The sequence below is a fragment of the Nocardioides sp. Z40_12 genome (assembly GCF_058215795.1).
The window spans coordinates 1-54434 of the sequence record NZ_JBZAJA010000006.1; the positions used below are offsets into that span (position 1 = coordinate 1).

Below are 54434 nucleotides of genomic sequence, written 5' to 3' on the forward strand. Positions count from 1 at the left end.
GCTCGTCGGCCAGCTCGTCAGTGAGAAATCGATACCCGAGCGTCGCGTCGTCCTCGTGGATGTCGTAGAGGACGTCGGCGAGGTGGGCGTCGTCCCAGTCGCGCTGGGACACGGGATCTTTGGGCCACTTGTAGTACCCCTGGGTCGTCAGACCCCGGGACCCGGCACGCCACCGCGACCGGCACCCTGATCGGGACACCGGTCGCGGCCATTTCTCGGACGAGCGGGAAGACTATTTTCCCGGCAGGTTCGCCTGAGACAGATACGCGGCTGCCCGGCGAAGGACCTCGTTCTCCTGCTCGAGGAGGCGGATCCTCTTGTTCGCTTCGCGAAGCTCCTTGCGGTCGTCATCGGTCATGCCCGGACGCTTGCCGTCTTCGATGTCGGCCTTCTTCATCCAGTTCGCCAGCGATCCTTCGGCCGAAGTCTTTCGCGATCTGCGCCAGTGACGACCGGCCCTGGCGGGCCACTCGCACGACGTCGTCGCGGAACTCCTTGGGATAGGGCTTTGCCACGAGGGACTTCCTGCCAGCGAGGAGCGATCCTCACAGGTCAGGCGTCGACCGAACTCGGGGCAGTCCCCTCGCTTCTTTCCCCTCGAGGTTGAGTACGCGCACCCATCCGCCGCCGGTTCGCCGTCGAGCACGATGATCGGCATGGAAACCACCAAGAACCCCGCCGTCAAGACCACCTCCGCCTTCTTCGCCCAGGCGGCCATCGCCTTCGGCGTCTCCGTCATCGGGCTCCTCTGGGCCGTCCTCTACCTGCCGCTCGACCCGTGGCAGCGCGGGTTCGTCGCCATGACCTCGCTCTTCCTCGTCTCCTCGACGTTCACCCTCGCCAAGGTGGTGCGCGACAAGCACGAGGAGCAGAACGTCGTCTCCCGGATCGACCAGGCCCGGGTGGAGAGGATCCTGGCCGAGCACGACCCGTTCCGCTCCGTGGCGTGACGCCGGGGCCGGGGTTCGTCGCCTCCGTCGAGGCCGGCGGGAGCGGCCCCGGTCCTTCGGAGACCACCCGACAGGCCCGGGCACAAGGACTTGCTCGTCCCAGCCCTGGCGCCCGTAACGGGTGAGGCTCAAGGAACGCCTGTGGCGATTGTCGTCCATCCCGACCAAGCGCCAGGTGTAGCGTGACTCGACGAGCACCTCGCGATTCCCATGACCGGTTCCGGTCGCCGACGTCCTCCCCCAGACCTCACGGCCGGAGCCCTCCTTGGCCACCACCACCGCCGCGCAGCGCGCCCCGCTCGACCGCACTGTCGTCGTCACCGGACTGGTCGTGGTCTCGGGGATGATCATGTCCGTCCTGGACAGCACGATCGTCAACGTCGCGCTCGACACCCTGAGCTCAGACCTCGACGCCTCCCTGACCCGGACCCAGTGGGTGGTCACGGGCTACCTGCTCTCCGTCGCGATGGTCATCCCGATCACCGGCTGGGCCATCGACCGATTCGGCTCGAAGCCGATCTGGATCACCGCGGTGATCATGTTCGTGATCGGCTCCGCCCTCTGCGCGACCGCCTGGAACATCGAGAGCCTGATCGGTTTCCGGATCCTCCAGGGGCTCGGCGGCGGCATGCTGCTGCCGGCGGGGCAGACCATGATCGCCCGCGCCGCCGGCCCCGACCGGATGGGCAGCGCGATGGCGATCCTGGGGGTGCCGATGCTGCTCGGCCCGGTCTTCGGCCCCGTCCTGGGCGGGCTGCTGGTCGAATACACGACCTGGCACTGGATCTTCGTCGTCAACATCCCCGTCGGCATCCTCGCGGTCGTCCTGGCCCTCTGGAAGCTGCCGGGAGGCAGCGCGACCGAGGACGTCGGCGGACTGGACGTCGTGGGCCTGGTCCTGCTCTCCGGCAGCCTGGCCGGACTGCTGTACGGCCTCTCCGAGGCCAGCGCCCGCGGCGGGTTCGACGAGTGGGGCGTCGCGGGCTGGCTCGTCGGCGGTGGCGTCGGCCTGGCCCTCTACGTCGGGTACAGCATGATCCGTGGCGCCGACTCGATCATCGACGTCCGGCTGCTCGCCGACCGGGTCTTCGCCAGCAGCACCGCGGCGATCTTCCTGGTCGCCATCGGCATGTTCGGCGGGATGCTGCTGCTGCCGCTGTACTACCAGACCGTGAGGGGCGCGGGGGCCCTGGAGGCCGGGCTGCTGATGGCGCCGCAGGGGCTGGGCGCCATCGTGGCCGTGCTCCTCACCGGCCGTCTGACCGACAAGTACGGCGCCGGCTACATCGTGCCGGTCGGGGTGGTGCTCGCTCTGGTGGGCACCATCCCGTTCACCCAGGTGAGCACCGACTCCTCCTACTGGTGGCTCTCGCTGTCCCTGGTGGTGCGCGGCCTCGGGATCGGCTCGGTCATGATGCCGACCATCTCCTCGGCCTACAGCCGGCTCAGCAGCGACAAGGCTTCCCGGGCCGCCCCCACCCTGTCGGCGATCCAGCAGGTCGGCGCCTCCCTGGGCAGCGCGATCCTGGTCACCGCCCTCACCCACCACTTCACCGGGGAGATCGCCTCGCGCGGCCTCGCCCCCAAGAGCGCCGGCGGCGGCAGCGGAAGCACCGAGCTCACCTCCATCCCGCGCAGCGAGATGGAGGTGGTGGGTCCCCTGCTCTCCGGCTCCTTCGGGTTCGCCTTCTGGGTCGCGTTCGCCCTCACTGCGCTGATCATCCTGCCCGCCCTCCTGCTGCCCCGGCACCGTCACGACCCCGGGGCCGCCGCGGCCCAGGACCCCGGGCCCGGGACCGCTGCGGCGGTGACACCGACGGCTCAGGAGGATCAGGACCGGCGCGGCCAGCAGGCCGCTCCGCCCAGCGACCGCAGCACGGAGCCGCCCACGTAGGGCGGCGCGCGAGTCAGCCTCGACGGCGGCGCGGCCGTGCCTGCGCCGTCGCCTCGTGGGACCCGCCTGGGTCGTGAAAGGCTGCCCGCATGACCCTGCGCGTCGCCTTCGTCCCCGGTGCCACCCCCGACAAGTGGGCGCGCGCCTGGCGGGAGCGCTCCCGGGAGCGGCTCGAGCTCCTCCCGGTCGAGGAGGCGGAGCAGCGGGCGGTGCTCGACGACGGGCGCGCCGACATGGTGCTCGGCCGGCTCCCCCTGCCCGGCGTCAGCGACGACCTCTTCTGCATCCCGCTCTACGAGGAGCTGCCGGTGGTCGTCGTGGGCGTGGAGCACCCGGCGTCCCTCTTCGAGGAGCTGACGGCCGCCGACCTCGCCGACGAGCAGTTCGTCCTCGGTGTGCCCGAGGGGGTGACGGCGACCGCGGAGCAGCTGGCGTTCCCGCCGATGTCGAGCCGGGAGGCCGTGGAGGTCGCCGCCAGCGGCACCGGCGTCGTGGTGCTGCCGATGTCGGTGGCCAGGCTCCACCACCGCAAGGACGTCGTGCACCGCGTGGTCACCGACCTGCCCACCACCCGCGTCGTCCTGGCCTGGCGCCGGGACCGGGACGACGACACCACCCAGGCGTTCGTCGGGGTCGTGCGCGGACGCACCGCCCGCAGCTCGCGCGGCTGAGGCGATGGGTCACCATGGGGGCATGACTGGCCAGACCGGACGACCCGACCGCACCGAGACCACGGGCCAGGCGGCCCGGCCCCGCTGGTTCACCGACACCAAGGACTCGCACTCCCAGTGGTACGTGGAGCGGTTCCGCACCCTGGCCGCCGACGGCGCCGACCTGGAGGGTGAAGCGCGGCTGGTCGACGCGATGGTGCCGCGTGGCTCCCGGGTGCTCGACGCGGGCTGCGGGCCCGGCCGACTGGCGGGAGCCCTTGCGGCGCGAGGCCACGAGGTGTGGGGCGTCGACGTCGACCCGGTGCTGATCGAGGCGGCCGAGAAGGACCACCCGGGCCCCACCTACCGGGTCGCCGACCTCTCCACCCTTGACCTCGACACCGAGCCCTTCGACCTCGTTGTCTGCGCGGGCAACGTGATGCTCTTCCTCGCCCCCGACACCGAGCGGGCCGTGCTGGAGCGGCTGCACGCGCACCTGCGCCCCGGCGGCCGGCTGGTGCTCGGCTTCCGTCGCGACCCCGAGGCCTACAGCTGGGACCGCCTCGACGCCGACGCGGTCGAGGTCGGCTTCCGGGTCGACCACCGGTTCGGCACCTGGGATCTCGAGCCCTGGACCGAGGACTCGGACTTCGCCGTCACGGTGCTGCGCCGGGTCTGAGCCTCAGGCGCGGGCCTTGATCGAGTGGGGCACCGCCAGGGTCTTGGCGATCCGCGCCTCTTCGAAGGTCTCCCCCAGCCAGTCGAAGAGCCCACGCAGCGCACCGGGGTCGTCGCGGTAGTCGTCGTAGTGCACCCGGTAGGCGGCGTCCCCCAGCTCGTCGGCCACCCCCAGCATCCGCTCCTCGATCACCTCCAGGCGGCCCAGTGGGTCGTCCTTGTGCCGCCAGAACGCGCTGGCCGCGACGTCGGGCAGGTTGCGGGTGTTGACCACGAATCGCGCACCGGGGAAGACCTGGCGCAGGAAGTCGACGTACTTCGCGAGGTCCTGGTCGTACCAGCGGATCTCCTTGAAGCCCGTCACCCGGGTGCTGGGCTCGGGACGCAGCAGCGTGTCGAGCACCAGGCGCCTGACGTCGCGCAGGGACGCGTCCTCGTCGAAGCCGTGGATCCCGAACCAGGGATGCGTCGACGCCTGGGCGTTGCGCGGGTTGACCCGGGCCTGCTCGACGAGCCCGCTGCGGTGGAACTCGTAGAGGTGGCGCACGGCGTGGCGGTTCTCGCCCCGGATCAGGTAGCCGGGGATCGAGTTGAGGATCCCCATCAGCAGGGTCGACCCGGAACGGCCGTAGGTCATCACGAAGACGTAGTCGAGCTGCTCGTCGTCGGCGACTCGTCTCCTCAGTCTCACGAGCGCGATCCTATCCGCCGACGCTGACCTGCTCCTCGACCCACCGGCCGAGGACCCGCGCGCTGGTGTCGACGAAGTCCGGCCAGTCCTTGGCGGACTCGTCGGCCTGGTCCGAGACGTGCTTGGCCAGGCGGACCGGGACGCCCACCGCCTGGGCCGCCCAGGCGACCGCGTAGCCCTCCATGTCGACGAGGTCGGCGCGCTGGGCGAGCACGTCGCGAACCTGCCGGTCGGTGACGAAGAGGTCGCCGGTGGCCAGCACCACGGCCCCCGGCCCGACCACGAGCTGCTCCTGCGGGTCGTAGCCCAGGGCCCGGACGGCGTCGGCGTCGATGTCGTGGTTGAGGACCACCCCGGGCTCGTGCAGGCCCTCCAGTCCCGGACGCAGCGCCCCCGCGGTGCCGACGTTGAGCACGGTGAGCCCGGTGAGGTCGCCCATCGACGCCAGCGCGTGCGCCGTCCGCGCCGCGGCCGCCGTCTTGCCCAGTCCGGTCACGACCACCGGGTGGCCGGTCGGCAGGTGGGCCGCCTCCGCGGCCGTGGCGGCCACCAGCAGGAACCGGCGGCCGGGTGCCGGGCGGCTCACCAGCTGCTCGTCAGGGGGCGGCCCTCGTGGAAGCCGGCGGCCGACTGGACACCGACCACGACGCGCTCGTGGAACTCCTCCAGGGTGCGGGCCCCGGCGTAGGTGCAGGCCGACCGGACCCCGCTGCAGATCTCGTCGACCAGGTCCTCGACCCCGGGACGCGCCGGGTCCAGGTACATCCGCGAGGAGGAGATCCCCTCCTCGTAGAGCCCCTTGCGGGCCCGGTCGAAGGCGGACTCGTGCGAGGTGCGGTTGGCCACCGCCCGCGCGGACGCCATCCCGAAGGACTGCTTGAACAGCCGCCCCTCTGCGTCCTGGAGCATGTCGCCCGGCGACTCGTGGGTGCCGGCGAACCAGGAGCCGATCATCACCGCCGAGGCTCCCGCGGCCAGCGCCAGGGCCACGTCGCGGGGGTGCCGCACGCCGCCGTCGGCCCACACGTGACCGCCGCGTTCCCGGGCGGTCTCGGCACACTCCAGCACCGCGGAGAACTGGGGTCGGCCCACCCCGGTCATCATCCGGGTGGTGCACATGGCGCCGGGTCCGACGCCCACCTTCACGATGTCCGCGCCGGCGTCGAGCAGGGCGGTGGTCCCCTCGGCCGAGACGACGTTCCCGGCGACCACCGGGACCTGCGGGTCCAGCGCCCGCACCGCGCGCAGCGCGTCGAGCATGCGCTGCTGGTGGCCGTGCGCGGTGTCCACCACCAGGCAGTCGACCCCGGCGGCCAGCAACCCGGCGGCCTTCTCGGCGACGTCGCCGTTGACCCCCACCGCCGCGGCCACCCGCAGCCGGCCCGTGTCGTCCACGGCGGGCGTGTAGAGAGTCGCGCGCAATGCACCCAGCTGGGTCACCACACCGAGCAGCTCACCACGCTCGTCGACGGCCACCGCCAGCGGGGCGCGGGAGTGCTCGAGGCGGTCGAAGACCTCGCGCGGGTCCGTCTCCGGTGCGACCCGGACCAGGTCGGTGGTCATCACGTCACGGACCTGGGTGAACCGGTCGACCCCGGCGCAGTCGTCCTCGACCACCACCCCGACCGGACGCCGCCCCTCCACCACCACGGCTGCACGGTGGGCCCGCTTGGGGATCAGGGAGAGTGCCTCGCCCACCGTCTGGTCACCCGACAGCTCGATCGCGGTGTCGAAGACCCGGTGCCTGCTCTTGACCCAGGAGAGCACCTCGGCCACGACGGGCAGCGGGATGTCCTGCGGCAGCACCGTCAGGCCGCCGCGCCTGGCCACCGTCTCGGCCATCCGGCGTCCGGCGACCGCGGTCATGTTCGAGACGATCAACGGGAGCGTGGCTCCGCTGCCGTCGACGGTGGCGAGGTCGACGTCGTAGCGGCTGGCGACCGCCGAGCCGCGCGGCACCATGAAGACGTCGCCGTAGGTCAGGTCGTGGGGAGGCGTGCTGTCGCCGAGGAATCTCACCTGGCCAAACTACCGCTGCCCCGGCAGCCCTCTAGGCTCCTCGCCATGCTCGACCCGCTGTCGCCCGACCTGGCTCGCCCCGTGCACCGGCGGTTCCGCGACGTCTTCGGCCGCAGCGCCACCGTGGTGGCCCGGGCGCCCGGGCGGGTCAACCTCATCGGGGAGCACACCGACTACCACGGCGGGCTCTGCCTGCCCATCGCCCTGCCCCACGCCACCTGGGTGGCCGCCGCGCCGCGCGACGACGGTCGGGTCAGGCTGCACAGCACCGCCACTGCCGACCCCTGGACCGGCCCGGCCGGCGCACCCGCGTCCGGGTGGGCCGCCTACGTGACCAGTGCCCTGGCTGCGGTGGGACAGCCGGGCGGACAGGGCGGCGGTCTGGACCTCCTGGTCGACAGCTCGGTGCCGGTGGGCGCCGGGCTGTCGAGCTCGGCCGCGCTGATCTGCGCGGTCGCCACCGCGTTCGGCACCGCTCCCCCGTCGGCGCTGGTGGCGCCCTGCGTCTCCGCGGAGGTCGACGGGGTCGGCGCCCCCACCGGCGGGCTCGACCAGAGCGTCGTGCTGCTCGCGCGGCCAGGGCACGCACTGCTGCTCGACTTCGGCGACGGCACCCGGCGCCACGTGCCGTGGCGCCCCGACCGCGCCGGGCTGGAGCTCCTCGTGGTCGACACCCGGACCCGGCACGCGCACGCGGACGGCGCCTACCGGACGCGGCGTACCGAGGCCGAGGCCGCGCTCGCCGTCGCGGACCCGGGGACGCTCGACGACACGGGCCGCCGCAGGCGCCGCCACGTGCGGACGGAGAACGAACGGGTGAGGCGCGTGGTGGCGGCCCTGGCTCGCGACGACTGGGCCGAGGTGGGCCGTCTCTTCTCCGCCTCGCACGCCAGTCTCCGCGACGACTACGAGGTCTCCTGCCCCGAGCTCGACGTGGTGGTCTCACGGGCGCTGGCCGGTGGCGCGTGGGGCGCCCGGATGACCGGCGGCGGGTTCGGGGGCTGCGCCCTGGTGCTCGCGCCGGTGGGCGCCCGCGAGCGGGTGCTGGAGGAGGTGGGCGCGGGCTTCGCGGCACGGTCGTGGCCGGCGCCGCGCTACCTGCCGGCACCCGCCTGTGGGGCCGCCGCACGGGTGCCGCTCACCGCCCCCTGACCAGCCCCGACAGCCGCCGGAGACCCTGATCGCCCCGGTCAGGCCTCGAGCTCGTCGGCGAGACGGACCAGCGCCCGCCACGTCGTCAGCACGTCGTCCTCCCCGGTGCGCCAGCCGCCCACGGCCAGCCGGATCGCCGCCGCGCCCTCGACCCTGGTGTGGCTCAGGTAGGCGATCCCCGAGTCGTTGAGCGCCTCCATCACCCGAAGTGTCGCCTCGTCGCCCGCGACGAGCCGGAAGACGACCAGGCCGAGAACCGGCTCGGTGACCAGCTCGAACCGGTCGTCCTGGCCGAGCAGGGCGACGAAGCGGCCGGCCAGGGCGACGCCGGAGCGGATGTGGCTCCGGAGCCCGGCCCGTCCGTAGGTGCGGAGCACCGCCATCAGCTTCAGCGCCCGGAACCGCCGGCCGAGCTGCGGATGCCAGTCGCGCAGGTCGACCACGCTCCCGGTCTCGCTCGCCGGGTTGCGCAGGTACTCGGGCACCAGGCTGAGCGCACCGGTGAGGGCTGCCCGGTCGCGCACCCAGAAGGCGCTGCAGTCGAAGGTGGTGAGCAGCCACTTGTGCGGGTTGGTGACGTAGGAGTCGGCGTGCTCCCCGACCCCCGCGTGCAGCCACCGGTGCTCCGGGCAGAGCGCCGCGACCCCCGCCCACGCGGCGTCCACGTGCACCCAGGCCCCGTGCTGCCGGGCCACCTCGCCGAGGGCGGCCACGTCGTCGACCGCCCCCGTCGAGGTGGTGCCGACGGCGGCCTGCACCAGGACCGGCACCAGGCCCGCCGCCGCGTCCTCGGCCATCACCCGGCGCAGGTCCGCCACGTCCATGGCCTGGGTGACGGGGTCCACCGCGACCGTGCGCAGCGCCGCCTCGCCGAGGCCGGCCATGATCACCGCCTTGTGCAGGGAGGAGTGGGCCTGCGTCGAGGCGTAGACCCGCAGCCGACGGTCGACCCCGTCGGCCCTGGCCGTACCCCCGGTGGCCCGGTGCAGGGCGGCCAGCAGGGCGGTGAAGGTGGCCGTGGAGGCGGTGTCGTGGATGACGCCGCCACCGGGCCCGGCCGAGCCGAACTCCGCGGGCAGGCCGATGGCCTCCGCGAGCCAGTCGAGGACGATCTGCTCGACCTCGGTGAGCGCCGGGCTGGTGGCCCAGAGCATGCCCTGGGCACCGATCCCGCTGGAGAGCAGGTCACCCAGCACCGCGGCCGGTGAGGAGTTGGCCGGGAAGTAGGCGAAGAAGCGGGGGTGCTGCCAGTGCGTGAGACCGGGCATCAGCACCCGGTCGAGGTCGTCCAGCACCGCCCCGAAGTCCTCGCCGGACTCGGGGATCGCGGCGGGCAGCCGGGCGGCGACCTCACCCGGCGCCACCTGGGATCGCACCGGTCGGGCGTCCAGTCCCTCCCAGTAGTCCGCGATCCAGTCGATGGCCGCGTGACCGTGACGACGGAACTCCTCGGGCGACATGTGCGGGCTGCTCATGGCCGCAACCTAGTCCGCCGCCAGCGCGGGGCGTCCCGTGTGGGGCTACTTCAGCTCCGCGCTGGAGAGGCCGAGCACCCGGCGGGCGACGATCAGCTGCTGGATCTGCTGGGTGCCCTCGAAGATGTCGAGGATCTTGGAGTCGCGCGACCACTTCTCCAGCAGCTCGGCCTCGCTGTAGCCGAGGGTGCCGGCCAGCTCGACGCAGGACAGGGTGATGTCGGAGCCGACGCGCCCGGCCTTGGCCTTGGCCATCGAGGCCTCCAGCGAGTTGGGCAGGCGGTTGTCGGCCATCCACGCGGCCTGCATGGCGAGCAGGCGCGCACCCTCCAGGTCGGCCTCCATCTGGAGGAACTTCGCGGCCGCGGCGCTCTGCACCTGGGCCGGCCGGTCGTAGTCGATGACGATCCCGGCCTGCTCGAGCAGGTCCCGGGTGAGGTCGAGGGAGGCCCGGGCACACCCGATCGCCATGGCGGCGACCATCGGGCGGGTGTTGTCGAAGGTCGCCATGGCGCCGCCGAAGCCGGCCTTCACGTCGATCTCGGGCGAGCCGAGCAGGTTCTCGGCCGGCACCCGGCAGTCGGTGAAGGTGATGACCGCCGTGTCGGAGGCCCGGATCCCGAGCTTGTGCTCGAGCCGCTCCACCCGCATCCCCGGGGTGCCCTTCTCCACCACGAACGACTTGATGGCCGCGCGGCCGAGGCTCTTGTCGAGGGTCGCCCACACCACGACGGCGCCGGCCCGTTCGCCCGCGGTGACGAAGATCTTCTCGCCGTTGAGCACGTAGTGGTCGCCGTCGAGCGTGGCCGTCGTGGTCAGGGCAGCGGAGTCGGATCCCATGCCGGGCTCGGTGATGGCCATCGCGGCCCACAGGCCCTTGAAGCGCTCCTGCTGCTCCGGACTGGCCACCGAGGCGATGGCCGCGTTGCCGAGCCCCTGCCGCGGCATCGAGAGGAGCAGGCCGGTGTCGCCCCAGCACATCTCGGCGATCGAGAGGATGGAGGCGAGGTTGGCGCCGTTGCGGGCGCCGTCGTCCTTGCGCTCCTTCTTCTCCGGGCGGGCCTCCTGGCTGACGCCGGTGGCGCCGGCCCCTTCGGCCGTGCCCGACTCGGCCAGGCCGTCGATCATCGCGGCCAGCATGTCGAGCTCCTTGGGGTAGGAGTGCTCGGCGGCGTCGTACTTGCGGGAGATGGGACGGAGCATGTTCATCGCGACCTGGTGTGCCTGGTCGATGAGCATGCGGTGCTTGCGGGGGGTCTCGAGGTTGATCATCGTGGTGCCCCGTCCTCAGACGAGGACGCCTCCTTCCATCACGCCCAGGGCCCTCAGGTCGCGGTACCACCGCTCCACCGGGTGCTCCTTGACGAAGCCGTGTCCTCCGAGCAGCTGGACGCCGTCGAGTCCGATCTTCATCCCCTTGTCCGCGCAGAGCCGGCGGGCCAGGGCCACCTCGCGGGCGAACTCCTTGCCCTGCGCGGCGCGGGAGGCGGCGCGCCAGGTGACCAGCCGCATCGCCTGCAGCTCGATCGCCATGTCGGCGACCATGAACGCCACCGACTGCCGGTGGGCCACCGGCTCACCGAAGGCCTCCCGCTCCTTCACGTAGGGGGTCACGTAGTCGAGCACCGCCTGGGCGGTGCCGACCGCGAGGGCGCACCACGCCAGCCGGGAGAGCCGCACGCACTCGGCGTACGTCGAGCCGTCGGCCTCGCCGAGGAGCTCGGCGGGCGTGTCGCTGAGCTGGAGCCGGGTCAGGCCGGCGGCCCGCACCCCCATCGAGGGATCGGCCACCACCTCGATGCCGGCGGCGCCGGACTCCACCACGAAGAGCGCCGGACGCCCGTCGAGCTCGGCGCCGACCACGAAGAGCTCGGCCTCCGCACCTCTCGGCACGGCGGACTTCAGGCCGTTGAGCACGAACCCCTCGCCCTCGCGTCGGGCGGTGGTCTGGGGGGAGAGAGCGTCGAAGAGGACCCGGGGCTCCGCCAGGGCCAGGGCCGCGGCGGGGCAGTCGTCACCGGTGAACGCCGGGAGGTAGGTCTGCTGCTGCTCGTCGCTGCCCCACAGCGAGATCGCGGTGGCGACGGCGCCGGGCGCCAGGGTGGCCACGGCGAGGCCCATGTCGCCCTTGGCGAGCGCCTCGGCGACCAGGGTGCCGGCCATCGCGGAGCGCTCCTCGGTGATGCCGCCCAGGGACTCCGGGACACCCAGGATCGGCAGGCCGATCTCGAGGCTGGAGGCCAGCACGGCCTCGGGCGCCGCGCACGCGTCGTCGGCCTCGGCCGCGACCGGGCGGAGCACCTCGGCGGCGAACTCGGAGACCACGTCGACGAGCATCTGCTCGTCCTCGGTCGGCGTCAGGTCGAAGCGGCCCGTGGCCGGGGTGCTCGGGGCTCGCACGCCGGCACCCTTGCGGCCCTTGCGGGCGAAGGTGCGACCGGCGGCCGCGGCGGTCCTGAACCCCCCGCGGGTGGCGGTGAAGACGACCTGCTCGGCGGTCCGGCGCAGCCCCACGCGGTCCAGCAGCTCACTGCGCGCCAGTCGGCTGAGCGCAGCCACGGCATAGCCGAGCGGGGCGCGGGTCTCGCCCGACGCCAGCCCGTTCTTGCCGCCCGGTCCGAGGGCAGAGGAGATGGAGGCCATGGCGGCACTGTAACTAGCAGTTACACACAGCGCCACAGATACGAGGTGTGTCGCAGATCACAGCACGCCCGTCGCTAGCATGATCACATGTCGCAGGCTCCCCACGCTCCCCACGGTCCACTGCCCGAAGGGGGACGCGTCCGCCCCATCACCCGCTGGGGCGCGGAGGTCATGCACCGGCCCCAGGCGCTGGTCACCGAGTTCGACGACGCTCTGCGCGAGCTGGCCGCCGACATGGTCGCCACCATGCGCGCCGCAGACGGCGTGGGCCTGGCCGCCTGCCAGATCGGGGAGGACGTGGCCATGTTCGTCTTCGACTGCCCCGACGACACGGGCGCGCACACCGTCGGCGTGGTCTGCAACCCGCGGCTCACCCTCCCCGAGGGCAAGGACCGGCGGCTCGACGACGACGACGAGGGCTGCCTCTCCTTCCCCGGTGCGTTCATCGAGTGCCCGCGGCCGGACTGGGCGCGCGTCGACGGCTACGGGCTCGACGGGGAGCCGGTCACCTTCGAGGGCGACGGCCTGCTGGCCAGGTGCCTGCAGCACGAGACCGACCACACCCTCGGCACCGTGTTCGGAGACCGGCTGCCGACCAAGGCGCGCAAGAAGCTGCAGAAGGCGCACGACAAGGCCGCCGACGAGTACCCCGCGGGCTGGCCCGCCGAACTCACCTGACGCCGTTCGGGTCAGCCGCGCCCGGGCGAACGCGGGACAGCCCGCGGATACGGCATTCGCCAGCGCCGGGCGCCGCGGACGACCATCATGTGCGCATGGCAACGAGGCGCCAGGTCTTCGCGCGCATGTGGGCGGTGGCGGCCCTGGCCCACCTGGCCGGCAACTCCCTCGCCGGCGAGCTGTGGCCCTCCCCCGACCTGCTCGGCGTCTTCCTCGCGCTGCTGGGGGTGGTGGCGACCGCCGTGCTCCTCGACCCACGCCCGAAGCGGGTCCTCCTGCTCATGGGCCTCGTGGTGGTCACGGCCGTGCTCGAGGCGCCCGTGCTGGGCAACCACTGGCTGCTCGCGGCCCTCGTCTCCGCCGGCTACCTGCTGACCGCCGGCTGCCCGGAACGCTTCGAGCCGCTGGCCCGGACGGTGCTCCTGGTCTTCTACTCGTTCGCCGCCTTCGCCAAGCTCAACACCGGATTCCTCGACCCCGTCACCAGCTGCGGGACCTTCCACCTCGACGAGGCCTTGGGCGCCTTCGGGCTCCCGTCGGCCGGCACGGCCGGCGCCCTGCCGCTCGTGGCGGTCTGGGTCCCGGTGGCAGTGGAGCTGGCGGTCCCCCTCCTCCTGCTGGTCCCACGGACGAGGCGGTTCGGCGTCCTCCTCGCGATGGCGTTCCACACGGCCCTCTCCTTGGACCTCGGCCAGCACTTCTACGACTTCACCGCCGTCCTCCTCCCGCTCTTCGCCCTGTTCCTCGCCGACGGCTTCTTCGAGCGCCTCGCCGCCCTGGGTCGTCCCCTGGGCCGGAGGCGTCGGCGCGCCCTGCGGGCGGCCGGGATCCTGGTCGGCGTCTCCGTGACCGCGGCCAACGTGCTGCCGCCCACCGCCGCCTCGAACGCCTGGCTCTCGTCGGGCAGCTTCTTGTGGTGGCTGCCCTACGCGGTGCTGGTGGCCTGGGCGGCGGTCATGGCAGGACCTTCGCTCCGGCCGAGCTGGCGGCTCGGGCCGGCGGGGATCGCGCTCGTCGCCCTCGTGGTGGCCAACGGACTCACCCCCTACCTGGAGCTCAAGTCGGCCTACGGGTGGCACATGTACTCCAACCTCGTCCTGGTCGAGGGCGAGTCCAACCACCTCCTGGTCCCCCGCTCCCTCCCCCTGCGGGACTCCCACCAGGGCCTGGTCCGGGTCGTGGCCAGCAGCGACAGCGACCTGGCCTCCTACGCCTCCTCCGACTACCGGCTGCCCTGGCCCTCCTTCCGGGCCTACACCCACCAGCGGCCCGAGCTCGCCGTCACCTACGAACGCGAGGGCCGCACCGTGGTCGTCCCGCGGGTGGGCGACTCCGCCCTGGCCGAGCCCGTCCCCTGGTGGTGGCGCTGGATGCCGCTGCGCGCGGTCAACACCCGGGCCCCCGACACCTGTCAGGACTCCTTCCTGCCCGCGCTCTGAGCCCGGCCGCCTCCCCGGGGGCGCTCAGCGCTGCGCGGCCACGTAGCAGGCCACCGCACTGGCGGCCGCGACGTTGAGCGAGTCGATCCCGGCCTGCATCGGGATGATCGCGCGTCGGTCGGCCGAGCGCTGCCAGCGCTCGGAGAGACCCGGGCCCTCCGAGCCCAGGACCAGGGCGATCCGGTCGACCCCGGCCACCGCCTCGGGCACCGGCACCGCGTCCTCTGCGAGGGTGAGCGCGACGGTGGTGAAACCGCGGCTCGACAGGGAGGGCAGCGCGTCGTACCAGTCGTTGAGGCGGGTCCAGGGCAGGGTGAAGACGGCGCCCATGGCGACCTTGACCGCCCGGCGGTAGAAGGGGTCCGCGCACCGCGGGGAGAGCAGGGCCGCGTCGAAGCCCATGGCGGCGCCGCTCCTGAAGATGGCACCGACGTTGGCATGATCGACCACGTCCTCCAGGACGAGGACCGAACGGGCGCCCTCGAGCACCTCCTCGACGCCGGGCAGCGGGCGGCGGTGCAGCGAGGCGAGCGCCCCACGGTGCACGTGGAACCCGGTGACCTGCTCGGCCAGGCGCTCGTCGACCACGTAGCAGGGCGCGGTGGTGGTGGCGAGCACGTCGCTGAGCCCGTCGAGCCACCGCGGGGCCATCAGGAACGAGCGGGGCTCGAAGCCGCCCTCGACGGCCCGCCGCACGACCTTCTCACCCTCGGCGAGGAAGAGCCCGTGCTCGGCCTCCAGGCTCTTGCGCAGCTGCACGTCACGCAGGTCCCGGTAGTCGGCCAGCCTGGGGTCCTCCGCGGAGTCGATCTCGATCAGGGTCGCCACGGCACTACTCTGCCGTGCGGCTCACCGGGGCCGGGAAGCGGTCGGGGTGTGCGACCGCGACCACGTCTCCCACCACGATGATCGCGGGCGGGCGGACGCTGTGGGAGGCCAGGTCGGCGGCCAGGTTCTCCAGCGTGCTGAGCACGGTCCGCTCCGCCGGCATGGTGCCCTCGACGACCACCGCGACCGGGGTGGCGGCCGGCCGGCCGCCGGCGACCAGGGCGTCGGCGATGGCGCCGGCGTTCTCCACCGCCATCAGCAGCACCACCGTGCCACGCAGCCTTCCCAGCGCGGACCACTCCACGAGCGACTCGGGATGGCCGGGGGGCAGATGACCGCTGACCACCGTGAACTCGTGGGCCACCCCGCGGTGCGTCACCGGGATCTGGGAGACCCCGGGCACGGTCACCGAGGAGGAGAGCCCCGGGATCACCGTGACCGGGACGCCGGCCTCCCGGCAGGCAAGGACCTCCTCGAAACCGCGGCCGAAGACGAAGCTGTCCCCGCCCTTGAAGCGGACGACGCGCTTGCCCTCGCGGGCGCGGTCGACCAGCAGCTCGTTGATCTGCTCCTGCCTGGCGCTGCGCCCGCGCGGCAGCTTGGCCACGTCGACCAGCTCGACGTGCGAGCCCAGCTCGTCGAGCAGGGCACGGGGTGCCAGGCGGTCCGCCACCACGACGTCGGCGGAGGCGAGGGCGTGACGCGCTGCGATCGTGACCAGCTCGGGGTCGCCCGGGCCACCGCCGACCAGCACCACGCCCGGGGAGCGGTCCAGGGCGCCGGAGGTGTTGAGCCGGCCGTCGCGGAGCGCGTTGACGATGTCGTCGCGCAGCGCCGCGGACTGACGGGGCTCCCGGTTGCCGAGCACGGCGACCGTGACGCTGCCGTGCCGGCCGGTGGCGGGGGTCCAGGCGGTCGCCGCGGCGGCGTCGTCGCTGCGCACGCAGAAGATCCGGCGCTCCTCCGCGGCGGTGGAGACCTCCTCGTTGGCGAGCGGGTCGTTGGTGGCGGCCACGACGTACCAGGCCCCGTCGAGGTCGGACGGCCGGAACCGGCGCAGCTCCAGGGTGAGCTCTCCCGCCATGCCCTCGATCGCCGGCGTGACCTGCGGCGACACCACGGTGACCAGGGCTCCGGCGCCGAGCAGGGACGGCACGCGGCGCTGGGCGACGTGACCGCCGCCCACGACGACGACCTTCCGGCGTGCGAGGCGGAGTCCGGCGGGATACGGGGGGAAGTCGTTCACTGCACCATTGTCACCGTGTAGAAGTGACCGTCTCCGGTTACAGTCCGAGGCATGAGCATCGAGCGACCGATCGCCCCGAACCCGTATGAGTACCTGCCCCCGGTGCCGTCCTTCACCGTGACCAGCACCGACGTGACGGACGGAGAGCCCCTGCGCGACGACCAGGTGGCGCACCTGGGCAACACCTCACCGCAGCTGGCCTGGGAAGGCGCCCCCGAGGGCACCCGCTCCTACGTGGTGACCTGCTTCGACCCGGATGCGCCGACGCCGTCGGGCTTCTGGCACTGGGCCCTGGTCGACATCCCGGCCGACGTGACCTCCCTGGAGACCGGCGCAGCCGGCGGGGTGCTGCCCGGCCAGTCGTTCCAGCTGCGCAACGACGGCGGCGAGGTCGGGTTCATGGGGGCCGCCCCGCCCGAGGGCGACCACCCGCACCGCTACTTCTTCGTGGTGCACGCCGTGGGCGAGGAGTCGCTGGGCATCGACGCCGACGCCTCGCCCGCGGTGATGAGCTTCAACCTCGCCTTCAAGAGCCTCGGGCGGGCGATCATCCACGGGACCTACCAGCGCTGACCGGCACGGCGCGCCGCAGGCCGATGGAACCGGCGCTCAGCTCGAGGCCGCCATCGCGGCGATTCGACGCAGCTCCGCGAGGTGTCCGTCCAGCGCGGCACGCCCCTCCGCGGTGAGGGTGAACCACGTGCGGCTCCGCGACCCGCTGGGCACCTTCGAGACCCGTACGTAGCCCGCGGCGGCCAGGACCTTCACGTGCTTGCTGAGGACCGACTCGCTCACGTCCAGAGCCTCTCGGACGACGGAGAACTCCAGCGACTCCACCGCAGCGAGCATCGCGCAGATCTGCAGGCGGTTCGGGGCGTGGACCACCTCGTCGAAGACCGGCTTCACGTGTGTCACGCGGCCCCTCCGCCGGCACGGACACGCCGTCGCAGCAGGTGGTCGATCTGACGCTCCCGCACGAGCGTGGCCGCGAACCCGCCGGCCCCGGAACCCAGCAGGGCCCACGGGACACCGGCGAAGGCCTGGAGCGCGAACCCGAGCACGAACAGCGTGAAGACGACGGCGTACCAGGGGCCCATACCTTCGGCGTAGCGCTCGACCGACACCCCCGTCGCACGCCGCAACGCCCACAGCAGCACCAGGGGTGCGACGATCGCCCCGAGCACGACGAGCAACGTCGAGGCGGACTCGGCGCCGCCGCCGGCCCCCGGGCGACCCACGACCAGACCGGGGCCGACGAAGAGCGCCGCCGTGCACGAGGCGGCGCCCAGGCGGTACCACCACGGGGTGGTCACCCGCTCGGCGAGGCGGCCACGCGCGGTGGTGAGGCCCCGCAGCGCGACCTGGGCGTCGGACGGGGTGGGCCGTGCGTCACTTTCCATGGTGGAAACCATATTCGTCACTTTCCACCATGGCAAGCGGCTGGCTCACACCGAGCCGAGCAACTCCTCGAACGGCGTCGGCTCCGCGAACCGCTCCTCCAGGGTGCGCGCGCCACGGTGGACGACCGGTACCGCTGCGTCCCCGGCGCCCTCGGCGTCCGCGCCGGGGAGAGTCCTCCCCTGGACGGCCCCCAGCAGGGAGGCCAGCTCGCCTGCGGCACGCTCGATCCGGCCTGCCAGCTGCCCTCCCGCACGGTCGCCGAAGTCCTCGGTCGCGGCGAAGACCGCCGTCGGGACCGGCACCGCCCGCAGGTAGGAGAAGAGCGGACGGACGGCGTGCTCGAGCACCAGCGAGTGGCGCGCGGTGCCCGCGGTGGCGCCCATCAGCACCGGCATCCCGGTGAGCATCCCGGGCTCCAGCACGTCGAAGAAGGACTTGAAGAGGCCGGCATAGGAGGCGGAGAAGACCGGGGTGACCGCGATCAGCGCGTCCGATCCCCGGACCTTCTCGATCGCCTCTGCCAACGGCCCCGTCGCGAACCCGGTGAGCAGGTTGTCGGCGAGCGGGTGCGCCAGGTCGCGCAGCTCCACGACCTCGACCTCGGCCCCGACACCCGCCGCGGCCAGGGCCCGCGTCGTGGCCTCCGAGAGGCGGTCGGCCAGCAACCGGGTGCTGGAGGGGACGGAGAGCCCCGCGGTGACCACCGTGATCCGGCGCGTCATGAGCGCACCGCCGTCCCCCTCGGGGAGCGGCCCGTGACGTCGTCCGCGGCCGCGGGCACGGTGGAGTCCCGGCCACCGCCCGCCGCCTGCACGCGGGAGGCGTGGGTGGGAGCGTCCGGCACGTGGTCCGGCTTCAGGGCCGCGAACTCCTTGCGAAGCACCGGCACGACCTCCTCGCCGAGCAGGTCGAGCTGCTCGAGCACCGTCTTCAGCGGCAGGCCGGCGTGGTCCATCAGCCACAGCTGGCGCTGGTAGTCGCCGACGTACTCTCGGGCGCCCAGGGTCCGCTCGATCACCTCCTGGGGAGATCCGACGGTCAGCGGGGTCTGGCGCGTGAACTCCTCCAGCGACGGACCGTGGCCGTAGACAGGCGCGTTGTCGAAGTAGGGGCGGAACTCGCGGACCGCGTCCTGGCTGTTCTTCCGCATGAAGACCTGCCCACCCAGGCCCACGATCGCCTGGTCGGCCGCCCCGTGACCGTAGTGCTCGAAGCGCCGCCGGTAGAGCCGGACCATCTGCTCGGTGTGCGACGCCGGCCAGAAGATGTGGTTGTGGAAGAAGCCGTCGCCGTAGTACGCGGCCTGCTCGGCGATCTCGGGGCTGCGGATCGACCCGTGCCAGACGAAGGGGGCCACGCCGTCGAGCGGACGGGGCGTGGAGGTGAAGCCCTGGAGGGGCGTGCGGTGCTTGCCCTCCCAGCTCACCACGTCCTCGTGCCAGAGCCGGCGCAGCAGGGCGTAGTTCTCGACGGCGAGCTCGATGCCGTCCCGGATGTCCTTGCCGAACCAGGGGTAGACGGGTCCGGTGTTGCCCCGGCCCAGCATCAGGTCCATCCGACCGTCGGCCAGATGCTGCAGCTGTGCGTAGTCCTCGGCGATGCGCACGGGGTCCGTGGTGGTGATCAGGGTGGTCGACGTCGAGAGGATCAGCCGCTCGGTCAGGGCCGCCACGTAGGCCATGGTGGTGGTCGGCGAGGAGGCGGCGAACGGCGGGTTGTGGTGCTGACCGAAGGCCATCACGTCCAGCCCGACCTCCTCGGCCTTGCGGGCGATGGCCACCGTGGCCTTGATCCGCTCGTGCTCGCTGGGGGTGCGCCCCGTGGTCGGGTCCGTGGTCACGTCGCCGACGGTGAAGATGCCGAACTGCATCGCTGCTCCCTTAGTTGAACTTCGAACTAGATCGCACAACAGGGGTACCTGCCGGTTTGTTCCGCAGGCGCCGAGGTCGACTGCTCCCCCGGGTCCGCACACGTCCCGGCGCTCCGGGTGGGAGACTCCCGCCATGCCCGTCGTGCCCCCTGGCCCCGCCGTCGACATCCTCGGCCACCCCTACGAGGTCGAGACCCTGGAGCTCGGCCACGACGACGAGGGTCCGGTGGTGGCCACGCTGGTCAAGCGCCCCACCCACGGCCCCACCAACTGCGCGGTGCTGCACCTGCACGGCTTCGCCGACTACTTCTTCCAGACCGAGTACGCCGAGTGGTGGACCGAGCGCGGCTACACCTTCTACGCCCTCGACCTGCGCAAGTACGGCCGCTCCCTGCTCGGGCACCAGACGCCCAACTACGTCAGCGACCTGTCGGAGTACTTCGCGGAGATCGACGAGGCGTTCCGCCGGATCACCGAGCGGGACGGCCACGCCGCGGTGGTCGGCTCCGCCCACTCCACGGGCGGTCTCACGCTCCCCCTGTGGGCTCACGACCGCCGCCCCGGGCTGGCCGGGATGGTGCTCAACTCACCGTGGCTCGACCTGCAGGGTCCCTGGTGGCTCCGCACCCTCGGCACCGAGGTGGTCCGCCGGCTGGGCGAGGTCGTCCCCCGGGTGGTCGTGCCGCGGACGGTGAGCGGCCTCTACGCCCGGTCGCTGCACCTGGACCACGACGGCGACTGGTCCTTCGAGCTGGCCTGGAAGCCGCTGGAGTCGTGGCCCGTGCGGACCGGCTGGCTGCGCGCCGTCCGGGACGGGCACGCCGCCGTGCACCGTGGCCTGGACGTCGGGTGTCCGGCCCTGGTCCTATCCTCGACCCGCACCGGCCAGGGCGTGGTGATGGACGAGGAGGTGCACACCACCGACATCGTCCTGGACGTCGAGCAGATCCGGCGGTGGGCGCCCTCCCTGGGCACCCACGTGACCAGCGTGGCCGTGGAGGGAGCCCGCCACGACGTCGTGCTCTCCCGGCCCGGGCCGAGGGCCGAGGTCTACCGGACGCTCGACTCCTGGCTCCGCGCCTGGGTGGAGGAGCCGGTCGACGAGCGGGCCTAGCCCTGGGACCACCGCTCCTCCCGGAGCCTCCCGGCCTCAGCGCAGCAGGAAGACGGCCAGCGCGACGAGCCCCACGACGACGATGGTGGCCCGGAGCCACAGGTCGGGCAGCCGCCGGCCGATGCCGGCCCCGACCTGCCCGCCGAGCACCGAGCCGATCGCGATCAGCGCCACCACCTGCCAGTCGACCGGCGCGACCAGCGCGAAGACCAGCCCCGAGACGCCGTTGACCACGGCGCCGAGGATGTTCTTGATCCCGTTGAGGCTCTGCAGCGCCTCGTCCATGCCGATGCCCAGGATGGCCATCAGCAGGACACCTTGGGCGGCTCCGAAGTAGCCGCCGTAGACCCCGGCCAGCGCGATGGCCGGCCACACCCACCACGCGCCGTGGTGGGGCAGTCCGCCGGTGGCTTGGTGCCGGGCCGCCACCCGCCGTGAGATCCGCGGCCCCAGCACGACCAGCACGATGCCCAGCAGCACCAGGGCCGGCACGATCGCCTCGAAGGCCCCTTCGGGGAGGACCAGCAGCAGCAGCGCGCCGAGCACCCCGCCCACCAGCGAGGCCGACGCCAGGCGCAGCACCCGGGCACGCTGGCCCGCCAGCTCGCGGCGGTAGCCCACCGCACCGGAGATCGAGCCCGGCACCAACCCGATCGTGTTCGACACGTTGGCGGTGATCGGGGGGACGCCGAACGCCAGCAGGGTCGGGAACGTGATCAGCGTTCCCGACCCCACCAGCGTGTTGATGGCTCCGGCGCAGGCACCGGCGACGGCGACCAGGATCGCCTCGAGGAGCGTCACGTGAGTGGCGGCTCCTGCGCCGGGGCGGACCCGCCGCCGGTGGTACCGGCCCCGGGCGCCGGGGCGGGAGCGGCGGAGGCCTCCTGCGCGGCGGCGATCGCCTCCTCCACTGCCCGGCTCGAGGAACCCGAGCCGGTCTCGGTGCTGGAGCGCGGCAGCTGCGGCTCGGTCGGACCCATGTCGACCCGCTTGGTCGGCGTCGCCTCACGCGGGATGCCGGCCATGTCGGTCATCGTGGAGCCCAGGCCCTCCAGGGCCTTGCCGATCTCCGACGGGACGATCCAGACCTTGTTGGCGTCACCCTCGGCGATCTTCGGCATCATCTGCAGGTACTGGTAGGCCAGCAGCGACTGGTCGGGGCGGCCGTCGTGGATGGCCTGGAAGACCGTCTGGATGGCCTGACCCTCACCCTGGGCGCGCAGGATCGCGGCCTCCCGGTCGGCCTGGGCCCGGAGGATCTGGGACTCCCGGTCACCCTCCGCGGAGAGGATAGAGGCCTGCTTGGAGCCCTCGGCGGTGAGGATCGCCGACTGGCGCTCACCCTCGGCGGTGAGGATGGCGGCCCGCTTGTCGCGATCGGCACGCATCTGCTTCTCCATCGAGTCCTTGATGGAGGGCGGCGGGTCGATCCCCTTGATCTCGACCCGGCCGACGCGGATGCCCCAGCGGCCGGTCGCTTCGTCGAGGACGCCGCGCAGCCCGGAGTTGATCTGCTCGCGGCTGGTGAGCGTCTCCTCGAGGTCCATGCCACCGACGATGTTGCGCAGCGTGGTCATGGTCAGCTGCTCGACCGCCTGGATGTAGTTGGCGATCTCGTAGGTCGCCGCGACCGGGTCGGTGACCTGGAAGTAGATGACCGTGTCGATGGAGACGACGAGGTTGTCCTCGGTGATCACCGGCTGCGGCGGGAAGCTGACGACCTGCTCACGCAGGTCGATCAGGTAGCGCACCCGGTCGATGAAGGGCACCACGATGTTGAGGCCAGCGGGCAGCGTCTGCTTGTACTTGCCGAAGCGCTCCACGATGCCGGCACGTGCCTGCGGCACGATGCGCACCGTCTTGGCGAGGACCACGACCACGAAGACGAGCAGCAGTGCGAGCAGGACGAGGAAGAACTCCATCGGCCCTCCGTTTCCGGGAGTAGGGATGTGGGGTGTGTCAGGGATCGAGCCGGGCGACCGGGTGGACGAACGCGGTGGCGCCCCTGATCTCGAGCACCTCCACGGTCTCCCCGGCCGGGATGGTCAGGCTCTCGTCGTAGGGCGAGGCGGACCAGATCTCCCCGCCGACCTTGATCCGGCCGACGCGGAGACCCGTGATCTCCTGGGTCACCTCCGCCTGCCGGCCGACGAGCTTGCCGTGTCCGAGCTGGAGCTCGGGCCCGCCGTGGACCCGGGAGACGAGCGAGGGCCGCAGCAGGAGCAGCGCGGCGAGCGAGGTCGCGGCGGCGCCGACGACCTGGACGGCGAAGGGCAGGTCGAGGACGGCGGCCAGCATGCCGACCAGCGCCCCGGCCGCCAGCATGATGAGGATGAGGTCGAGGCTGAACATCTCGGCGACGCCGAGCAGCACCGCGACCCCGAGCCACGTCTCCCACGCGTGCTCCCGCAACCAGTCCATGCCCCGACCCTATCGCTAGCCCGAGCGGCACGAGTCACCTTCCGGGCGGTCGCTCAGCGGTCACCTCCCCACCGAACGGGTCCGGGGATGGCAGCATCCCCTCATGACGACTGTTCCGCAGCCCTGTCCCGGCCGGTCCCGGGGGACCGCCCGCCTCGCCGTCCTCGCTCTGACCACCGGCCTGCTGCTCGCCGGGTGCGGGGCCGAGGACACCTCCGGGGAGAGGGCCACGGAGTCCGAGTCCCCTGCCCCGGCCCCGGTCTCGCCCACCCCCGCCGAGACGCCCAGCGACTCCCCCGGCGATGGCGGCCAGACGCCCGACGGGAGCCCGTCGGACTTCGCCGTGTCCTACTTCGTCGTCGACACCCGCGCCGGGCTCCGCCTGGCCGCGGAGTCGCAGCCGGTGGCCGGCGAGGCGGCCGTCTCCGCACTCGAGGCCATGATCGCCGGCCCCCTCGACCCCGACTACGCCACCACCTGGGATCCCGCGACCCGGGTCCTGAGCGCCTCGACGGGAGACGACGGCGTGATCACGGTCGACCTCTCGGCGCAGGCCCGGGAGGCCGACGTCGGTGCCCCCGGCGCCGCGGCCATGGCCCAGCAGCTGGTCTGGACCGCCACCGAGGCCTTGGACCCGGAGGCGTCGGTGCGCCTGCTGATCGACGGCGAGCCGGCCGGGGAGATGTGGGGCTCCGTCGCCTGGGACGAGCCGCTCCCCCGCGACGCCGACGAGGAGGTCAGGGCCCCCGTCGCCGTCGCGTCCCCGACCGAGGGAGCCACCGTGGCCTCCCCCGTCTCGGTCAACGGAGAGGCCAGCGCGGTCGAGGCCAATGTCGTGTGGCGGGTGCTCGACGCGCAGGGCAAGGAGGTCGAGGCCGGCTTCACCACCGCGGAGGAGGCGATGACCTTCTCGCCGTTCTACTTCGACGTCCGGCTCGAGCCCGGCACCTACGTGCTGGAGGTCATCGAGGACGACCCGTCCGGCGGGGAGGGCGGCGAGCCCTACCGGGAGACCAAGACCGTCACGGTCGAGTAGGGCGGCGCCCGGGCCCGGTCAGAGCATGCGTCGGGCGGCGCGCCGGCGCGCGGCGTACCGGCCGTCCTCGACCTGCAGCATCAGCGGCATGCCGTAGGTCTCCGAGAGCGCCCCGGCGGTCACCACCCGCTCCAGGGGACCCTGGGCCACGACGCGGCCCTCCCGCAGCATCAGCGCGTGGGTGAACCCGGGCGGGATCTCCTCGACGTGGTGGGAGACCAGCACGGTGGCCGGCGAGTCAGGATCCATAGCCACCGAGGAGAGGGTGGAGACCAGGTCCTCCCGGCCCCCCAGGTCGAGGCCGGCCGCGGGCTCGTCGAGGAGCAGCAGCTCGGGGTCGGTCATCAGCGCCCGGGCGATCTGGACGCGCTTGCGCTCGCCCTCGCTCAGGGTGCCGAAGGTGCGCTCGGCCAGGTGGCGCGCCCCCACCTCGTCGAGCAGCATGCCGGCGCGGTCGTGGTCGAGGTCCTCGTAGGCCTCCCGCCACCGCCCCAGGACGCCGTACGACGCCGAGACCACGACGTCGCGCACCCGCTCGTGCCGGGGGATCCGGTCGGCCAGGACGGCGCTGGTGAGGCCGATGCGGGTCCGCAGCTCGAAGACGTCGACGGTGCCCAGCACCTCCTCCAGGATGCCGGCGACCCCCGTGGTCGGGTGCAGCTGGGCGGCCGCGACCTGCAGCAGGGTGGTCTTGCCGGCCCCGTTGGGCCCCAGGACGACCCACCGCTCGTCGTCCTCGACCGACCAGGTGACGCCGTCGAGGAGGGTGGCGCCGCCCCGGCGCACCGAGACGTCGGCGAACTCCAGCACGGCGACCATGCCGCTCACCCTATCCAGAGGGTCTCGGCGCCCGGAGGTAGCCTCGCTACCCGTGAGCACCCCCCTGCCCGAGACCGCCACGTTGGCGTGGTGGGGCACGGCCTGGCTGCGCGGCGAGGCGTCGGCCGACCACCTGCTCGACGCGATGGCCGAGGGCGGCTCGGCCCACAGCGTGCTCGACGGCACCCTGGTCGACCTGCTCGCCTCGCTGCGTCGCGCCGGCGCCACCGGCCTGGGCCTGGCGCTGCCGGTCGACGGTGACCCCCTCGGGCTGGGCGGCCCGGCGGCGTTCAACCTGGCGGCCCTCGAGGCCGGGGAGGCGGTGCTCGCCCCCCAGGCCGGCCTGGGCCTGGTGCCGCACGCCGTCGGCGCGGGCATCACCTGGACGGTGCTGCCGGCCGAGAGGCGGTCGGTGCCCGACGTCGGCGAGGCCGATCGCGGACTGCGCCGCGCCGTCCTGGAGACCGCCCAGGCGCTGGCCGACCTCGACGTGGCGCGCTGGCGCCCCGAGGTGGCGGACGCGATCATGGACCTCCACCACGTCCCAGCCCTGGACCCGCCCCCGGGGGTGCCACCCCGTTGCGCCGACCTCGCCGCCAGGGGGTTGCAGTGCTCGGCGATCGTCGAGCTCGCGGCCGAGGACCACGGCGCCTCGGTGAGCGCGGCCGAGATGGTCCGCCGGGAGACCGCCCTGGAACCGCTCGAGCGCGCGGCTCGTCGTGCCCTCGTCGCAGCCTGCTCCCCGGAGGTCTGGCCCGAGGATTGATCCCGCCAGCCCTCGCGGGCGCGCGGCGCAGTAGCCTCGGCACTGCCATGGACCAGGACGCCCCGAAGACCCTGCTCATCACCCTCACCGGCAAGGACCGGCCCGGCGTGACCGCGGCCGTCTTCTCCAGTCTCGCCCACGCCGGGGTCGAGGTGCTCGACGTCGAGCAGATCGTGCTGCGGCGTCGGCTGGTGCTCGGCCTCCTCGTCTCCGCGCCCCACGACTGGCGCCGGGTCAGCGAGCAGGTGCACCGCCTCGGAGAGGAGCTCGACGTCCAGGTGGAGGTGGAGCGGGGCACCGGCGACAACCGGGGGCGCGCCGCCGGCCGTAGCCACGTCACGGTGATCGGGTCGCCGCTGCGCGCGGCGGCGATGGCCGCGATCGCCGGCAGGATCGCCGACAGCGGCGCCAACATCGACCGCATCGAGCGGATGGCCCGCTATCCCGTCACCGCGATCGACCTGCACGTCTCGGGCGTCTCGCCCGAGCGGCTGCGCAGCCTGCTGGCCATCGAGGCTGCCAACCAGGGGGTCGACGTGGCCGTCCAGCCCGCCAACCTGCTGCGCCGCAGCATGCGGCTGATCGTGATGGACGTCGACTCCACGCTCGTGCAGGGCGAGGTGATCGAGATGCTGGCCGCCCACGCCGGGGTGGAGCAGGAGGTCGCTGGGGTCACCGAGTCGGCGATGCGCGGCGAGATCGACTTCGCCGAGTCGCTGCACCACCGGGTTGCCCTGCTCGAGGGCCTGCCCGCCAGCGCCCTGGACGACGTCTACCGCGACCTGGTGCTGGCCCCGGGCGCCCGCACGATGGTGCGCACCCTGCGGCGACTCGGGTACCGCTTCGCGATCGTCTCCGGCGGGTTCAGCCAGATCACCGACCGGCTCGCCGCGGACCTCGGCATCGACTTCGCCCGCGCCAACGAGCTCGAGATCGTCGACGGCCTCCTGACCGGCCGGATCGTCGGCCCCGTGGTCGACCGGGCGGGCAAGGCCACCGCGCTGCGCGAGTTCGCCGCGTCCTGCGGGGTGCCGCGAGGGGCGGTGATCGCGATCGGGGACGGCGCCAACGACCTCGACATGCTCAACGAGGCCGGTCTCGGCATCGCCTACAACGCCAAGCCCGTGGTCCGCGACGCCGCTGACACCTCCGTCAACGTGCCCTACCTCGACGCCATCATCTACCTGCTCGGCATCTCGCGCGAGGAGGTCGAGGCGGCCGACGCGGAGGCCGGGATCGTGACGCCGGCCCCGCCGCTCTGACCCGGCCCGCCCCTACGGGTCACTCCCCCGGGGCCCGCACCCGCCGCCCGACCACGCAGGTGGCGTCCAGCTCCTCGTCGAGCACGATCTCCGGGACGAACCCTCGCCACAGCATCCGGGCGGCGGTCTGCTCCGCCTCGGACCGGCTCGCCTCCACGATGACCACGCCGGTGGGTGAGAGCAGCCCCACGGCCGCGGCCACCACCCGGTCCTGGACCCGGGTCCCGTCGGGTCCGCCGTCGAGGGCGCGGACCGGCTCGTGCAGCCGGGCCTCGGCCGGCATCAGGGCCAGCTGCGAGGTGGGCACGTACGGCGCGTTGGCGACCACCACGTCGACCCGCCCGGCGAGCTCGTCCGGGATGCCCGAGGCGACGTCGCCGAGCGCGACCTGTCCGCCGTAGCGCTCGAGGTTCTCCTTGGCGCAGACGACCGCCCGCTCGTCCACGTCGGAGGCGAGGACCGAGACGTCCGCCCGGCCGGCCGCCACCGCGGTGGAGACCGCGGCCGCCCCGCAGCACAGCTCGACCAGCAGCCCGTGCCGGGGCAGGTTGGCCAGCGCCTGCTCGAGGAGCAGCTGGGTGCGGCGGCGGGGCACGAAGACCCCCGGGTGCACGGCCACCCGCAGGCCGGCGAACTCCGCCCAGCCCAGGATGTGCTCCAACGGCTCCCCCGCCATCCGGTCCATCACCGCCGTCGCCAGCTCGTCGCCGCTCAGCTGGTCGACGAGCAGTCGCGCCTCCTCCTCGGCGAAGACCGAGCCCGACGAGCGCAGCAGGGCCGCGACCTCGTCGGGCGTGTTCGGGTCAGGAGCGTCCGGCACGGAAACCGACCACGCCGGCGCCGGCCACGTCGAGGGCGGGCCAGGGCCCCTCGACCCCGAAGATCGTCGCGGTCGCGGCCGGGTACCCGCGGGCCATCTCCCGGGCGATGTCGGGGGCGGCGGTGCCGTCGGAGAGCACCTGGGCGAGGTAGCCGACGGTGGGGTTGTGGCCCAGGAACAGCAGGGAGCGCACCGCGGCGTCCACCGCGTGGATGAGGTCGAGCGCGGTCTCGGGACCGGCGGCGTAGAGCGAGTCGTCGTAGTCGGGCTCCAGCGACCAGCCCGCCGCCTCGGCCATCGCCGCCCACGTCTCCCGGGTACGGACGGCACCGGAGACCAGCGCGAGGTCGGGGGTGAAGCCCTGCTCGGCCAGCCACCGGCCGGTCCTGGTCGCCTCGGCACGACCGTTGGGCGTCAGCCTCCGCTCGGCGTCGGTCGGCGCGGTGGGCTCCGCGCTCGCGTGCCGCACCAGCACCAGGGTCCTCAGGTCGCTGTTCACGCTGACAGCCTCTCAGCCGGAACCGACGGGCGCCAGGGCCGGTCGGGGCGGTGCGAGGGGCGCGGGCGCCGCGGGGTCACAGGCCCATGGCATGGAAGCCTCCGTCGACGTGCACGATCTCCCCGGTGGTGGCGGGGAAGAAGTCCGAGAGGAGGGCCACCACGGCGCGCGCCGTGGGGGCGGGGTCCGACTCGTCCCAGCCCAGCGGGGCCCGGTCCTTCCACGCCGACTCGAGGTCGCCGAAGCCCGGGATCGCCTTGGCGGCCAGGGTCTTGAGGGGGCCGGCGGCGACCAGGTTGCACCTGATCCCCGCCGGGCCCAGGTCGCGGGCCAGGTAGCGCGAGGTCGACTCGAGCCCGGCCTTGGCCACGCCCATCCAGTCGTAGGCCGGCCACGCGGTGGAGGCGTCGAAGGTGAGCCCCACCAGCGAGGAGCCGGCGCCCATCAGCGGGCGGCAGGCGACCGCCAGGGACTTCAGCGAGTAGGCCGAGACCTGGACGGCCTGGGCCACGTCCTCCCACGGGCCCTCCAGGAACCGCCCACCCAGCAGGGTCTCGGGGTTGCCGTAGGCGATGGAGTGGACCACCCCGTCCAGCCCGTCCACGTGCTCGCCCACCTGCGCGGCCAGCCCTGCCAGGTGATCGGGGTCGGTGACGTCCAGCTCGAGAACGGGCGGCTCGACGGGCAGGCGCCCGGCGATGCGGCGGGTGATCCCGAGGGCGCGACCGAAGTTGGAGATCAGCACCGTGGCGCCCTGCTCCTGGGCCACCTTGGCCGTCGCGAACCCGATGGAGCTCTCCATCGTCACTCCCGCCACCAGGATCCGCTTGCCGTCCAGGATGCCCATCACGTCCACCTCATGTCTCGCTGCCGACTGTCGCGGCTCTCTTGTCTGCTGTCTGTCGCTGTGCCCTGCGGGAGGGCGCTCAGTGGCCCATGCCGAGGCCGCCGTCGACCGGGATGACCGCACCCGTCACGTAGGCCGCGCCGGGCGAGGCGAGCCAGGTCACCGCGGAGGCGATCTCCTCGGGTGTGGCGTAGCGCCCCAGCGGGACCTGGGCCCGTATCGACTCCCGCTGCTCGTCGGTGAGGGTGGCGGTCATGTCGGTCTCCACGAAGCCCGGGGCGACCACGTTGGTGGTGATCTGGCGGCTGCCGAGCTCGCGGGCCAGGGAACGGGCGAGCCCGACCAGGCCGGCCTTGGACGCCGCGTAGTTGGCCTGGCCGGCGGAGCCAAGCAGCCCCACCACCGAGGAGATCAGCACGATGCGCCCGCGGCGCATCCGGAGCATCCCCTTGGCTGCCCGCTTGGCCACCCGGAAGGATCCGGTCAGGTTGGTCTCCAGGACCGAGGACCAGTCCTCCTCGCTCATCCGCAGCAGCAGGGTGTCAGCGGTGATGCCGGCGTTGGCCACCAGCACCTCGACCGGGCCGTGGGTCTGCTCCACCGTGGCGAACGCCGCCTCCACCGCCGCAGGGTCGGTGATGTCGCACCGGACATCCAGGGCGCCCACCGGCGCACCGCCGCCGCGGGTCGTCACCGCGACCCGGTCGCCGGCGGCGAGGAACGCCTCGGCGACGGCGCGGCCGATGCCGCGGTTTCCGCCGGTGACCAGCACTGACCTGGGTTCGTGGGACTCGGTGCTCACGTGCGACGACGCTAGTGATTACCGAGGGGTACGCGAAAAGTCCCCGGCGAAGGCCTACTCGTCCTCGAGCCGGAAGCCCACCTTGAGGCCGACCTGGAAGTGCTCGACCTGGCCGTCCTTGGCCTGTCCGCGCACCTGGGTCACCTCGAACCAGTCGATGTGCCGCAGCGTCATGCCGGCACGCTCGATGCCGTTGCGGATGGCGTCGTCGATCCCTTCGGGGGAGGTGCCGACGATCTCGGTGACTCGGTAGGTTCGATTCGACATGGACCGACTCTAGCCCTCCGGCAGGCCCTGCCCGGGCCACACGGGCCCGAGCCGACGCACAGGCCCGTCGTAGGATGAACCCCATGGCCTCGCGCAAGGATCTGTCCGGCCAACCCACCCGGATCACCACCGCGGCCGCCAGTCGGGACACCGACATCGCCGCCCGGCAACGCCGCTACCTGATCTCGATGGGCATCAGGGTGGTCTGCTTCCTCGCGGCCGTGGCCGTGGGCCCCGGCTGGCTGCGCTGGGTCCTCGTCGCCGGCGCCGTCCTCCTCCCCTACGTGGCCGTGGTCCTGGCCAACGCCACCGACACCCGCGACGACACCTTCGCCCTGGACGCCGCGGACCCCCAGCGCCAGCTGCCGCCGGCCCCCGGGGCGCGCGGGATCGGCCCCGGCGAGGAGGGCACGCGATGACCGCGCTCGACATCTGCTCGGCCAAGGGCTGCCAGGAGCCGGCGGCGTGGTGCCTGGAGTGGAACAACCCCAAGCTGCACACCCCCGAGCGCCGCAAGACCTGGCTGGCCTGCGAGGGCCACCGGCAGCACCTCGCCGACTTCCTGGGCGCTCGCTCCTTCCTGCGCGACGTGGTGCCGCACCGGCCGGTCGACGCCGCGGACTGATCAGCCGCCGATCGCCGACATCGGCCGGTCGGGCTGGAGGAAGGACGGGTCGTCGATCCCGTGCCCGGGACGCTTGCCGCGCACCGCCGCGACCCACCGCGCCGCGATCTCCTGGTCGTCCGCCCCGCCTCGCAGCGCCTGACGGAGGTCTGACTCCTCACGGGCGAAGAGGCAGTTGCGCACCTGGCCGTCGGCGGTGAGCCGGACCCGGTCGCAGTCGCCGCAGAAGGGCCGGGTGACCGAGGCGATGACGCCGACCGTCCCGGGCCCCCCGTCGACCAGGAACAGCTCGGCGGGGGCACTACCACGCGGCTCGACGGCCGGCCGGAGGTCGAACTCCGCCTCGAGCGCGGCGAGGATCTCCTCGGCGGTGACCATCGCGTCGCGGTGCCAGCCGTGCTGGGCGTCCAGGGGCATCTGCTCGATGAACCGCAGCGCGTAGCCCTGGGCCAGGCACCAGCGCAGCAGCTCGGGCGCCTGGTCGTCGTTGACGCCGCGCAGCAGCACCGCGTTGACCTTGACCGGCGCCAGCCCGGCCGCCTGGGCGGCGGCGAGGCCGGCCAGCACGTCGTGGTGCCGGTCGCGCCGGGTGATCTGGTGGAAGGTCTCCGGCCGCACGGTGTCGAGGCTGACGTTGACCCGGTCCAGGCCCGCCTCGGCGAGGGCGGAGGCCACTCGCTGGAGCCCGAGGCCGTTGCTGGTCAGGGAGGTCTGCACGCCGCCCAGCGCGTGGGTCCGGCGGACGATGTCGACCAGGCCGCGACGGATCAGCGGCTCGCCGCCGGTGAAGCGGACCGACCGGATCCCCAGTCTGCGCACCCCGATGGTGATCAGCCGGACCATCTCGTCGTCGCTCAGCGTCTCCTCCGCCGGCATCCAGTCGAGACCCTCGGCAGGCATGCAGTAGGTGCACCTGAGGTTGCACCGATCCGTCAGCGAGACGCGCAGGTCGGTGGCCACCCGGCCGTGGAGGTCCTGCAGCGCCTGCACCATCTCGCCAGCATAGGGCCCGCCACCTCGCCATTTCGCCTGCCGGATAACCTCGGAGCGTGAATCGTTGGGGCTTTCTGGCCAGCAGACGGTGGGCGTTGTTCTTCCTCGCCGTCCTCGTCCTCTCCTGGTTGGCCTGGCAGCTGGGACAGTGGCAGTTCCACCGCCTCGAGGACCGCCGGGACCGCAACTCCATCATCGAGCGCAACGAGAAGCTGCCGCCCGTCGCCGTGGACGAGGTGCTGCAGGTGGGCGGCAGTCCCGCCGGCAGCGACCAGTGGCGGCTCGTGAAGGCCACCGGCACCTACGCCCCCGAGGACACCGTGATCGTGCGTTACCGCACCCGCGACGGCGCTGCCGGGGTCAACGCGGTGGTGCCCCTGGAGCTGGCCGACGGCACGGCGCTCCTCGTGGACCGCGGGTGGTGGCCGACCGCGAACCGCGGCGAGGTGCCGGACGACCTGCCGGCACCCCCGCCCGGCGAGGTGACGATCACCGGCTGGGTCCGCCAGGACGCAACCGGGGACAGCACCCGGGTGACCGAGCAGCGGACCCGGGCCATCAGCAGCTCGGAGATCGGCGCGGCGCTCGACCGCGAGGTGCTGGGGGGCTTCGTCGCCCTCGACGAGGAGACCCCGTCGCCGGCCGAGCCGCTCCACCCGACCGAGCTGCCGGAGCTCGACGAGGGCCCACACTTCTTCTACGGCCTGCAGTGGTGGTTCTTCGGCGGACTGGCCGTCTTCGGCTTCTTCTACCTGATGTACGACGAGTGGCGCGACCGTCGACGTCCCTCGCGCGACCCGGGGCCGCCCCCCGCTGAGCGGCAGCCCGACTCCCCCCAGGGCGTGAAGGCCGAGGTCTGACCCCGGTCTCCGGGCTCCCGGACGCTCAGCTCCGGGGCCGCTCGCTCACCGACGGGTGCGCGGAGTGACCCTCACCCGGTCCTTGGACGCCCGTTCCGCGACCAGCGCGGAGATCTCGCCGCCGGCGTAGCGGAGGACGAGCACGCCGGGTCGCCGGGGCCGCCAGGTCAGGCGACCCGCGTGCCCCCCGCCCTCGCGCGGGCGCAGTCGCACGGTCCCGACCTTGCGGGCCCGCTTCGCCCCCGTGGCGCGGAAGGTGGCCGTGACCAGGCGGCGCTTGCCCGGGTGGGTGCCGCTGAGCCTGATCCGCCACGTGCTCGGGCGGCCCGCGACCGGTCGCTTCCCCGGCCCCTCCGCCTTCAGCCTCGTCCGGTGCGTCACCGCCGCGGGAGGTGGCGGGGCAACGGGGCCCGGGGACGTGGACGGGGACTCGGTCGGGGCGACCGTGGGGGCGACGGTGGGGACGACGGTGGGCGCGACGGACGGGGTGGTCGGCGCAGGCGGCGCCGGGGCGGCCCGGGTCCACAGGGCGACCGTGCTGGTGTCGAACGAGGAGAAGAGGAGCTCGAGCACGCCGTCGCCGTCGAGGTCGTCCACGACTCCCCCGCCGGACTGGCCGAACTGCTCGCCCGGCGCCGTCAGCGTGTGCAGGACGGTGTCCTGGGCCTCGCCGGGACGCTGCTCGATCCAGAACAGCCGGCGGTCACCGTCGCCCGAGACCGCGAGGTCGATGTCCCCGTCGCCGTCCACGTCCCCGTACCCGAAGACGCCGGGCGCAGCCTGCCCGGCGGCCGAACGCGAGGTGATGTGGTCGGTCGGGTGGATCGGCACGGGCGAGTCGCGGACGTTGAAGGCGGGGTCGCAGCCGGCCGGGTCGGCAGCCGGAGTCTGGGGGACGGAGAGCTCCTTGACCGTCCACGGCGCCGTCGGGTCGGCTCCCGGCACGAACTCCATCACCATCTCCGGCACGTCGATGGCGCCGGGGATCACCGTGGAGAGGAAGCGCTGGACGAAGCACCGGCCCTGGTGGTTGGTCCCGATCCAGGAGACCTCGCCGGGCGCCCGGAACCCCGGCACCGGGCGGATCTGGAAGCCGAAGCCGGCCTGGCCGAACGTGGCGATGGTGTGCCGGGTGAAGTGGGACGCGGTCAGGCCGGACGAGGCGTCCCCTGATTGCCGGAACCACATGAAGGACGCGGCGTCCGGGTCGGTGTAGGTGAGGTTGAAGTACTGGGCGGAGACGATGTCCTGGCGTCCGTCGCCGTCGACGTCGGCCACGGTCGGCAGGCTGCCGCCGAAACCTTCGGCCAGGGTCACCGGGGCGGCGAAGCGCGCGCCGCCGAGACCGCGGAGGTACTGCAGCCGCACGGTGTCGTCAGTCTGGTCGTCGGCGACCCCGCCGGCCTCGGCCGTGGTCACGAGGTCGGGGACGTCGTCCCCGTCGAGGTCGACGACCTCCACCCCGTGGTACGACGGCCCCTGCCCCGTCACCAGGTCGTGACGGGTGAAGCCCCGCGCGTTGCCTGCGGCATCGACCCCGAGGTTCTGCCACCAGGTGATGGCACTGCGCGCCTGGGCGCCCCCGTCGTTGTACGGGCTGGTGTCGAAGAAGTAGCCGGAGGGCAGCACCAGGTCGTTGAGGCCGTCACCGTCGACGTCGGCGACCGTCGGGCGGTTGGGGAAGATGATCTCCTCGTCCGCGCCGAAGACCTCCACCTTGTGCCACTCGGCCAGGTCCCTCCCGGGCCGGTAGACCTGGAGCGTGCCGCCCCCGGCGGGGACGCCGTTCGCGAGCGCTCCGTAGCCCGTCGTGACGATGTTCCGCTCCCCGGGGAACACCTCTCCGACGGAGGTGAATGCCGCGCCCCTCACCCCGGTGTCCACGTCGAGGCGGGCGAAGCTCGGGCCGCTCGTGTCGGCCCCGGCCGGCAGGAGCGGCAGGGCCAGGACGCTGGTCGCCCCCAGTGCCAGGACGGCCGAGAGGGCGACGCCTCGGGTTGCTGAGCTCATCACGGGTCCTCCCCCGGGGAAGACGCGGCGCGCGCCGACGTCGCGCGAGAATATATCCTATCGTCGCGCCGGGCGGCCTGGCTCGAGCCTCACGAGACGGACGAGGCCCCCCGCTCCGAGAAGTACTGGGTCCGGTAGAGGTCCGCGTAGAGCCCGCCGGCGGTGAGCAGCTGCTCGTGCGTGCCGGTGGCCACCACGTGGCCGTCGTCGACGACCAGGATCTGGTCCGCCTCCCGCACGGTCGAGAGCCGGTGGGCGATGACCAGGGAGGTGCGCCCCTCCAGGGCCACCTGCAGGGCTCGCTGCACGGCCGCCTCCGACTCGCTGTCGAGGTGGGCGGTGGCTTCGTCCAGCACCACGATCGAGGGGGCCTTGAGGAGCAGCCGGGCGATGGCCAGGCGCTGGCGCTCACCGCCCGAGAGGCGGTAGCCGCGGTCGCCCACGACGGTGTCGAGCCCCTCGGGGAGGCTGCGCACCAGCCGCTCCACCTGGGCCGCGGCCAGCGCCTCCCACAGCTCCCGGTCGTCGGCACCCGGGCGCGCGTAGAGCAGGTTGGCCCGGATCGTGTCGTGGAACATGTGGGAGTCCTGGGTGACGTAGCCGACCGCGTCCTCCAGGGACTCCAGGGTGACGTCGCGGACGTCGCAGCCGCCCACCCGCACCGCACCGGAGGTCACGTCGTAGAGGCGGGCGACCAGGTGCGTGATCGTGCTCTTGCCGGCCCCCGAGGGTCCGACGAGGGCCACCATCTGGCCGGGCTCCGCGGTGAAGGAGACGCCCTTGAGGACCAGCTCCCCGGCCGGCCCCTCGCTGCGCGCCACGCCCTCGAGCGAGGCCAGGGAGACCTCCTCGGCCCGCGGGTAGCGGAAGGTGACGTCGTCGAACTCGACGCGCGCCGCGCCGGGCGGCACAGCCACCGCGTCGGGCTTCTCCTGGATCGTGGACGGCAGGTCGAGCACCTCCAGCACCCGGTCGAAGGAGACCAGGGCCGTCATCACGTCGACGCGCACGTTGCTGAGGCTCTGGAGGGGTCCCAGCAGCCGCAGCAGCAGCGTGGCCAGGGCCAGCACGGTGCCGATGCTCAGGGTCCCCTGGATCGCCAGCTGTCCGCCCACTCCGTAGACCAGCGCGGTGGCCAGCGCCGGCACCAGCAGCATCACGGCGACGAAGATCCGGGTGACCAGCGAGATCCGGATGCCGAGGTCGCGGACCCGGGCCGCCTTGTCGGCGAAGAACCGGTCCTCGTCGGAACGCCGGCCGAAGAGCTTGAGCAGCATCGCCCCGCCCACGTTGAACCGCTCGGTCATGGCGTTGCCCATGTCGGCGTTGCCGTCCATCTGCTCGCGGGTCAGGCCGGCCAGCCGGTTCCCGACCCAGCGGGAGGCACCGAGCAGCAGCGGGAAGAGCAGCAGGCACAGCAGGGTGACCTGCCAGCTGAGCGCCAGCATCGCGACGCTGACCACGACGACCGAGACCGAGCTGGAGACCACGGTGGAGAGCGTGGAGGTGAAAGCGCGCTGGGCGCCGATCACGTCGTTGTTGAGGCGTGAGACGAGCGCCCCGGTCTGGGTCCGGGTGAAGAAGGCGAGCGACTGACGCTGCACGTGGGCGAAGACCTGGGTGCGCAGGTCGTAGATCAGCCCCTCGCCGATCCGGGAGGAGAGGTAGCCGCCCACCACCGAGAGCACCGCACCCAGGACGGCGACGCCCGCCATGGCCAGGGCGAGCCACCCCACCAGCGCGGCGTTGCCGCGGGTGATGCCGTCGTCGACGAGCTTCTTGACCAGCAGCGGGGTCGCCACGACCAGCGCCGCGTCGACCGAGGTGACGGCGAGGAAGATCCCGATGGTGCGCGAGTGCGGGCGCGCGAACCCCAGGATCCGCCGCATCGTGTCACGGTCGACCTGCTGGCTCGCCACGCTCCGGTCGCTGCGCATGTGCCGCCACGCCGGGCCCATCCCCATCTGCAAGGACACCCTGGTCTCCTTCTCGTCTCTGCGGCGCCACCGGCGTCGCGGCCGGGATCAGGCTCCGCCGGCGACCTCACGGAAGCGGCGTACCTGCGCCTCGCGCTCGAGTCGGCGCTGCTCCTCCAGCGAACGCCCGGCGGCGCCCTGGAGGAGAACCTTCGTCTCCCGCACGGCGCCGACCATCGGCGCCGTCAGCGAGCCCGCCAGCTGCTCCACGGCGGCATCCAGCCGGTCCCCCGGGACGACGGCCTGAGCCAGACCGATCCGGGCGGCCTCCTGGGCGTCCACCATCCGCGCGGTGGCGCAGATCTCGAGGGCCCTGCCGTAGCCAACAGCCTCGACCAGCGGCTTTGTTCCCGTCAGGTCCGGGACCAGGCCCAGCGCCGACTCCTTCATGCAGAACTGCGCGTCTTCGGCGGCGACGATCAGGTCGCAGGAGAGCGCCAGCTGGAACCCGGCGCCGACGGCGTAGCCGCGCACCTTGGCCACCGAGACGAACCGCGGGTCGCGCAGGAAGGTGAACCCCTCCTGGTAGGCGCCGATCGTGTCGGCCACCTCCTGGTCGGTCAGCGCCAGCAGCCCGGCCACGGTCTCGTTGCCCGCACCGGCGGCGCGCGGGTCGAGCATCGCCCGGTCCAGCCCGGCGGAGAAGGTCCCGCCGGCGCCGGTCACCACCACGACCCGCACCTCGTCGGGCATCGAGCGGCCCAGGTCGCCGAGCGCCCGCCACATCGCCGGCGTCTGCGCGTTGCGCACCTCGGGGCGGTCGAGCGTGATGGTGGCGACCGGACCGGCCACCTCGTAGCGCAGGCCGACGGCGGCCAGTTCGTCAGGAGTCATGGCGGCCATCCTAGGTTACCTGTCAGTAATGCTCAGGCGAGTGAGACCAGGTCGGCGTAGCCGTCGTTCCACAGGTCTTCGTCGCCGTCGGGGAGCAGCAGCACCCGGTCGGGCTCCAGCGCCCGGACCGCACCCTCGTCGTGGGTCACCAGCACGATCGCGCCCTCGTAGGAGCGGATCGCGGCCAGCACCTCCTCGCGCGAGGCGGGGTCGAGGTTGTTGGTGGGCTCGTCGAGCAGCAGCACGTTGGCGCTGGAGACCACCAGGCTGGCCAGCGCGAGACGGGTCTTCTCACCGCCCGAGAGCACCTTCGCGGGCTTGTGGGCGTCCTCACCGGAGAACAGGAAGGACCCCAGCACCGAGCGGGCCTCCACGTCGGTGAGCTGCGGCGCGGCCGACTGCATGTTCTCCAGCACGGTCCGCTCGGTGTCCAGCGTCTCGTGCTCCTGGGCGTAGTAGCCGATCTTCAGGCCGTGCCCGGGCAGCACCTCGCCGGTGTCGGAGGCGTCGACCCCGGCCAGGATCCGCAGCATCGTGGTCTTGCCGGCACCGTTGAGCCCGAGGATGACCACCCGGGAGCCCTTGTCGATCGCCAGGTCGACGTCGGTGAAGACCTCCAGCGAGCCGTAGGACTTGGAGAGCTCGCGCGCCATGAGCGGCGTCTTGCCGCAGGGCGCCGGGGCGGGGAACTTGATCCGCGCCACCTTGTCGGAGTGCCGCTCCCCCTCGAGGCCGGCCACCATCTTCTCGGCCCGCTTGAGCATCGACTGCGCGGCGCTGGCCTTGCTGGCCTTGGCCCGCATCCGGTTGGCCTGGTCGGTGAGGGTCTTGGCCTTCGACTCGGCGTTGGCGCGCTCGCGCTTGCGGCGGCGCTCATCGGTCTCGCGCTGGGTCAGGTAGGCCTTCCAGCCCATGTTGTAGACGTCGATGGTGGCCCGGTTCGCGTCGAGGTGGAGCACCTTGTTGACGCAGGCCTCGAGCAGCTCGTTGTCGTGGCTGATCACGATGAGCCCGCCCTTGTGGGCCTTGAGGAACTCACGCAGCCAGACGATCGAGTCGGCATCGAGGTGGTTGGTGGGCTCGTCGAGGAGCAGGGTCTCGGCCCCGGAAAACAGGATGCGGGCCAGCTCGACCCGGCGCCGCTGACCGCCGCTGAGGGTCTTCAACGGCTGGGCGAGGATCCGCTCCTCGATCCCCAGGCTGTTGGCGATCGTCGCCGCCTCCGACTCCGCGGCGTAGCCGCCGCCGGCGTGCAGCTCGTTGTCGGCCCGGGAGTAGCGCTTCATGGCACGCTCACGCACCGCCTCGTCGTCGCTGCCCATCTGCTCCTCGGCGGCACGGAGGCGTCGGACGACGTCGTCCAGGCCGCGGGCCGAGAGGATGCGGTCGCGGGCGAGCACCTCGGGGTCGCCGATGCGCGGGTCCTGGGGGAGGTAGCCGACCTCCCCGGTGCGCTGGACGCTGCCCGAGGCCGGGAGCGCCTCCCCCGCGAGGATCTTGGTGAGGGTGGTCTTGCCGGCGCCGTTGCGGCCCACGAGGCCGACCTTGTCGCCGGTCGCGACCCTGAAGCTGACGTCCTCCATGAGGAGTCGCGCGCCGGCGCGCACCTCGAGGTGTTGGGCGTTGATCATGAGGGTAGTGAGTGTACGTAGACACGCCGGTCAGGCGTGAGTCGGCGACGCCCGCCGCCCTGAGGAAGGACCCTCCGCCATGCGCTTCAACCCCAAGGCCGACATCAGCCGCGGCTCCGTCAGGGACGCCGGCGGCAGGTCGGGCGGAAGGTCGGGCGGCAGGTCGGGCGGCAGCTCGATGCGCCTCCCCATACCGGGCGGCGCGAAGGCCGGCGGCGGCATCGGAGGCCTCCTGGTCGTCGTCCTCTTCCTGGTGCTGACGCAGTGCGTCGGCGGCGACCCCCTGGGCGGGACCGGCGGCACCTCGCTCGACACCGGGGCCGACGCCCAGGGCCTGCCCGCCGGCCTGGAGGCCGACAGCGAGCGCTACGACGACTGCCGCACCGGTGCCGACGCGGAGGACGACGTCGACTGCGCCCGCAAGGCGGTCGCCCTCTCCCTCGAGAAGTACTGGGCGAGCGCGCTGCCCGAGCAGGCCGGCCAGGCACTGGCCCCGGCCCAGATCATCACCTTCACCGGCAGCGTCGGCACCGGCTGCGGCCAGGCCTCCTCGCAGGTCGGCCCCTTCTACTGCCCCGCCGACCAGCAGATCTACCTCGACACCACCTTCTTCGACGACGTCCTGGAGGGCCAGCTCGGCGGGCAGGGCGGCGACTTCGTCGAGCCCTACGTGCTCGCCCACGAGTACGGCCACCACGTCCAGAACCTGCTCGGCACCATGGGGCGCGTGCGCACCCAGCAGGGCCCCCGCAGCGACGCGGTCCGGCTCGAGCTCCAGGCCGACTGCTACGCCGGCATGTGGACGCGCGCGGCGGAGTCGACCAGCGACGACAGCGGCGTCGCCATCTTCGCCGAGGTCGACGACGCCGACATCGCCGAGGCCCTCGACTCCGCCAAGGCCGTCGGCGACGACCGGATCCAGCAGCGCTCCGGCGGGCGGGTCGACCCCGAGGGCTGGACCCACGGCTCGTCCCAGCAGCGGCAGGACTGGTTCCGGGTCGGCTACCAGGGCGGCGACCTGGCCGCCTGCGACACCTTCGCCACCGACGACCTCTGAGCTCAGCGCGGCGGCTGACCCAGGAGCGCCTCGACCTGCACCAGCTGGCGCTGCATGGCGCGCAGGTAGGGCGCGACGCTGGGGTGGCGGTACTTGCCGGCCAGCGCGCCCTCGCCGTCGGCGACGCGGGCCAGGGCCCAGTCCGCGCGCGTGAGCACCGTGTAGACCGAGGTGACCCGGGCGCCGAGCAGCACCTCCGCCCGGCTGGCCAGGCCCGACGGTAGTCCGGCCAGGTAGGCCTCGAACAGCGGCTCGAACGCCTCCCGCGTCGCCAGGGACAGGTAGCCGAGGTCGGCGCCGACGGCGCCGAGCCCCAGGGTCGACCAGTCGATGGCCAGCACGTGGTCCTCCACGTGGCCCAGCAGGTTGGAGGGCACGGGGTCGCCGTGCTGGAGCACCTGGGGCAGGGCGGCCACCTGGCCGAGCAGCACCTCGCGGCGACGCCACAGGTGGTCGGCGAGGTCAGCCACCGGAGTGCGGGCCAGCGTGGTCCAGCCGCCGCGACGGGCTACCTCGTCGAGCCGGGCCGAGAGCTGGGCCCGAGCCAGCCACGGCAGCTCGGGCGCGGTGGCGGCCGTGAACCGGCCCAGGCAGCGGGCGAGGTAGAGACCCGAGGTGCCGGCGTCCTCGACCCGCCGGTGCACCAGCGTCACCCCCTCGGCGTCCTCCTCCACCCGTACCACCGCGGGCTCACGCAGCCCCGGAGTGGCGGCGACGACCCCGGAGAGGGCCACCTCCGCGGCCCGCCGCCAGTACGCCGGGTGGTCGGGCCGCAGGCAGGCGGGCGGGTCGTGGGGGGTCGGTGCGACGAGCCGCTTGACCACGACGTCCTGCCCGTCCTCGCGCGCACCCCACACGCCGTACGTCGAGGGACCGGCACCGGGGAGGCGCTGCCACCCGGGCTCGGGTTGCCACATGCTGGCCATCCTGACAGAGCAGGACGCCGCGATCAGGCGTTCTCGACCGCCACGCGCGCCGCCGCGGCCTCGGCGAGCGCCTGGTCCAGGACCGCACGCCGGGGGTCGGGCACCGCCAGCCACTCCCCCACCACCCGTAGACCGGCCAGGCGCGGGTCGGTGAGGACCTGGGCGACCGCCTCCCGGTCTCCCCCCACCACCACCGGCCCGGGCCGCAGGATCCTGGCCGCGTGGTCCGCGGCGGCCTCGTAGGCGGCGCGGGCCTGGTTGTCGCGCCGGCGGGAGAAGCGCTGCTGGCTCTGACCGCCGGCCTTGCTCCGGCCCTGCACGTGACGCTGCCCCACTTTGTGCTCCACCATCTGCGTACCGGCCGACCGGGCGACGGCGAAGCCGCCCTTGCGCACCAGGAGGACCCCCCAGAGGTCCGGGGGACGGAGGTCGGCCACGAAGGCACCGACCTCGGCGGGGCCGGTGTAGCGGCGGGAGAACGACAGCGAGGCCTCGAAGTGCGACCCGTCGGCGCCGAAGCCGGAGAGAGTGCCGTCGCCCACCGTCAGGGACACGCCGCCGTGCCGCTGCGAGAAGTTCTCCACCCACCTGACCAGGCGGGCGGGAGGGACCGACACGACAGGCACCCGGCTCACCCTATCGGGCACGATTCGGCCATTTCGCGGCGCGGCCCGCAGCGCGTGGCTAGCGTCCCGGTGACCCCCTCCCGGCCGACTCCCGAGGACTCATGAGCTCAACGTCACGCTCCGCCACGACGACAGCGCCCTCGCCCGTCCGGCCGGCTGCTCCCGGGCACCAGCGCCTCACCACCGTGCTGTTCGCGCTCGCCTCCTTCACCGGGGCGGCCCTGCTCTTCGTGGTCCAGCCGATGGTCGCCCGGCTGGTCCTGCCCAGCTTCGGCGGCTCGGCGTCGGTCTGGAGCACCAGCAGCCTCTTCTTCCAGGTCCTGCTGCTGCTCGGCTACCTCTACGTGCACGTGTCGAGCGGACGGCTCGGGCCGAGCCGTCAGCCCCTCCTCCACCTCGGGGTGCTGCTGCTGCCGGTGGCCGCGCTGCCGGTCGCGCTCCCTGCGAGTGCCGCCCCGGACGCCGAGGTCGCGCCGGCGATCTGGCTGCTGTGGGTGCTCCTGCTGGTCGTGGGCCTCCCCTTCGCGGTCATCTCCACCACCGGCCCGCTGCTCCAGCGCTGGTACTCCTGGACCGGCACCGCGCGCGCCGCGGACCCCTACTTCCTCTTCGCCACCAGCAACCTGGGCAGCTTCGGCGGACTGCTGGCCTACCCGTTCGTGGTGGAGCCGCTGCTGACCCTGCGCGAGCAGCGGCTCGCCTGGTCGGGCGGCTTCCTGGTCTTCATCGCGCTGATGGGCCTGTGCGGCGTCGTGGCCTGGCGCAGCAACCGCCGGGTGGCCGCCGCGGCCGGTCAGCACAAGGTCCTCGCCCCCGACGCGGCTGTCCCCACCGGCGTGGCCGGGGGTGACGGCAGGGGTGCAGAGGGCGGCGCAGAGGTGGGTGCCCGGGTGCTGACCACCCGCCTGCTCCTGCTCTGGCTCGCGCTCGCCTTCCTGCCCTCGACGCTGATGCTGGGCGTCACCGCCCACATCTCCACCGACGTCGCCGCGATCCCCCTGATGTGGGTCGTGCCGCTGGCCATCTACCTGGCCACCTTCGTCATCGCCTTCGCCCGCCCGGGCCGCGAGCCGAGCCGGGTCGCGGTGCGTGTCGCTACCGCGTCGGCCACGGTCGCCGCGGTGCTCCACGTCGCCCCCACCGGCACCCACCCGATGTGGCTGATGCTGACGGTCGACCTGACCCTGCTGGGCGGTGCGGCGTACGCCGCCCACCGCGCCCTCGCCGCCATGCGTCCGCACCCGCGCCTGCTCACCCACTTCTACCTCGTGGTCGCGGCGGGTGGTGCCCTCGGAGGGCTGCTCAACGGGCTGGTCGCCCCGATGTTCTTCCCGCGCGTCTGGGAGTACCCGCTGGTCCTGCTGGGTGTGCTGCTCCTCGGCGTGGGCGCGGCGCGCCGCTACCCGCGCGCGCTGCTGCGCTTCGACCCGAAGGTCCTGCTGGGCCTCGAGGTGCTGCTCGTCCTGCTCGTCCTCCTGGTGGGGATCTCACTGGGCGCCGACTGGTGGCACCGCGGGGGCGCCCCGGCGGTCGCCGCGCTGGTCATGTGGGCGGCGCTGGGCCTCCTCGGCGGCCGGCGGCCCCTGGCGACCCTGGCCGCGGTGGCGCTCACCCTGGCGGGCGTCACCCTGCTGGCCGAGGCCCCGCTCCACCAGGACCGCACCTTCTACGGCAGCTACCGGGTCGTGGCGTCCGGGGACCAGCACGTCTTCAGCCACGGGACCACCGTGCACGGGACCCAGTTCACCGACGAGCGCCGCGTCGAGCCGACCAGCTACTACTCCGTCCAGGGGCCGGTCGGCGACGTCTTCAGCCTGGCCGCCCCGGAGCACACCGGCGTGGTCGGTCTCGGGGTCGGCACGATGGCCGCCCACGTGGGTGCGGGACAGCGCATGACCTTCGTCGAGATCGACGAGGAGGTCGTGCGGATCGCCGAGGACCCGGAGCTGTTCACCTACCTCGCCGACACCGCCGCCGAGGTGGAGACCGTGGTCGACGACGGTCGTCTCGCCCTGGCCCGGACCGAGCCGGGGACCTTCGACGCCCTGGTCCTGGACGCGTTCTCCTCCGACGCCATCCCGGTGCACCTGCTCACCGAGGAGGCCTTCGAGGGCTACGGACGGGTCCTGGCCGACGACGGCCTGCTGCTGGTCCACATCTCCAACCGGGTCTTCGACCTGGAGCCGGTCGTCGCCCACGACGCGGCCCGGCTCGGCTGGGACGTGGCCGTCGGGACCGGCGAGTCCACCGACGACGAGAAGGGCATCTCCTCGACCTGGATGGCGCTCAGCCCCGACGACTCACGCATCGAGGAGCTGCTGACCCTGCCCCGCTGGCGCGAGGCCGGGCCGGTGCGCCGGGCCTGGACCGACGACTTCTCCTCAGTGCTGACCGTGCTGAGGTGAGCCGCCGCCCGGCGCGGTCCCCTCGGCGGTGTGGAGGACCGTGAGGTGCTCCACCACCTCGGCGTCGGTGACCTCGACCCGGCTGGTGACAACCAGCGCCCGCGGAGCGCCGCGCCCGTCGAGCACGATGCCCAGGGCACCCGCCTCGGGCACCTGCTCGCCCGCCTCCCGGTAGTCGGCGAGCGGGGTGCGCAGCGCGGTCTCCGAGCCGTCGAGCAGCCCCGCCACGCCGGCGTCCGCCTCCTCGGGGGTCTCCCCCAGGCTCCAGACCGGGGGCGGCACCGAGGCCAGCACCGTCGGGCCGAAGTAGCCGGGCAGGTGGGTCAGCTTCGCGTGGAAGCGCGCCACGTTCCAGAAGTCCTCGACCGCGAGGTCCCGCTGCCCGACCGCGGGCTCGACGTAGTCGTCCACCCGCGTCTCAGACGTTGAAGCCGAGGGCGCGCAGCTGCTCGCGGCCGTCGTCGGTGATCTTGTCCGGGCCCCACGGCGGCATCCACACCCAGTTGATCGCCACGTCGCCGACCAGGCCCTCCAGGGCCGCGTTGGTCTGGTCCTGGATGACGTCGGTCAGCGGGCAGGCCGCCGAGGTCAGCGTCATGTCGATGACGCAGTTGGACGCCTCGTCCACGTGGACCCCGTAGACGAGCCCCAGGTCGACGACGTTGATGCCGAGCTCGGGGTCGACGACGTCCTTCATCGCCTCGGTGACGTCCTCGACCGTCGCGGTCGTGGTTCCCGAGGCGAGCGCGTCCACGTCGACCGGCGGCAGGTCCGAGTGGGCGGTGTTCTGGTCGTTCATGCTGTCTCCTGAGCGTTGTGGTTGCCGAGCACCTGGCTGGTCGCGTCCTTCCAGGCCATCCAGGACAGGAGCGCGCACTTGACGCGCGCCGGGAACTTCGCGACCCCGGCGAAGGCGATCCCGTCCTCGAGGACCTCCTCGTCGGGCTCGACCTGGCCCTTGCCCTGCATCAGGGTGAGGAACTCCTGGTGGATCGCCATCGCCTCCTCGACTGGGCGGCCGATGACCAGGTCGGCCATCACCGAGGTCGACGCCTGGGAGATGGAGCACCCCTGGGCGTCGTAGGAGACGTCGGCGACACTGCCGTCCTTCAGGTGGACCCGCAGCGTCACCTCGTCGCCGCAGGTCGGGTTGACGTGGTGCACCTCGGCCTCGAACGGCTCCCTGAGGCCGGCGTGGTGCGGGTTCTTGTAGTGGTCCAGGATGATCTCCTGGTAGAGCGAGTCGAGCTCCGCGGACACGTGGATCACCCCACCTTGAAGTACGAACGGGTGTAGTGGAGTCCCTCCACCAGGGCGTCGATCTCCGCCGGCGTGGTGTAGAGGTACGACGACATCCGCGTCGAGCTCTGCACGCCGAAGCGGGCGTGGGCCGGCTTGGCGCAGTGGTGCCCGGCGCGTACCGCGATGCCCCGGGTGTCCAGGACCTGCGCGACGTCGTGCGGGTGCACCCCGGCCAGCTCGAAGGCGACCGCGCCGCCGCGGGAGGCGGCGTCCTGGGGCCCCAGCACGGTGAGGCCGGGGACCGAGAGCAGCCCCTCGAGGGCATAGCCGGTGATCGCCTTCTCGTGGGCGTGGATCGCCTCCATGCCCACCGCGCTCAGGTAGTCCACCGCCGCGCCCAGTCCGACCGCCTCGACGATGGGCGGGGTGCCCGCCTCGAACTTCGCGGGGATCGGGGCGTAGGTGGAGCGCTCCATGCTGACGGTGGCGATCATCTCGCCACCGCCGAGGAAGGGCGGCAACGCCTCGAGGACCTCGCGCCGTCCCCACAGCACCCCGATGCCGGTCGGCCCGACGACCTTGTGGCCGGTGAAGGCGACGAAGTCGGCACCGGTGGCCGCGACGTCGACGGGCAGCTGGGGCGCCGCCTGGGAGGCGTCCACCACCACCAGGGCTCCGACCGCCTTGGCCCGGGCCGCGATCTCGGCGACCGGGTTGATCGTGCCGAGCATGTTGGAGACCCAGGTCAGCGAGACCACCTTGGTGCGCTCGGTGATCAGGTCGTCGACCCCCGACAGGTCCAGCCGGCCGTCGTCGGTGAGCCCGAACCACCTCAGGGTGGCTCCGGTGCGCTCGGCGAGCAGCTGCCACGGCACGATGTTGGAGTGGTGCTCCATCTCGGTGATGACGATCTCGTCGCCCTCACCGACCGCCAGCGGACCGCGCGCCCAGGCGAGCGTGTTGGCCACCAGGTTGAGCGCCTCCGAGGCGTTCTTGGTGAAGATCACCTCGTCGCGCGACGGAGCCTTGACGAACGCCGCCACCTTGTCGCGGGCACCCTCGAACGCCTCCGTGGCCTCGGCCCCCAGCGCGTGCATCGCCCGGGAGATGTTGGCGTTGTGCCGCTCGAGGTGGTCGACCATCGAGTCGATGACGACCTGCGGCTTCTGGGAGGTGTTGGCGCTGTCGAGGTAGACCAGCGGCTGCCCACCCGCGACCGTGCGCTCGAGGATCGGGAAGTCCTTGCGGATGATCTCGAGCTCGGGGAGCAGACCGGGGAGAGTCATGCTCAGACCGTGGCCTTCGTGTACTTGTCGTAGCCCTCGGCCTCGAGCCGGTCGGCCAGCTCCGGGCCACCCTGCTCTGCGATCCGGCCCGCCACGAAGACGTGCACGAAGTCGGGCTTGATGTAGCGCAGGATCCGCGTGTAGTGCGTGATCAGCAGAACGCCCTTGTCGCCCTTGGCGGCGAAGCGGTTGACGCCGTCGGAGACGACCTTGAGGGCGTCGATGTCAAGGCCGGAGTCGGTCTCGTCGAGCACCGCCACCTTGGGGTCGAGCAGCTCGAGCTGGGCGATCTCGTGCCGCTTCTTCTCCCCGCCGGAGAAGCCCTCGTTGACCGAGCGCGAGGCGAAGGACGGGTCGAGGTCGAGGGCCTTGAGCGAGGAGTTGACGTCCTTGACCCAGGTGCGCAACTTCGGCGCCTCGCCGTCGATCGCGGTCTTGGCGGTGCGCAGGAAGTTCGACACCGAGACGCCGGGGACCTCGACCGGGTACTGCATGGCCAGGAAGAGCCCCGCGCGGGCCCGCTCGTCGACCGACATGCTCAGCACGTCGTCACCGTCGAGGGTCACGCTGCCGCCGGTGACCGTGTACTTGGGGTGCCCGGCGATCGAGTACGCGAGGGTGGACTTGCCGGACCCGTTCGGGCCCATGATCGCGTGGGTCTCGCCGTCGTTGATCGTCAGCGTGACGCCCTTGAGGATCTCCTTGGGACCGTCCTCGGTCTCCACCGAGACGTGCAGGTCCTTGATCACCAGTGTGCTCATCGTGTGTGTCTCTCTACTCTCTGCTGAAGTCGGGGGGTCAGGACGGCGTGACGCCGTTGAGGGGGGTGGCCACGTCGACGTAGAGGTCGTCGCCGCGGACCTCGACCGAGAAGGTCGAGACCGGCTCGGTGGCCGGTGGGACCGTCGGCTTGCCGGTGCGGAGGTCGAAGCTGGAGCCGTGCAGCCAGCACTCGATCGCGCAGTCGGCCACGTCCCCCTCGGAGAGGGCGACGTGCCCGTGGGAGCAGACGTCGTGGAGGGCGAAGAACTCCTCGCCCTGGCGGACGAGGGCGACCTCGATGTCGTCGAGCGTCACCGCGAGCGCGCGGTCCTGCTCGACCTCGGCGACACCGCAGGCGCGCTGGAAGGCCATCAGAAGTGCTTCCCGGTGACGTTCTTGGCGAGCTCGGCCTCGACGACGGCGATGAGCCGCTCCTCGATCTCGGGGACGTCGACCTTGCGGATCAGGTCGTTGAAGAAGCCGTGGACGACGAGGCGCCGCGCCTCGGCCTCCTCGATCCCCCGCGAGCGCAGGTAGAAGAGCTGGTTGTCGTCGAAGCGACCGGTCGCCGAGGCGTGCCCGGCACCCTCGATCTCGCCGGTCTCGATCTCCAGGTTGGGCACCGAGTCGGCCTGGCAGCCGTCGGTGAGCACCAGGTTGCGGTTCTCCTCGTAGGTCTCGATCCCCTCGGCGACCTTGCGGATCAGGACGTTGCCGACCCAGACCGTGTGGGCCTTGTCGCCCTGGAGCGCACCCTTGTAGACCACGTGGCTCTTGGTCCGGGGCGCGGTGTGGTCGGCGAAGAGCCGGTGCTCGAGGTGCTGGCCGGCGTCGGCGAAGTAGAGGCCGAGCATCTCCGCGGACCCGCCGGGCCCGTCGTAGGTGACGTTGGCGTCCATCCGCACGACGTCGCCGCCGAAGGTGAGGGCGGCGTGCTTGTAGGAGGCGTCGCGACCCACCCGCGCCTGGGTGTGGGTGAGGTGGACCGCGTCGTCGGCCCAGTCCTGGACCGAGACGACCGTGACCTCGGCGCCGTCGCCGACCACGACCTCGACGACCTGGGCCAGCGTGGCGCTGCCGGTGTGGTTGAGCACCACGGTGGCCCGCGAGTGACGGCCGAAGCGGAGCGCGACGTGGGCCGCCTCCTGCCCCTCGGCGCCGGTGCCGCGCACCTGCACCACCACGGGCTCGGAGACCTCGGCCTCGGCGGGCACGTCGACGAGCAGGGTGCTGGGCGTCTCGGCCAGCACCCGGGCGGTGAAGCGGCTGTTGGGCACCAGCCCGGAGACACCCCGCAGGTCGCGGGCCTCGGGGCCCTCGACCCGCTCGACCCGCACGGGGTCGGGGGTGTTCCACTCCAGGGCGGTGGTGGGCGCGGCGAACGCGGCGTCGCCGTGCAGGTCGCGCAGTCGCTTCAGGGGGGTGAAGCGCCAGATCTCCTCGCGCCCGGTGGGCACGGGGTGGTCGGACACCTCGAAGGACCCCAGGGGGTGCAGGTGGCTCTCCACCCGGTCCATCTCGAGGGCGGACGCCACCCCTTCACGGGCGGTCTCGGTCACGGTCACAGGTTCTGCTTTCTACGTCGTTGCGGGGTCAGGCGGGAGGGGCCGGTCAGCCGACCGCACCCTCCATCTGCAGCTCGATCAGGCGGTTGAGCTCGAGGGCGTACTCCATCGGGAGCTCCTTGGCGATGGGCTCGACGAAGCCGCGGACGATCATCGCCATCGCCTCGTCCTGCTCCATGCCTCGCGACATCAGGTAGAAGAGCTGGTCGTCGGAGACCTTGGAGACGCTGGCCTCGTGGCCCATCGAGACGTCGTCCTCACGGATGTCGACGTACGGATAGGTGTCGGAGCGGCTGATCTGGTCGACCAGGAGCGCGTCGCACAGCACGTTGGACTTCGAGCCGTGGGCGCCCTCGTTGACCTGGATCAGGCCCCGGTAGGACGTCCGGCCGCCGCCACGGGCCACCGACTTGCTCAGGATGGAGCTGGAGGTGTGGGGCGCGGCGTGGACCATCTTGGCGCCGGCGTCCTGGTGCTGGCCCTCGCCGGCGAACGCGATCGAGAGCGTCTCGCCCTTCGCGTGCTCACCCATCAGGTAGATGGCCGGGTACTTCATGGTCACCTTGGAGCCGATGTTGCCGTCGACCCACTCCATCGTGGCGCCGGCCTCGCAGGTGGCCCGCTTGGTGACGAGGTTGTAGACGTTGTTCGACCAGTTCTGGATGGTCGTGTAGCGGCAGCGGCCGCCCTTCTTGACGATGATCTCGACCACCGCGGAGTGCAGGGAGTCCGAGCTGTAGATCGGCGCCGTGCAGCCCTCGACGTAGTGCACGTAGGCGTCCTCGTCGACGATGATCAGGGTCCGCTCGAACTGGCCCATGTTCTCGGTGTTGATCCGGAAGTAGGCCTGCAGCGGGATGTCGACGTGCACGCCCTTCGGCACGTAGATGAAGGAGCCGCCGGACCACACCGAGGTGTTGAGGGCCGAGAACTTGTTGTCGCCGACCGGGATGACGGTGCCGAAGTACTCGCGGAACAGCTCCTCGTGCTCGCGCAGCGCGGTGTCGGTGTCGACGAAGATGACACCCTGCTCCTCGAGGTCCTCGCGGATCGAGTGGTAGACCACCTCGGACTCGTACTGGGCGGCGACGCCGGAGACCAGGCGCTGCTTCTCCGCCTCGGGGATCCCGAGCTTGTCGTAGGTGTTCTTGATGTCCTCGGGCAGGTCGTCCCAGGTGGCGGCCTGCTTCTCGCTGGAGCGGACGAAGTACTTGATGTTGTCGAAGTCGATCGTCGACAGGTCCGATCCCCACGTGGGCATGGGCTTGCGGTGGAAGAGCTTGAGGCCCTTCAGCCGCTGGTCGAGCATCCACTGGGGCTCGGACTTCTTGGCCGAGATGTCGCGCACGACGTCCTCGTTGAGGCCCCTGCGGGCGGTGGAGCCGGCGTCGTCGCGGTCGGACCAGCCGAACTCGTAGCGCCCGATGCCCTTCAGCTCGGGGTTGAGCTCTTCGATGGAGGTCATGTCAGCCTTCCTTGCTCTGGGGGATGCAGGTGGTGCAGACACCGTCGCCGTGCGCGATGGTGGCAAGTCGTTGGACGTGCGTGCCGAGGACCTTGCTGATCGCCTCGGTCTCGGCCTCGCACAGCTGGGGGAACTCGTGGGCGACGTGGGCGACCGGGCAGTGCTGCTGGCACAGCTGGTCGAGGGAGCCGGCCACGGGGAGCTCCCGGACGTTGGCCGCGTAGCCCTGCGCGGAGAAGACCCGCGCCAGCGCCTCGGCCGGCCTCAGGCCGGGCTCGTCGGTGAGCACGGCCCGGTAGTCGCGCTCGATGAAGCCGGCGCGGCGCCGGGCGAAGTCACGCACCGCGTCCTCGCCACCGGTCTCCGACAGGTAGCGGAGGGCCTGGGCGGCGAGGTCGTCGTACTGCTGGTCGAACTGGTCGCGTCCACTCTCGGTCAACACGAAGACGCGCGCAGGTCTTCCCCGCCCGCGCTGCCCGTCGGCCCGCGGCAGCCGGGACTCCACGACCCCCTCCTGGACGAGCTGGTCCAGGTGGCGCCGGACCGCGGCGGAGGTCAGCTCCAGGCGGGCCGCCAGCGAGGCGGCCGTGGACGGTCCGTTCTCCAGGATCGACCGGACCACCCGAGCCCGGGTGGGCGCGTCCGCCACGGCACCGACGGTGCTGGGCGAGGTCCGGTCGAATTCCACAACGCAATTGTTACGTTAATGCGAAGTCGCTTTCAAAGAAGGTCACCCTAAGTGACTCCCGCCACATGTCGAGCGACCCTGGTGCCCGGGTGCCCGACTCCTCCACGATGGCAGGGGTGGAAGGGAGAGTGCCCATGGCGCACCGGCGCGCGGCACAGGACACGGTACGCCCGTGACCCGGTCCTCCCTGCTCTGGGTCGCCCGGCAGGCCGCGTGGGTCACCATCGCGATCCTGGTCTACTTCACCGTCCGCGGGCTGACCGTCGGCGCGGTGCCGGAGGCCGACGCGCACGCCTACGACCTCATCGCGCTCGAGCAGCGCCTGGGCCTGCACGTGGAGGCCCAGATCCAGGACCTGGTCGCACCCTGGGACTCGACCCGGACCCTGGCCAACTGGGTCTACATCTGGGGCCACTGGCCCGTGATCGTGCTCACCATGATCTGGCTGGCCGTCCTGCACCGGCACGTCTTCCTGCGGCTCCGGGACGCGATGCTGGTCTCCGGAGCGCTCGGGATGCTCGTCGTCGCCCTCTACCCCGTCACTCCCCCGCGACTGCTCGACCTCGGGATGGCCGACACGGTGAGCGAGGAGTCCCGCGCCTACCGCTACCTCCAGCCCCCCGCCTTCACCAACCAGTACGCGGCCATGCCGAGCCTGCACACCGGCTGGGACCTGCTCGTCGGCATCGCCATCGTGACCGCGGCCGCCACCTTGTGGCTGCGGACGGTCGGGTTCGCCCTGCCGGTCCTGATGGGCCTGGCCGTGGTGGCGACGGCCAATCACTACGTCCTGGACGTGGTGGTCGGCGTGACGCTCGCGCTCCTCGGGCACACCGCCGCCCTGCAGCTCGAGGCACGCCGTCACCGGCGGCGCAGCCAGCCCTTGGAGCCGGAGCGGGCGGGGTGAGCACGCCGGCCCGGACCGACCCGCGCGGGCCGCTGCCACGGGTCGGTTCCTAGACTGGTGGCGTGCCCACCTCCTCCGCCGCCGTCGAGGTCGACGGCCTGGTCATGAGGTACGGCGACAAGGTGGCGGTCGACGGCCTGTCGCTGCGCGTGGAGCGCGGCACGATCACCGCCGTCCTCGGCCCCAACGGCGCCGGCAAGACCACCACCCTGGAGACGTGCGAGGGCTACCGCCGGGCCCAGCAGGGCCGGGTCCGGGTGCTGGGTCTCGACCCCTACCGGGACCGGCGCGCCCTGCTGCCCCGGATCGGGGTGATGCTCCAGTCCGGCGGGGCCTGGTCCGGGGTGCGGGCCATGGAGATGCTGCGGCACGTCGCCGCCCTGCACCGCGACCCGATGGACGTCGACACGCTCGCCGAGCGGGTCGGTCTCGGGGACTGCGGCCGCACGCCCTACCGGCGGCTCTCCGGCGGCCAGCAGCAGCGGCTCGGCCTGGCGATGGCCCTGGTGGGACGGCCCGAGCTGGTCTTCGTCGACGAGCCGACGGCCGGGATGGACCCGCAGGCCCGCCGCGACACCTGGGACCTCCTCGACGACCTGAGGACGCACGGCGTCACGGTCGTGCTCACCACCCACCACATGGAGGAGGCCGAGCACCTCGCCGACCAGGTCCACATCGTCGACCGCGGCGTGCTCGTCTCCTCCGGCAGTCCGCTGGAGCTGATGCGGGGCGGGCGCACCACCATCCGGCTGGTCGTCACCCGACCCTTCCCCGACGGCGCACCCGAGTCGCTGCAGGCCGAGCTGGGCCCCGACACCGACGTCCGCCAGCTCGGGGCCCTCAGCATGTCGGTCTCCGGCACCGCGGACTCGCGGACCCTCGGCGTGGTCGCCCGCTGGTGCGAGGCCCACGCCGTGCTGCCCGAGTCGCTGACCCTGGGCCAGCGCACCCTCGAGGACGTCTTCCTCGAGCTGACCGGCCGGGGGCTGACCTGATGAGCACGCTCGATCTGCGTCCCGCCCCGGGAGCGGCGCCGCTGTGGCGCCAGGTCCTCGCCCAGGCGCGCATGGAGTCGCGGCTGATGCTCCGCAACGGCGAGCAGCTCCTGCTCGCCCTGGTCATCCCCGTCCTGGTGATGGTCGGCGGGGTCCGTGCCGCCGACCGGTTCGACCTCGGCTTCGACCGACCGGTCATCGACGTGCTGGCGCCCGGCGTGCTCGCGCTCGCCGTCATGTCCACCTCCTTCACCTCGGTGGCGATCGCCACCGGCTTCGAACGCCGCTACGGCCTCATCAAGCGGCTCGGTGCCTCACCGCTCCCCCGGTACGGACTCCTCCTGGGCAAGGTCGGCGCGGTCCTCCTGGTCCAGGCGATGCAGCTGGTCGTGCTGGCCGGCGTCGCGCTGGCCATGGGCTGGCAGCCCGACCCGAGCGGGTGGTGGGCCGCGCTCCTCCTCCTGCTGCTGGGCACCGGCGCCTTCACCTCCTGGGGCCTGCTGGTCGCCGGCACCCTGCGCGCCGAGGCGACGCTGGCGGCCGCCAACCTGATCTACCTGCTGCTGCTCACCGGCGGCGCCGTCCTCCTCCCCGCCACCACGTACGGTGGATTCGGCGAGATCGTCGCGTGGCTCCCCTCCGGCGCCCTCGGTGAGGGAATGCGCGCCGCTCTGCTGGACGGCCGGGCAGACGGCTCGGCCATGCTCGTCCTGGTGGCCTGGGCGACGCTGGGCGCGGTGGCCACCGCACGCACCTTCAAGTGGGAGTGACCCGAATGACCCTGGCTCGTCTCGCCCCGTGGCTGTGGCCGCTGGCGATCGCCAACCTGCTGGCCAACATCGGCATCGTCGTCACCGGGGCGGCGGTGCGCCTCACCGGCTCCGGGCTCGGCTGCCCGACCTGGCCGCGCTGCACCGACGAGTCCTTCGTGGCCCACGGCGAGCTGGGCATCCACGGTGCGATCGAGTTCGGCAACCGACTGCTCACCTTCGTGCTGGCCGCGGTCGCCCTGCTCACCTTCCTGGCCGCCCTCGGGGCCCAGCACCGCAAGGCGACGCGGCTCTCCTTCGTGGTCGGCCTGTCCATCCCGCTGCAGGCGGTGCTCGGCGGCATCACCGTGCTGACCGACCTGAACCCGTGGGTGGTCTCGCTCCACTTCCTGCTGTCGATGGCCATCGTCATGGTCTGCGTGGTCCTCCTCGACGAGCTCCGCAGCCCCGACCGGGGCCCGGCGCCGCGACTCCACCGCTGGCTCGCCTTCGCCAACCTCGCCGTCGGCTGGGTGGTGCTCTACCTCGGCACCGTGGTGACCGG

The 54434-nt window shown here is 72.6% G+C and carries 59 protein-coding genes (1 of these 59 running past the window's edge); 21 read left to right on the forward strand and 38 right to left on the reverse strand.

Going from position 1 to position 54434, the window contains the following annotated elements; all coding sequences use genetic code 11:
* Positions 1–232: 232 nt before the first annotated feature.
* Positions 233–397, reverse strand: coding sequence for a hypothetical protein (locus AC4BG9_RS12195; RefSeq protein ID WP_490571373.1), 165 nt, complete (start codon positions 395–397; stop codon positions 233–235).
* A gap of 259 nt (positions 398–656) precedes the next feature.
* Between AC4BG9_RS12195 and AC4BG9_RS12200 the strand changes: the two genes are divergently transcribed.
* The 4 genes from AC4BG9_RS12200 to AC4BG9_RS12215 all read left to right on the forward strand — a co-directional run bounded on the left by AC4BG9_RS12200 (position 657) and on the right by AC4BG9_RS12215 (position 4173).
* On the forward strand, positions 657–950 hold the full coding sequence (locus tag AC4BG9_RS12200) for a YiaA/YiaB family inner membrane protein (protein WP_490571374.1): 294 nt from the start codon (positions 657–659) through the stop codon (positions 948–950).
* 265 nt (positions 951–1215) lie between these two features.
* Positions 1216–2844, forward strand: a complete 1629-nt coding sequence (locus AC4BG9_RS12205) for an MDR family MFS transporter (RefSeq protein WP_490571375.1) — start codon at positions 1216–1218, stop codon at positions 2842–2844.
* An 89-nt stretch (positions 2845–2933) separates the two neighbouring features.
* Positions 2934–3515 carry a LysR substrate-binding domain-containing protein gene (locus AC4BG9_RS12210; RefSeq protein ID WP_490571376.1) on the forward strand — a complete coding sequence of 194 codons (582 nt, stop codon included), beginning with the start codon at positions 2934–2936 and terminating at the stop codon, positions 3513–3515.
* A gap of 22 nt (positions 3516–3537) precedes the next feature.
* The gene (locus tag AC4BG9_RS12215; RefSeq protein WP_490571377.1) at positions 3538–4173 is read left to right on the forward strand and encodes a class I SAM-dependent methyltransferase; all 636 of its coding nucleotides are present in this window, start codon (positions 3538–3540) and stop codon (positions 4171–4173) included.
* A gap of 3 nt (positions 4174–4176) precedes the next feature.
* Here the strand turns inward: AC4BG9_RS12215 and AC4BG9_RS12220 are convergent, their stop codons facing one another.
* The 3 genes from AC4BG9_RS12220 to AC4BG9_RS12230 are packed head-to-tail and all read right to left on the reverse strand — an operon-like array spanning position 4177 to position 6882.
* Positions 4177–4863, reverse strand: a complete 687-nt coding sequence (locus AC4BG9_RS12220) for a sulfotransferase (protein WP_490571378.1) — start codon at positions 4861–4863, stop codon at positions 4177–4179.
* A gap of 10 nt (positions 4864–4873) precedes the next feature.
* Entirely contained in the window at positions 4874–5449 is a 576-nt protein-coding gene (locus AC4BG9_RS12225) for a nucleosidase (protein ID WP_490571379.1), read from the reverse strand.
* The gene (locus AC4BG9_RS12230; RefSeq protein WP_490571380.1) at positions 5446–6882 is read right to left on the reverse strand and encodes a GuaB1 family IMP dehydrogenase-related protein; all 1437 of its coding nucleotides are present in this window, start codon (positions 6880–6882) and stop codon (positions 5446–5448) included. The genes AC4BG9_RS12225 and AC4BG9_RS12230 overlap by 4 nt, the downstream gene beginning before the upstream one ends.
* A gap of 45 nt (positions 6883–6927) precedes the next feature.
* Between AC4BG9_RS12230 and AC4BG9_RS12235 the strand changes: the two genes are divergently transcribed.
* Entirely contained in the window at positions 6928–8034 is a 1107-nt protein-coding gene (locus AC4BG9_RS12235) for a galactokinase (RefSeq protein WP_490571381.1), read from the forward strand.
* A gap of 38 nt (positions 8035–8072) precedes the next feature.
* On the opposite strand, the gene AC4BG9_RS12240 is transcribed toward AC4BG9_RS12235, so the two are convergent.
* Genes AC4BG9_RS12240 through AC4BG9_RS12250 form a run of 3 tightly spaced genes read right to left on the reverse strand, consistent with a single transcriptional unit; the run spans position 8073 to position 12152 of the window.
* Positions 8073–9509 carry a pyridoxal phosphate-dependent decarboxylase family protein gene (locus AC4BG9_RS12240; protein WP_490571382.1) on the reverse strand — a complete coding sequence of 479 codons (1437 nt, stop codon included), beginning with the start codon at positions 9507–9509 and terminating at the stop codon, positions 8073–8075.
* Positions 9510–9554: 45 nt separating this feature from the next.
* A complete protein-coding gene (locus AC4BG9_RS12245) occupies positions 9555–10781 on the reverse strand; it encodes an acyl-CoA dehydrogenase family protein (protein WP_490571383.1) in 1227 nt (408 codons plus the stop codon).
* A gap of 15 nt (positions 10782–10796) precedes the next feature.
* Positions 10797–12152, reverse strand: coding sequence for an acyl-CoA dehydrogenase family protein (locus AC4BG9_RS12250; protein WP_490571384.1), 1356 nt, complete (start codon positions 12150–12152; stop codon positions 10797–10799).
* An 87-nt stretch (positions 12153–12239) separates the two neighbouring features.
* Here AC4BG9_RS12250 and def point away from each other — a divergent pair, with 87 nt between their 5' ends.
* Positions 12240–12830, forward strand: coding sequence for a peptide deformylase (def, locus tag AC4BG9_RS12255; RefSeq protein ID WP_490571385.1), 591 nt, complete (start codon positions 12240–12242; stop codon positions 12828–12830).
* A 95-nt stretch (positions 12831–12925) separates the two neighbouring features.
* Positions 12926–14269, forward strand: coding sequence for a hypothetical protein (locus AC4BG9_RS12260; protein WP_490571386.1), 1344 nt, complete (start codon positions 12926–12928; stop codon positions 14267–14269).
* Between the two features lie 24 nt (positions 14270–14293).
* Here the strand turns inward: AC4BG9_RS12260 and AC4BG9_RS12265 are convergent, their stop codons facing one another.
* Entirely contained in the window at positions 14294–15097 is an 804-nt protein-coding gene (locus AC4BG9_RS12265) for a TrmH family RNA methyltransferase (protein WP_490571387.1), read from the reverse strand.
* 4 nt (positions 15098–15101) lie between these two features.
* Positions 15102–16343 (reverse strand): uroporphyrinogen-III C-methyltransferase, encoded by a 1242-nt coding sequence (cobA, locus tag AC4BG9_RS12270; RefSeq protein ID WP_490571388.1) that lies wholly within the window; start codon positions 16341–16343, stop codon positions 15102–15104.
* A gap of 51 nt (positions 16344–16394) precedes the next feature.
* Here cobA and AC4BG9_RS12275 point away from each other — a divergent pair, with 51 nt between their 5' ends.
* Positions 16395–16916: a YbhB/YbcL family Raf kinase inhibitor-like protein gene (locus AC4BG9_RS12275; protein ID WP_490571389.1), complete on the forward strand. Its 522-nt coding sequence runs from the start codon at positions 16395–16397 to the stop codon at positions 16914–16916.
* A 36-nt stretch (positions 16917–16952) separates the two neighbouring features.
* Here AC4BG9_RS12275 and AC4BG9_RS12280 read toward each other — a convergent pair whose 3' ends face one another.
* The 4 genes from AC4BG9_RS12280 to AC4BG9_RS12295 are packed head-to-tail and all read right to left on the reverse strand — an operon-like array spanning position 16953 to position 19614.
* Positions 16953–17258 carry a transcriptional regulator gene (locus AC4BG9_RS12280; RefSeq protein WP_490571390.1) on the reverse strand — a complete coding sequence of 102 codons (306 nt, stop codon included), beginning with the start codon at positions 17256–17258 and terminating at the stop codon, positions 16953–16955.
* Entirely contained in the window at positions 17255–17743 is a 489-nt protein-coding gene (locus AC4BG9_RS12285; protein ID WP_490571391.1) for a hypothetical protein, read from the reverse strand. Before AC4BG9_RS12285 ends, AC4BG9_RS12280 begins: the two co-directional genes overlap by 4 nt.
* Positions 17744–17788: 45 nt before the next feature.
* Entirely contained in the window at positions 17789–18466 is a 678-nt protein-coding gene (locus AC4BG9_RS12290) for an FMN reductase (RefSeq protein WP_490571392.1), read from the reverse strand.
* A complete protein-coding gene (locus AC4BG9_RS12295) occupies positions 18463–19614 on the reverse strand; it encodes an LLM class flavin-dependent oxidoreductase (RefSeq protein ID WP_490571393.1) in 1152 nt (383 codons plus the stop codon). Before AC4BG9_RS12295 ends, AC4BG9_RS12290 begins: the two co-directional genes overlap by 4 nt.
* A gap of 133 nt (positions 19615–19747) precedes the next feature.
* Here AC4BG9_RS12295 and AC4BG9_RS12300 point away from each other — a divergent pair, with 133 nt between their 5' ends.
* Positions 19748–20728 carry an alpha/beta hydrolase gene (locus AC4BG9_RS12300; protein ID WP_490571394.1) on the forward strand — a complete coding sequence of 327 codons (981 nt, stop codon included), beginning with the start codon at positions 19748–19750 and terminating at the stop codon, positions 20726–20728.
* A gap of 36 nt (positions 20729–20764) precedes the next feature.
* Here AC4BG9_RS12300 and AC4BG9_RS12305 read toward each other — a convergent pair whose 3' ends face one another.
* Genes AC4BG9_RS12305 through AC4BG9_RS12315 form a run of 3 tightly spaced genes read right to left on the reverse strand, consistent with a single transcriptional unit; the run spans position 20765 to position 23149 of the window.
* Positions 20765–21529: a sulfite exporter TauE/SafE family protein gene (locus AC4BG9_RS12305; protein WP_490571395.1), complete on the reverse strand. Its 765-nt coding sequence runs from the start codon at positions 21527–21529 to the stop codon at positions 20765–20767.
* Complete coding sequence (locus tag AC4BG9_RS12310) at positions 21526–22650, reverse strand: SPFH domain-containing protein (protein WP_490571396.1); 1125 nt, start codon at positions 22648–22650, stop codon at positions 21526–21528. Before AC4BG9_RS12310 ends, AC4BG9_RS12305 begins: the two co-directional genes overlap by 4 nt.
* Before the next feature lie 37 nt (positions 22651–22687).
* Entirely contained in the window at positions 22688–23149 is a 462-nt protein-coding gene (locus AC4BG9_RS12315; RefSeq protein WP_490571397.1) for an NfeD family protein, read from the reverse strand.
* 103 nt (positions 23150–23252) lie between these two features.
* Between AC4BG9_RS12315 and AC4BG9_RS12320 the strand changes: the two genes are divergently transcribed.
* Positions 23253–24185 (forward strand): Gmad2 immunoglobulin-like domain-containing protein, encoded by a 933-nt coding sequence (locus tag AC4BG9_RS12320; protein WP_490571398.1) that lies wholly within the window; start codon positions 23253–23255, stop codon positions 24183–24185.
* 18 nt (positions 24186–24203) lie between these two features.
* Here the strand turns inward: AC4BG9_RS12320 and AC4BG9_RS12325 are convergent, their stop codons facing one another.
* Positions 24204–25004: an ABC transporter ATP-binding protein gene (locus tag AC4BG9_RS12325; RefSeq protein WP_490571399.1), complete on the reverse strand. Its 801-nt coding sequence runs from the start codon at positions 25002–25004 to the stop codon at positions 24204–24206.
* 52 nt (positions 25005–25056) lie between these two features.
* Between AC4BG9_RS12325 and AC4BG9_RS12330 the strand changes: the two genes are divergently transcribed.
* Positions 25057–25770 (forward strand): Rv1486c family protein, encoded by a 714-nt coding sequence (locus tag AC4BG9_RS12330; RefSeq protein WP_490571400.1) that lies wholly within the window; start codon positions 25057–25059, stop codon positions 25768–25770.
* Between the two features lie 47 nt (positions 25771–25817).
* Positions 25818–27032: a phosphoserine phosphatase SerB gene (serB, locus tag AC4BG9_RS12335; RefSeq protein ID WP_490571401.1), complete on the forward strand. Its 1215-nt coding sequence runs from the start codon at positions 25818–25820 to the stop codon at positions 27030–27032.
* 19 nt (positions 27033–27051) lie between these two features.
* Here serB and AC4BG9_RS12340 read toward each other — a convergent pair whose 3' ends face one another.
* The 5 genes from AC4BG9_RS12340 to AC4BG9_RS12360 form a co-directional block, all read right to left on the reverse strand.
* Positions 27052–27852, reverse strand: a complete 801-nt coding sequence (locus AC4BG9_RS12340) for a putative protein N(5)-glutamine methyltransferase (protein WP_490571402.1) — start codon at positions 27850–27852, stop codon at positions 27052–27054.
* The gene (locus AC4BG9_RS12345) at positions 27836–28351 is read right to left on the reverse strand and encodes a SixA phosphatase family protein (protein ID WP_490571403.1); all 516 of its coding nucleotides are present in this window, start codon (positions 28349–28351) and stop codon (positions 27836–27838) included. The genes AC4BG9_RS12340 and AC4BG9_RS12345 overlap by 17 nt, the downstream gene beginning before the upstream one ends.
* A 76-nt stretch (positions 28352–28427) precedes the next feature.
* Positions 28428–29198, reverse strand: a complete 771-nt coding sequence (gene fabI / locus AC4BG9_RS12350; RefSeq protein ID WP_490571404.1) for an enoyl-ACP reductase FabI — start codon at positions 29196–29198, stop codon at positions 28428–28430.
* Positions 29199–29277: 79 nt separating this feature from the next.
* On the reverse strand, positions 29278–30000 hold the full coding sequence (locus AC4BG9_RS12355) for a beta-ketoacyl-ACP reductase (protein WP_490571405.1): 723 nt from the start codon (positions 29998–30000) through the stop codon (positions 29278–29280).
* 54 nt (positions 30001–30054) lie between these two features.
* Positions 30055–30267 carry a dodecin gene (locus AC4BG9_RS12360; RefSeq protein ID WP_490571406.1) on the reverse strand — a complete coding sequence of 71 codons (213 nt, stop codon included), beginning with the start codon at positions 30265–30267 and terminating at the stop codon, positions 30055–30057.
* A gap of 83 nt (positions 30268–30350) precedes the next feature.
* On the opposite strand from AC4BG9_RS12360, the gene AC4BG9_RS12365 reads away from it, so the two are divergent.
* Positions 30351–30686, forward strand: a complete 336-nt coding sequence (locus tag AC4BG9_RS12365) for a DUF3099 domain-containing protein (RefSeq protein ID WP_490571407.1) — start codon at positions 30351–30353, stop codon at positions 30684–30686.
* Positions 30683–30892, forward strand: a complete 210-nt coding sequence (locus AC4BG9_RS12370; protein WP_490571408.1) for an acetone carboxylase — start codon at positions 30683–30685, stop codon at positions 30890–30892. The genes AC4BG9_RS12365 and AC4BG9_RS12370 overlap by 4 nt, the downstream gene beginning before the upstream one ends.
* Here AC4BG9_RS12370 and moaA read toward each other — a convergent pair whose 3' ends face one another.
* Complete coding sequence (gene moaA, locus AC4BG9_RS12375) at positions 30893–31885, reverse strand: GTP 3',8-cyclase MoaA (RefSeq protein WP_490571409.1); 993 nt, start codon at positions 31883–31885, stop codon at positions 30893–30895.
* Positions 31886–31941: 56 nt separating this feature from the next.
* Here moaA and AC4BG9_RS12380 point away from each other — a divergent pair, with 56 nt between their 5' ends.
* Positions 31942–32745, forward strand: a complete 804-nt coding sequence (locus AC4BG9_RS12380; protein WP_490571410.1) for an SURF1 family cytochrome oxidase biogenesis protein — start codon at positions 31942–31944, stop codon at positions 32743–32745.
* A gap of 45 nt (positions 32746–32790) precedes the next feature.
* Here the strand turns inward: AC4BG9_RS12380 and AC4BG9_RS12385 are convergent, their stop codons facing one another.
* From AC4BG9_RS12385 to AC4BG9_RS12400, 4 genes are all read right to left on the reverse strand, one after another.
* Positions 32791–34755: an FG-GAP repeat domain-containing protein gene (locus AC4BG9_RS12385; RefSeq protein ID WP_490571411.1), complete on the reverse strand. Its 1965-nt coding sequence runs from the start codon at positions 34753–34755 to the stop codon at positions 32791–32793.
* 89 nt (positions 34756–34844) lie between these two features.
* Entirely contained in the window at positions 34845–36713 is a 1869-nt protein-coding gene (locus AC4BG9_RS12390; RefSeq protein WP_490571631.1) for an ABC transporter ATP-binding protein, read from the reverse strand.
* Positions 36714–36779: 66 nt separating this feature from the next.
* The gene (locus tag AC4BG9_RS12395; protein ID WP_490571412.1) at positions 36780–37565 is read right to left on the reverse strand and encodes an enoyl-CoA hydratase/isomerase family protein; all 786 of its coding nucleotides are present in this window, start codon (positions 37563–37565) and stop codon (positions 36780–36782) included.
* Between the two features lie 32 nt (positions 37566–37597).
* A complete protein-coding gene (locus tag AC4BG9_RS12400; protein WP_490571413.1) occupies positions 37598–39196 on the reverse strand; it encodes an ABC-F family ATP-binding cassette domain-containing protein in 1599 nt (532 codons plus the stop codon).
* Positions 39197–39275: 79 nt separating this feature from the next.
* Here AC4BG9_RS12400 and ypfJ point away from each other — a divergent pair, with 79 nt between their 5' ends.
* The gene (gene ypfJ, locus AC4BG9_RS12405; RefSeq protein WP_490571414.1) at positions 39276–40253 is read left to right on the forward strand and encodes a KPN_02809 family neutral zinc metallopeptidase; all 978 of its coding nucleotides are present in this window, start codon (positions 39276–39278) and stop codon (positions 40251–40253) included.
* A 2-nt stretch (positions 40254–40255) separates the two neighbouring features.
* On the opposite strand, the gene AC4BG9_RS12410 is transcribed toward ypfJ, so the two are convergent.
* Both AC4BG9_RS12410 and AC4BG9_RS12415 read right to left on the reverse strand, forming a co-directional pair.
* A complete protein-coding gene (locus AC4BG9_RS12410; RefSeq protein ID WP_490571415.1) occupies positions 40256–41170 on the reverse strand; it encodes a phosphotransferase in 915 nt (304 codons plus the stop codon).
* A gap of 32 nt (positions 41171–41202) precedes the next feature.
* The gene (locus tag AC4BG9_RS12415) at positions 41203–41805 is read right to left on the reverse strand and encodes an acVLRF1 family peptidyl-tRNA hydrolase (protein ID WP_490571416.1); all 603 of its coding nucleotides are present in this window, start codon (positions 41803–41805) and stop codon (positions 41203–41205) included.
* 101 nt (positions 41806–41906) lie between these two features.
* On the opposite strand from AC4BG9_RS12415, the gene AC4BG9_RS12420 reads away from it, so the two are divergent.
* Complete coding sequence (locus AC4BG9_RS12420; protein WP_490571417.1) at positions 41907–44210, forward strand: spermidine synthase; 2304 nt, start codon at positions 41907–41909, stop codon at positions 44208–44210.
* On the opposite strand, the gene AC4BG9_RS12425 is transcribed toward AC4BG9_RS12420, so the two are convergent.
* Genes AC4BG9_RS12425 through AC4BG9_RS12465 form a run of 9 tightly spaced genes read right to left on the reverse strand, consistent with a single transcriptional unit; the run spans position 44187 to position 51218 of the window.
* Positions 44187–44621 (reverse strand): hypothetical protein, encoded by a 435-nt coding sequence (locus tag AC4BG9_RS12425; protein WP_490571418.1) that lies wholly within the window; start codon positions 44619–44621, stop codon positions 44187–44189. The genes AC4BG9_RS12420 and AC4BG9_RS12425 overlap by 24 nt on opposite strands.
* 7 nt (positions 44622–44628) lie before the next feature.
* On the reverse strand, positions 44629–45009 hold the full coding sequence (locus tag AC4BG9_RS12430; RefSeq protein ID WP_490571419.1) for a metal-sulfur cluster assembly factor: 381 nt from the start codon (positions 45007–45009) through the stop codon (positions 44629–44631).
* On the reverse strand, positions 45006–45470 hold the full coding sequence (gene sufU, locus AC4BG9_RS12435) for a Fe-S cluster assembly sulfur transfer protein SufU (protein WP_490571420.1): 465 nt from the start codon (positions 45468–45470) through the stop codon (positions 45006–45008). Before sufU ends, AC4BG9_RS12430 begins: the two co-directional genes overlap by 4 nt.
* Positions 45471–45475: 5 nt before the next feature.
* On the reverse strand, positions 45476–46738 hold the full coding sequence (locus AC4BG9_RS12440; protein WP_490571421.1) for a cysteine desulfurase: 1263 nt from the start codon (positions 46736–46738) through the stop codon (positions 45476–45478).
* Positions 46739–46740: 2 nt separating this feature from the next.
* A complete protein-coding gene (sufC, locus tag AC4BG9_RS12445; RefSeq protein ID WP_490571422.1) occupies positions 46741–47499 on the reverse strand; it encodes a Fe-S cluster assembly ATPase SufC in 759 nt (252 codons plus the stop codon).
* A 37-nt stretch (positions 47500–47536) separates the two neighbouring features.
* Positions 47537–47872: a non-heme iron oxygenase ferredoxin subunit gene (locus AC4BG9_RS12450; RefSeq protein WP_490571423.1), complete on the reverse strand. Its 336-nt coding sequence runs from the start codon at positions 47870–47872 to the stop codon at positions 47537–47539.
* The gene (gene sufD / locus AC4BG9_RS12455; protein WP_490571424.1) at positions 47872–49059 is read right to left on the reverse strand and encodes a Fe-S cluster assembly protein SufD; all 1188 of its coding nucleotides are present in this window, start codon (positions 49057–49059) and stop codon (positions 47872–47874) included. Before sufD ends, AC4BG9_RS12450 begins: the two co-directional genes overlap by 1 nt.
* A gap of 52 nt (positions 49060–49111) precedes the next feature.
* Positions 49112–50530, reverse strand: coding sequence for a Fe-S cluster assembly protein SufB (gene sufB, locus AC4BG9_RS12460; RefSeq protein WP_490571425.1), 1419 nt, complete (start codon positions 50528–50530; stop codon positions 49112–49114).
* 1 nt (position 50531) lies between these two features.
* Positions 50532–51218 (reverse strand): helix-turn-helix transcriptional regulator, encoded by a 687-nt coding sequence (locus tag AC4BG9_RS12465; RefSeq protein WP_490571426.1) that lies wholly within the window; start codon positions 51216–51218, stop codon positions 50532–50534.
* Positions 51219–51390: 172 nt separating this feature from the next.
* Here AC4BG9_RS12465 and AC4BG9_RS12470 point away from each other — a divergent pair, with 172 nt between their 5' ends.
* The 4 genes from AC4BG9_RS12470 to AC4BG9_RS12485 form a co-directional block, all read left to right on the forward strand.
* Positions 51391–52125: a phosphatase PAP2 family protein gene (locus tag AC4BG9_RS12470; RefSeq protein ID WP_490571427.1), complete on the forward strand. Its 735-nt coding sequence runs from the start codon at positions 51391–51393 to the stop codon at positions 52123–52125.
* 62 nt (positions 52126–52187) lie between these two features.
* Positions 52188–53120: an ABC transporter ATP-binding protein gene (locus AC4BG9_RS12475; protein ID WP_490571428.1), complete on the forward strand. Its 933-nt coding sequence runs from the start codon at positions 52188–52190 to the stop codon at positions 53118–53120.
* On the forward strand, positions 53120–53890 hold the full coding sequence (locus AC4BG9_RS12480; RefSeq protein ID WP_490571429.1) for an ABC transporter permease: 771 nt from the start codon (positions 53120–53122) through the stop codon (positions 53888–53890). The genes AC4BG9_RS12475 and AC4BG9_RS12480 overlap by 1 nt, the downstream gene beginning before the upstream one ends.
* A gap of 5 nt (positions 53891–53895) precedes the next feature.
* On the forward strand, positions 53896–54434 hold the 5' portion of the coding sequence (locus AC4BG9_RS12485; RefSeq protein ID WP_490571430.1) for a COX15/CtaA family protein. It continues 400 nt past the right edge of the window; only the first 539 of its 939 coding nucleotides appear in the window; its start codon is at positions 53896–53898; the stop codon falls past the right edge of the window.

Bases quoted from the DNA above. Each gene is read 5' to 3' on its own strand.
- AC4BG9_RS12450 (WP_490571423.1), bottom strand. From the start codon at position 47,872: ATGGCCTTCCAGCGCGCCTGCGGTGTCGCCGAGGTCGAGCAGGACCGC.
- AC4BG9_RS12235 (WP_490571381.1), top strand. From the start codon at position 6,928: ATGCTCGACCCGCTGTCGCCCGACCTGGCTCGCCCCGTGCACCGGCGG.
- AC4BG9_RS12390 (WP_490571631.1), bottom strand. From the start codon at position 36,713: ATGGGCCCGGCGTGGCGGCACATGCGCAGCGACCGGAGCGTGGCGAGC.
- AC4BG9_RS12195 (WP_490571373.1), bottom strand. From the start codon at position 397: ATGAAGAAGGCCGACATCGAAGACGGCAAGCGTCCGGGCATGACCGAT.
- AC4BG9_RS12430 (WP_490571419.1), bottom strand. From the start codon at position 45,009: ATGAACGACCAGAACACCGCCCACTCGGACCTGCCGCCGGTCGACGTG.
- AC4BG9_RS12385 (WP_490571411.1), bottom strand. From the start codon at position 34,755: ATGAGCTCAGCAACCCGAGGCGTCGCCCTCTCGGCCGTCCTGGCACTG.
- moaA (WP_490571409.1), bottom strand. From the start codon at position 31,885: ATGGTGCAGGCGCTGCAGGACCTCCACGGCCGGGTGGCCACCGACCTG.
- AC4BG9_RS12210 (WP_490571376.1), top strand. From the start codon at position 2,934: ATGACCCTGCGCGTCGCCTTCGTCCCCGGTGCCACCCCCGACAAGTGG.
- AC4BG9_RS12290 (WP_490571392.1), bottom strand. From the start codon at position 18,466: ATGACGCGCCGGATCACGGTGGTCACCGCGGGGCTCTCCGTCCCCTCC.
- AC4BG9_RS12440 (WP_490571421.1), bottom strand. From the start codon at position 46,738: ATGACTCTCCCCGGTCTGCTCCCCGAGCTCGAGATCATCCGCAAGGAC.
- AC4BG9_RS12200 (WP_490571374.1), top strand. From the start codon at position 657: ATGGAAACCACCAAGAACCCCGCCGTCAAGACCACCTCCGCCTTCTTC.
- AC4BG9_RS12395 (WP_490571412.1), bottom strand. From the start codon at position 37,565: ATGACTCCTGACGAACTGGCCGCCGTCGGCCTGCGCTACGAGGTGGCC.
- serB (WP_490571401.1), top strand. From the start codon at position 25,818: ATGGACCAGGACGCCCCGAAGACCCTGCTCATCACCCTCACCGGCAAG.
- AC4BG9_RS12245 (WP_490571383.1), bottom strand. From the start codon at position 10,781: ATGATCAACCTCGAGACCCCCCGCAAGCACCGCATGCTCATCGACCAG.
- AC4BG9_RS12300 (WP_490571394.1), top strand. From the start codon at position 19,748: ATGCCCGTCGTGCCCCCTGGCCCCGCCGTCGACATCCTCGGCCACCCC.
- AC4BG9_RS12410 (WP_490571415.1), bottom strand. From the start codon at position 41,170: ATGTGGCAACCCGAGCCCGGGTGGCAGCGCCTCCCCGGTGCCGGTCCC.
- sufB (WP_490571425.1), bottom strand. From the start codon at position 50,530: ATGACCTCCATCGAAGAGCTCAACCCCGAGCTGAAGGGCATCGGGCGC.
- AC4BG9_RS12250 (WP_490571384.1), bottom strand. From the start codon at position 12,152: ATGGCCTCCATCTCCTCTGCCCTCGGACCGGGCGGCAAGAACGGGCTG.
- AC4BG9_RS12285 (WP_490571391.1), bottom strand. From the start codon at position 17,743: ATGGAAAGTGACGCACGGCCCACCCCGTCCGACGCCCAGGTCGCGCTG.
- AC4BG9_RS12400 (WP_490571413.1), bottom strand. From the start codon at position 39,196: ATGATCAACGCCCAACACCTCGAGGTGCGCGCCGGCGCGCGACTCCTC.
- AC4BG9_RS12215 (WP_490571377.1), top strand. From the start codon at position 3,538: ATGACTGGCCAGACCGGACGACCCGACCGCACCGAGACCACGGGCCAG.
- AC4BG9_RS12310 (WP_490571396.1), bottom strand. From the start codon at position 22,650: ATGGAGTTCTTCCTCGTCCTGCTCGCACTGCTGCTCGTCTTCGTGGTC.
- AC4BG9_RS12260 (WP_490571386.1), top strand. From the start codon at position 12,926: ATGGCAACGAGGCGCCAGGTCTTCGCGCGCATGTGGGCGGTGGCGGCC.
- AC4BG9_RS12325 (WP_490571399.1), bottom strand. From the start codon at position 25,004: ATGGTCGCCGTGCTGGAGTTCGCCGACGTCTCGGTGCGCCGGGGCGGC.
- AC4BG9_RS12370 (WP_490571408.1), top strand. From the start codon at position 30,683: ATGACCGCGCTCGACATCTGCTCGGCCAAGGGCTGCCAGGAGCCGGCG.
- AC4BG9_RS12420 (WP_490571417.1), top strand. From the start codon at position 41,907: ATGAGCTCAACGTCACGCTCCGCCACGACGACAGCGCCCTCGCCCGTC.
- AC4BG9_RS12295 (WP_490571393.1), bottom strand. From the start codon at position 19,614: ATGCAGTTCGGCATCTTCACCGTCGGCGACGTGACCACGGACCCGACC.
- AC4BG9_RS12275 (WP_490571389.1), top strand. From the start codon at position 16,395: ATGAGCATCGAGCGACCGATCGCCCCGAACCCGTATGAGTACCTGCCC.
- AC4BG9_RS12315 (WP_490571397.1), bottom strand. From the start codon at position 23,149: ATGGACTGGTTGCGGGAGCACGCGTGGGAGACGTGGCTCGGGGTCGCG.
- AC4BG9_RS12240 (WP_490571382.1), bottom strand. From the start codon at position 9,509: ATGAGCAGCCCGCACATGTCGCCCGAGGAGTTCCGTCGTCACGGTCAC.
- ypfJ (WP_490571414.1), top strand. From the start codon at position 39,276: ATGCGCTTCAACCCCAAGGCCGACATCAGCCGCGGCTCCGTCAGGGAC.
- sufC (WP_490571422.1), bottom strand. From the start codon at position 47,499: ATGAGCACACTGGTGATCAAGGACCTGCACGTCTCGGTGGAGACCGAG.
- def (WP_490571385.1), top strand. From the start codon at position 12,240: ATGTCGCAGGCTCCCCACGCTCCCCACGGTCCACTGCCCGAAGGGGGA.
- AC4BG9_RS12365 (WP_490571407.1), top strand. From the start codon at position 30,351: ATGGCCTCGCGCAAGGATCTGTCCGGCCAACCCACCCGGATCACCACC.
- AC4BG9_RS12320 (WP_490571398.1), top strand. From the start codon at position 23,253: ATGACGACTGTTCCGCAGCCCTGTCCCGGCCGGTCCCGGGGGACCGCC.
- AC4BG9_RS12360 (WP_490571406.1), bottom strand. From the start codon at position 30,267: ATGTCGAATCGAACCTACCGAGTCACCGAGATCGTCGGCACCTCCCCC.
- fabI (WP_490571404.1), bottom strand. From the start codon at position 29,198: ATGGGCATCCTGGACGGCAAGCGGATCCTGGTGGCGGGAGTGACGATG.
- AC4BG9_RS12480 (WP_490571429.1), top strand. From the start codon at position 53,120: ATGAGCACGCTCGATCTGCGTCCCGCCCCGGGAGCGGCGCCGCTGTGG.